This window comes from Pseudomonas sp. BF-R-01, from assembly GCF_019946615.1.
Classification (GTDB): domain Bacteria; phylum Pseudomonadota; class Gammaproteobacteria; order Pseudomonadales; family Pseudomonadaceae; genus Aquipseudomonas; species Aquipseudomonas migulae.
In genome coordinates this window covers 1-47,064 of sequence record NZ_JAGYFX010000051.1, presented here as the reverse complement: position 1 = coordinate 47,064, position 47,064 = coordinate 1, and the positions used below count along the sequence as shown (strand labels likewise).

The window sequence follows — 47,064 nt, the reverse complement described above, 5'->3', positions numbered from 1 at the left end:
CGATGTCGACTGATTGACCGCAATCGCCAGCAAGCCGGCTCCTACAGGTGTGTTATGCGGGCACAAAAAAAGGCGCGCCACCCGATGGGTGGCGCGCCTTTTGTGTAACGGTCGCGGGTTAGCTGCCTGCGACTGTCATCCGCTCGATCAGCACCGAACCTGTGCGAATGTTGCTGCGCAATTCCAGGTCGTTACCCACCGCAATGATCTGTTTGAACATGTCACGCATGTTGCCGGCGATGGTCACTTCCTGGACGGCGAACTGGATTTCGCCATTCTCGACCCAGTAACCCGCCGCGCCACGGGAGTAATCGCCCGTGACCATGTTCAGGCCCTGGCCCATCAGCTCGGTGACCAGCAAGCCACGGCCCATGCGACGCAGCAACGCCGCCTGATCTTCATCGCCATGGGTGACGAACAGGTTGTGCACGCCGCCGGCGTTGGCCGTGCTCGGCATGCCGAGTTTGCGACCGGAATAGGTGCCGAGGATGTAGGACACCAACTCACCTTTTTCGACGAACGGTTTGGCGTAGGTCGCCAGGCCATCGCCGTCAAACGCCGAGCTGCCCATTGCACGCATCAAATGCGGACGCTCATCGATGGTCAGCCATTCCGGGAACAGCTTCTGACCCAAGGTCCCTTCAAGGAACGACGATTTGCGATACAGACTGCCGCCGGAAATCGCCGAAAGGAAACTGCCGAACAAGCCACCGGCCAGCTCAGCGGAAAACAATACCGGTACTTCACAGGTCGGCACCGGACGCGCGCCCAGTCGGCTCGCCGCCCGCTGCGCGGCACGCTGGCCGATGCTCGCCGGGTCAGCCAGCAAGTTGCCCTGGCGATTGACGTCGTACCAGTAATCACGCTGCATCTGGCCGTCGGCTTCGGCGATCATGACGCAGCTCAAGCTATGACGAGTCGATGCATAGCCGCCGATAAAACCGTGGCTGTTGCCGTAAACGCGGCAGCCCTGATGCGTGCTGAGGGTGGTGCCGTCGGCGTTCTTGATCCGGCTGTCGGTAGCAAATGCCGCAGCTTCACAGCTCAGGGCCATCTCGATGGCTTGTTCCGGTGTGATGTCCCACTGATGGAACAGGTCGAAATCCTGCAGATCCTTGGCCATCAGCGCGGCATCCGCCAGGCCGGCGGCTTCGTCTTCGGAGGTGTGTTTAGCGATGGCCAGCGCCGCAGCGACGGTTTCACGAATCGCTTCAGGACCACTGGCCGACGTGCTGGCCGAGCCCTTGCGCTGCCCGACGTACAAGGTGATGCCAAAGCCCTGATCGCGGTTGAATTCGACGGTTTCGACCTCGCGCTGACGCACCGATGTGGACAGGCCCTGCTCCAGGGACACCGCCACTTCACAGGCACTGGCGCCCTGACGCTTGGCTTCAGCGATGATCTGCTCGACTTGTTCTTGCAGTGCCGGCAACGCTTGTGGGCCGACGCTTTCAACTGCACTCATGCTGTTCTCCACTCAAATTCTGCTTTCGGTAAAGGCCTTCGAGCGACCGGGCCGGACAAGCGGCCCCCGACTGGTTATCATGGCGGCGTTTCTTTGCGGACGGCCACCATGGTTGATTCTTACGACGACTCCCTCGATACGGGAGAAAAAAGCAAATCCCAGGTTAAACGCGAGCTGCATGCTCTGGTTGACCTCGGCGAACGCCTTACAACGCTCAAGCCTGACTTGCTGGCAAAACTCCCGTTGACCGACGCTCTGCGCCGGGCTCTGGGCGATGCGCCCAAGCACACCGCGAATATCGCGCGTAAACGGCACCTTATGTTCATCGGCAAACTGATGCGCGATCAGGACACTGACGCCATTCTGACTTTGCTCGATCAACTCGATGCCTCCACCCGGCAGTACAACGAACGTTTCCATGGCCTGGAACGCTGGCGCGATCGCTTGATCGCGGGCGACGATGCAGTCCTGGAGAAGTTCGTGCTCGACTACCCGGAGGCTGATCGTCAGCAGTTGCGCTCCCTGATCCGTCAGGCCCAGCACGAACTGGCGACCAACAAGCCACCGGCATCGAGCCGTAAAATATTCAAGTACATCCGTGAGCTGGACGAGACTCAACGCGGTCTGCGTTGAGTCTCTTCTCGGGTGAGTCGCCACGCGGCTCACCCGAAGCTCCATCCCTTACGATCCTGTACCACCCACAGTGATCGCATCGATTTTCAGCGTTGGCTGGCCGACACCCACCGGCACCGACTGCCCATCCTTGCCGCACGTGCCCACGCCGCTGTCCAGCGCCAGGTCATTACCGACCATCGACACCTTGCTCATCGCTTCAGGCCCGTTGCCGATCAACGTTGCGCCTTTGACCGGCGCTGTAATCTTGCCGTCTTCGATCAGGTACGCCTCGCTGGTGGAGAACACGAACTTGCCGCTGGTGATGTCCACCTGGCCGCCGCCAAGGTTGGCGCAGTAGATGCCGCGCTTCACCGAGGCGATGATTTCCGCCGGATCGCTTTCGCCCGCCAGCATGTAGGTATTGGTCATGCGCGGCATTGGCAGGTGCGCGTAGGACTCACGGCGACCGTTGCCGGTGCGGGCGACGCCCATCAGGCGCGCGTTGAGCTTGTCCTGCATGTAGCCTTTGAGTACGCCGTTTTCGATCAGCGTGGTGCACTCGGTCGGGGTGCCTTCGTCGTCGACGCTCAACGAACCGCGACGACCGGCCAGCGTGCCGTCATCGACGATGGTGCAGAGCTTGGACGCAACCATCTCGCCCATACGGCCACTGTAAGCGGAGCTGCCCTTGCGGTTGAAATCGCCTTCCAGACCGTGACCGACCGCTTCGTGCAGCAACACGCCGGACCAGCCCGAACCCAACACCACCGGCAACGTACCGGCCGGTGCCGGAATGGCTTCGAGGTTGACCAGCGCCTGACGCAACGCTTCACGGGCGTAGCCCATGGCGCGGTCGTCGCTGAGGAAATAACGGTAATCGGTACGCCCGCCGCCGCCATGGCCGCCGCGCTCGCGGCGACCGTTCTGCTCGACGATGACGCTGACATTGAAGCGCACCAGCGGCCGCACATCCGCCGCTAGGCTGCCGTCGGTCGAAGCGACAAGAATGCGCTCCCAGACGCCGGCCATGCTCACGGTCACTTGCTGGATACGCGGGTCGAGAGCGCGAGTCGCGACATCGATGCGTTTGAGCAGTTCGACTTTCTCGGCGCGGGTCAGCACTTCCAGCGGGTTGTCCGGCCCGTACAACTGGGCGACGTCCTGAGTGGTGAAGGCCTGCACCGTGCCATTCTGTCCGGCGCGGGAGATCGAGCGCGCAGCACGGGCCGCAGCGCCAAGGGCTTCGAGGGTAATGGCATTGCTGTAGGCAAAACCGGTTTTCTCACCCGATTGCGCGCGCACGCCAACGCCCTGGTCAAGGTTGAAACTGCCTTCCTTGACGATGCCGTCTTCCAGGGCCCAGGACTCGGAAATCTGCCCCTGGAAATACAGGTCGGCGGCATCGATGCCCGGGCCGGCCAGATCGCCGAGCACACCTTGCAGGCTTTCGATGGTAACGCCGCCGGGCGCCAGGAGGTGTTCACTGACTGAGGACAACAACTCGCTCATATGCTTTACGCCTTAAATTCATCGTTCTGAGGCAGGTCGCCGGGCGCCCTGCGAGAAAAAGCGCCGGTGACTGGACACCGGCATCCGCGCCCGGATGGACGCCTGTTCGCTGCTATCGCGTTCGGCCAGCAGCACGGCCTCGCCTTGATCCTGTTGCGCCAGCACTCGACCCCACGGGTCGACAATTGCGGCATGCCCCCAGGTTTCTCGCGGCCCCGGATGCGTTCCACCCTGGGCAGCCGCGAGCACATAACACTGGGTCTCAATGGCCCGCGCGCGAATCAGTACATCCCAATGCGCCGCACCGGTCACCGCAGTAAAGGCCGACGGCGCGGTAATCAACTCCGCCCCGGCAGCGCGTAATTCGCTGTACAGCTCCGGGAAGCGCAGGTCGTAACAGACCGTCAGGCCGACTCGACCGACGGGCGTGTCCACGACCACCACGTCACTGCCATAAGCATAGTCATCGGACTCACGATAACGCCCACGGTTGTCCGCCACGTCCACGTCGAACAAGTGCAGCTTGTCGTAGCGTGCCACCGTTTCGCCCTGATCATTGACCAGCAGCGAGCAGGCATGCACTTTCGCCGTCGGCTGATCCGCCGGCGGCAACGGCAATGTGCCGGCCACAATCCATAACTTGAGGTCGCGGGCGGTCTGTTTCAACCAGGGCAGGATCGGACCTTCGCCCAACGCTTCGGCGCGGCCGATGTCAGCGATGTCGCGTCGGCCCATGGCGGCGAAGTTTTCCGGCAGCACGGCAAGCTTTGCGCCCCCGACGGCCGCTTGTTCGAGCAGCCGACGGGCCTGGGCCAGATTGGCCAGCACGTCGCTCTGGCTGACCATTTGAATCACCGCTACAGACATGGCCTTCCCTTTACCTGGAAATCAATAGATACCCCGTAGGAGCGAGGCTTGCCCGCGAAAGCGTCGTTCCTGACACACCTCGGTGGGTCGGTTCGCGGGCAAGTCGGGTCGCCGCATCGCTCGCTCCTACAGAGATTAGCGTCGGAGCATTAGAGCCTAGGGCCATGCTACTCCATAGGCTTGGGGAGTGGCTTTTCAAAAAGGTTTGTCGAAGGTGATTTTCGGCTCTTTCCACGGGCCTTTGACGGTGTATTTCACGCTGGCGAAACGTGCCACGCGGTCACCGATCAGCTTGTCGATCAGGAACAGCGCCCCACCGATGGCCGGTGCACCGACAATCAACGCGGCAATCGGCAAGTTGTTGGTAACCGGCAAGGTCACCAGCAGTTTCGCATCGATCTGATCACCCACCAGGTCCAGCGTGCCATTGAGCTCGACATTGCTCGACGGACCGGTCAGCAGAATCGGCTCACGGGTCACGTAAACGCCGTTGGTCCCGACCAGCAAGCCTTTGACCCGGTCGTAACTCAAGCCTTTGCCAAACAGATCGGAGAAGTCCAGCCGCAAGCGCCGGCCGATGGAGTTGAAGTTGAGCAGGCCAAATACCCGCAACGCCTGAGCGCCACCCTCGACTTCAACGAACTGGCCTTTATTCAGCGACGCATCAAGCGTCCCGGAGAAGCGCTTGGTGGCCAGCCAGGCCGGTGAACCGGGCCAGCGACCGTCGACATCCATATGAAACTCTTCGCTGGTGACACTGGGCGCAAAGCCCCAGCCTTTCAGCACATCCGCCAGATTTTTGCCGCTGACCCGGCCCTTGTACCAACTGGTGGAAGCACCAGGCGCGCCTTCCCAGCCGCCGCTGCCCTGCAACAGAAGGCCCTTGAGGCCCAGATCCAGCGTATTGAGCGCGATGCCTTTGGCGGTCGGACGCACTTTCAGCGACCAGCCCCCGACCAGATCCTGCCCCTGGAACAGTTGATTGATGGTGATATCCAGCGCCGGGATCTTCGTCGGATCCACGGAGGCCAATGGATCCGGCGAATTTTCATCGGCCAAAACCGTTGGGTCCGGTGCCGGCAAACGCACGTATTGCAGATTGATCGCAATCGGTGCGCCTTTCGCATCTGGGATACCGGCGGTGCCCTTGACCTGTTGGCTGTCGAGTTGCAGGGCCCATGCACTCGGCTTCCGGTTCAACTGCACCGAGGCCTGATCAAGCGTGGTACCGATGCCGCTGAGCTTGCCAACCTTGAAATCCGCGCCGCTGAGCAACTGCTTGGCGCTGCCGCCCGGATCCTGGCCGGCATACTTGTCCACCAGATCCTTCCACGGGCCGACATCCAGCTCCGACAGCACGCCGCGCACCCGCAGGCCTTTGCCGCCTGGCAATACGGCATCGCCACCACCGAGGAACAGTTCACCGCGACCGTCGGCAAAACTGCCGGCCGGCGCTGCAAACGTGAAGCTGGCCAATTCGCCGTACTTGACCCAGTAACGCCGTTCCGGCCCTTGCAGGGTCATGCGGAACGTCGTGTCACGCCCCACATCGGCCGCCATGCCGAACGGGGCCGGCAAATCGACGGCCACACCTTTGAGGCTGGAATTGACCATCAACTGGCTGTCTGCGCCATCCAGGTTCAGTTGCAACTGATACGGGATCAAACCAGAGACCGGCAACGGCTGCGTGACACTCAGCCAGTCAGTCAGCTTTTTGACCTCGACCTGGCCGGAAGCGGTGACGCGCGTCTTGATGTCGCCTGGACTGCCATCGGCGAAAATCTGTGCGGTGACGGGTTTGTCAAAGGCACGAGCGGTGATGTTCTGCCCACTCAAACCTTTGGTGCTGTCGAAGCGGAAATCGCCCTTCAACTGAGTCAGTTCAAGGACTGGCTCGGCCAGTTTCAAGCGCGCCTTGGCGGTCTTGAAGTCGACGAGGATATTCGGCTGTTCGCCTTTGGCCAGCGGAATATCCAGTTTCAGCTTGCCCTTCAGCTCACCCTCGCCTTCCCATCCGGCGAAGGTGGCGGCGGTGCCGATCGGCGCTTCCTGGAGAATTTTCAGGCCATCGCCCAACCCGCCAGCGAAAGCGCCATCGAGCAACAGGTGAGGGTTTTGCCCGGCGGGCGCGTGGGGAATATTGACGTAAATATCGCTGACTTGTGTGTCGAGCAACTGGCCTTTGCTGGCCAGAATCCGCACGCCACTGTCTTCGATGAACACGTCGCCAGTGACCTTGCTGACATGCGGCCAACCCGGCTGGAACGCCAGCTCGGCATCGTGAACCTTGAAGAACAGGCTGATGCTGCGCGCGGTGTCGGCGGCACCATGGTTCAGCGAGCCTTGATACTGGAAGAAGCCCTGGTCCACAGCGCCCTTGAGAATCGCCGTACGCAACCATTCGTCCAGCGCCGGGCTGAGCACTTCGGGCAGGTACTTGGCGGTGTACTTGCCATCGCCCTCCACCAGGCCGACCCGCAGGTCCATGTAGTCTTCCTGGGTGTGATCGAAATGCAGGCGGATCAGGAAGTCGCCGGCAATCTTGCCCTCTTCGCCCAGCACCTTCAGGTACGGCGCGATCAGGGTGAAACCTTCTTTGTCGAGCTTCCAGGTCAAACGGGCGTTGGCCTGAATGTATTGCCATGGCTTGGCGAAAATCGGGTCCAGGTGCAGGGAAAAATCCTTGCTGTCCATGCGCAGTTCGCCGTGACCCAGATCACCGCTGATGCTGCCGCTGACATTCCGTGCTGCCGGGGCACCGTGATAGGCATCAAAGCCGACCCGGTCGAGGTTGGCGGCAAAACTGACCTTGCTGTCGTCGGTGGCGTTGGGCCGGATGTCGACCAGCACGTTACGCAAACCACCCGTCACCTTGAGCCGCTCGACGGCGGTGGCGAGGCCTTCGGGCAATGGCCCCAAGGCATTCAGCAGCGGAGTCAGCGGGGTGAGGTCGAGGCGGTCGGCTTGCAGATGCCAGAGCTCTTCGGTCGTGTCGGTGGCCAGGCTCTGTTTGAGTTGCAGGTGCGATTCCCAGCGGGTCTCACCGAAGTTCATGGACAGCGAGTCCACCGTCACCAGAAAGCCTTCGGCACTGCGCTGGAAATAACTGTTGAGCGCCAGGTTGTTGATCTGGATCGGCTTGCGCTCGGCGTAGGCGCCCTTGAGTTGCGGCGCGTTCAAGCGGATCGCGGCGCTTTGCAGAGCGCCCTTATCCCAGTTGACCCAGAGTTCGCCACCGGCCTTGATCTCGGAAAAGTTCCATTGCTGGGTCACACGCTCGGGCAGCCATTTCGACCAGTCGCTCTGCGGCAGGCTCAGGTACGCATCCGCTGCACCGTCCTGCCACTGACTGGCGCTAATGCGGGTGCGAACGCTCATGGCGACCGGCTGGCCGTCGGGCAGGGTCAGCCGTGCGTCGAGTCGCTGCCGGGAGACGCCGGTTTTCAGATTCAGGCCAACGTAGGTCAAGGTCAGCGGCGGGTGATCCAGTGGCTGCAAGGTCACTTGGCTGTCGAGCACCGACAACTGCTGGACCATCTGCATGCGATTGAGCAGTTGTTCCGGATCCAGCGGCTGATCCTGCTGCACCGGCAAGCCTTCCAGCGCCCAATGACCGTCCTCGCCTTCCTTGAGGCTGATCTTCAGACCGTTGAGTTCCAGATGAGCGATGCGCAGTTCACGGGCCGCCAGGCTGGCCCAGAGGTCCGGCACCGCGCGCACCTGATCCAGACGCAGGGCATTGGCGCCCTCGCCGACCATCACGTCGTGAGCCAGCAGAATCGGCGCGAAGCCACTCCAGTTGCCTTCCAGCTCACCTATATGCAGCGGCATGCCCAGGGCAGCGCCGGCTTTGGTTTCGACTTCGGCCCGGTACTCGGCCACCAGCGGCGCCAGCTCGCGACCGAGACTGACGTAAAGCGCCATCATCACCAAAGCCAACGCGCACAGGCCCAGACCCCAGCGGGTCAGTGCGGCCAAAATGCGTGTCAGACGGTCCATGTCAGTTGGCTCCCATGGCAAAATTACTGCAAAAAGCTGAGGCCAGCTGTTCTAGTCGGGTTGAAACACAGCGATTCAGAGCAGCACCACGTCGTATTGTTCCTGGGAATACATGGTTTCCACCTGGAACCGAATGGTGCGCCCGATAAATCCTTCCAGCTCGGCGACGTTGCCCGACTCTTCATCGAGCAAGCGGTCGACGACTTTTTGGTTCGCCAATACACGATAGCCTTCCGCTTGATAGGCGCGAGCCTCACGGAGGATTTCGCGGAAAATTTCGTAGCAGACCGTTTCCGGTGTCTTGAGCTTGCCGCGCCCCTGGCAACTGTTGCACGGCTCGCACAGTACTTGTTCGAGACTTTCGCGGGTGCGCTTGCGGGTCATCTGCACCAGGCCCAACTCGGTGATGCCGATAATGTTGGTCTTGGCGTGGTCGCGCTCCAGTTGTTTCTCCAGCGTGCGCAGCACCTGACGCTGATGCTCTTCGTCTTCCATGTCGATGAAGTCGATGATGATGATCCCGCCCAGGTTGCGCAGGCGCAGCTGGCGAGCAATGGCGGTCGCGGCTTCGAGGTTGGTCTTGAAGATGGTTTCTTCAAGGTTGCGATGACCGACGAACGCCCCGGTATTGACGTCAATGGTGCTCATGGCTTCCGCCGGGTCCACCACCAGGTAACCGCCAGACTTCAGCGGGACTTTGCGCTCGAGGGCCTTCTGGATTTCGTCTTCGACGCCGTACAGGTCGAAGATCGGCCGCTCGCCCGGATAATGCTCCAGGCGATCAGCGATTTCCGGCATCAGTTCGGCCACGAACTGCGTGGTTTTCTGGAAGGTTTCCCGGGAGTCGATGCGGATCTTCTCGATCTTCGGGCTGACCAGGTCGCGCAAAGTGCGCAATGCCAGGCCAAGGTCTTCGTAAATCACGCTCGGCGCGCTGATGGTTTTGATCTGCTCGTTGATCTGATCCCAGAGCCGGCGCAGGTAGCGGATGTCCATGAGGATCTCATCAGCCCCGGCGCCTTCGGCGGCGGTACGCAGGATGAAACCACCGGCTTCCTTGATGCCTTCCGTGGCCACGCAATCGGTGACCACTTGCTTGAGGCGCTCGCGCTCGGCTTCGTCTTCGATCTTCAGGGAAATGCCGACATGCGCGGTACGCGGCATGTACACCAGATAACGCGAAGGTATTGATAGTTGTGTGGTCAGGCGTGCGCCTTTGGAACCGATCGGGTCCTTGGTGACTTGCACGACCAGGCTTTGGCCTTCATGAACCAGGGAGCTGATGCTTTCGACCGCAGGGCCTTCGCGCAGGGAAATTTCCGAGGCATGAATGAACGCAGCGCGGTCCAGACCGATGTCGACGAACGCCGCCTGCATGCCCGGCAACACCCGCACGACTTTGCCTTTATAGATGTTGCCGACGATACCGCGTTTTTGCGTGCGTTCGACGTGGACCTCTTGCAGGACACCGTTTTCAACCACCGCCACGCGCGATTCCATCGGCGTGATGTTGATCAGGATCTCTTCACTCATGGCAGGGTCTCGTTCAGGCATGTTCACGATAATGGCCGCATCTTGTCAGTACGACGCTCAGCGCGCGTTAAGGGTTTGCCAACAGGGTATGCCGAAATGGCCAAGCAGCTCAGCGGTTTCGCACAGCGGCAGCCCGACCACCGCCGAGTAGCTGCCATTGAGCCCGGCGACAAACACCGCGCCCAGTCCTTGAATGCCATAGCCACCCGCCTTGTCCCGAGGTTCGCCGCTGGCCCAGTAGGCTGCCGCTTCATTGAGATCAATGGGGCGAAAACGCACCAGGCTGCGCACAACACGAGACTCGCAGCGCTCACCGTCAAGCACGGCAATGGCGGTCAGCACTTCATGTTCTTGTCCTGCCAACATCATAAGCATGGCGCACGCGTCGGCTTCGTCCACCGGTTTGCCGAGAATTTTGCCGTTGAGCACTACGGCGGTATCAGCGCCCAGCACGCAAAAATCGGCGTCGGACACGACCGCACCACGCCCGGCTTCAGCCTTGCCGCGCGCAAGGCGCTCGACATAGGCCGACGGCGATTCATGGTTCAAAGGGGTTTCATCGATGTCCGCGCTGATGGCGGAGAACGGCACGCCGATCTGCGTAAGCAGCTCACGCCGACGCGGCGAGCCTGAGGCGAGGAATAGCTGTTTCATCAAGACATCTCCCTTGTCATGGTGTGGGCAAATGCCTGACCGAATCAGTTAATTTTGTAACGTCGACGCAGACCGCGCAAACCGAAGCTGATCCACGGCCAGAGCAACGCGCTGACCAGTGCCGGCAAGACCAGCGCCAGCGTTGGCTGACGATTGCCGGTCAGGGCGCTGAGCCACAGCTGAACAAGCTGCGCGAGGCCGAAGATCACCAGGATCACCAGGCTCTGTTGCCACATCGGGAACATCCGCAGCCGCTGTTGCAGCGACAGCACCAGGAACGTGATGAGCGTCAGGATCAACGCATTCTGGCCCAGCAGCGTGCCGTAAAGCACATCTTCGGCCAGGCCCAGGCACCACGCGGTGACCATGCCGACTTTCTGCGGCAGGGCCAACGCCCAGAACGCCAGCAGCAAGGCGAGCCATAGCGGGCGAAGGATTTCCATGAATTGCGGCAGCGGCGAAACGCTGAGCAACATGCCGATGGCGAACGTCAGCCAGATCATCCAGCCATTTCGGGAGGCGGTAGCACCGACCATTATTCTCTTCCCCCAGTGGTAGCCGGTGCAGAGACAGGCGGTTTGGCAGCGGGCTTCACGACAGCGGGTTGTGTCGCCGGTGGTTTGGCGGCGGGTGCAGTCGCGGGCGGCTTGGCGGCGGCAGGGTGTGCGGCAGCGGGTTTGACCGGGGTTGTGGCAGCAGGCTTGGCCGGGGTCGCAGCAGGTGCAGTCGCTGGAACGGCGGCGGCAGCAGCAGGAGCAATCACCGCAGCAGGTTTCGGCACGGTGGCGGGAATGATTGGCCCGCCGCCTTGCGCATCGAGGTTTTCCTGGGCCTGAGCGGCGTCGTTTGCACGCTCTTCCGGTGTACGCGTATCGCTGAACACCAGCAACAGGTAACGGCTACGGTTCAAGGCAGCGGTCGGCACGGCGCGGACAATGGCAAATGGCTGGCCGGAATCGTGAATCACTTCCTTGACCGTCGCCACCGGGTAACCCGCCGGGAATCGCTGGCCGAGACCGGAGCTGACCAGCAAGTCGCCTTCCTTGATGTCCGCCGTGTCGGCCACGTGACGCAGTTCCAGACGCTCCGGGTTGCCGGTGCCGCTGGCAATCGCTCGCAGTCCGTTACGGTTCACTTGCACCGGGATGCTGTGGGTGGTGTCGGTGAGCAACAGCACACGGGAGGTGTACGGCATCAACTCGACCACCTGGCCCATCAGGCCACGGGCATCGAGCACCGGCTGACCGAGGACCACACCGTCGCGCTCACCTTTATTGATGATGATGCGATGGGTGAAGGGGTTGGGGTCCATGCCGATCAACTCGGCCACTTCGACCTTCTCGTTGACCAGCGCAGAGGAATTGAGCAACTCGCGCAGCCGAACGTTCTGCTCGGTGAGGGCGGCAAGCTTTTGCATGCGACCCTGCAGCAGCAGGTTTTCGGTCTTGAGTTTTTCGTTTTCGGCGACCAGCTCGGTACGGCTGCCAAACTGGCTGGCCACACCTTGCCATAGCCGCTGCGGCAGGTCGGTGATCCAGTAAGACTGCATCAGCACCAGCGACATCTGGCTACGCACTGGCTTGAGCAGTGTGAAGCGGGCATCGACCACCATCAGCGCGACCGATAGCACGACCAGCACCAACAAGCGCACGCCCAGTGAAGGCCCTTTGGTGAAAAGCGGTTTAATAAGCCGCTCCTCCCAGGCAAATGTTTTCTTTATTCATACGGCAGACCGGCCTGGATACAGACTGACAGAAGGTAAACGCAAACAGGCAGCACTGCAAAGTGCCGCCTGCGCGCTCAACAGCATAGTTGCATCGGGCGATCACTCGCTCGACAGCAGATCCATGGTGTGTTTATCCATCATTTCCAATGCGCGGCCACCGCCGCGAGCAACGCAGGTCAGCGGGTCTTCGGCAACGATCACCGGCAGACCGGTTTCCTGGGCCAGCAACTTGTCGAGGTCACGCAGCAAGGCGCCACCACCGGTCAGTACCAGGCCACGCTCGGCGATGTCGGAAGCCAGCTCCGGAGGCGATTGCTCCAGTGCGCTTTTAACAGCCTGAACGATAGTGGCCAGGGACTCTTGCAGAGCTTCCAGCACTTCATTGGAGTTCAGGGTGAATGCGCGTGGAACGCCTTCGGCCAGGTTACGGCCGCGAACGTCGACTTCGCGAACTTCGCCGCCCGGGTAGGCAGTACCGATTTCCTGTTTGATGCGCTCGGCGGTGGATTCGCCGATCAGGCTGCCGTAGTTGCGACGCACGTAGGTGATGATCGCTTCGTCGAAGCGGTCGCCGCCAACCCGTACGGATTCGGCGTAAACCACACCGTTCAGGGAGATCAGTGCGATTTCAGTGGTACCACCACCGATATCGACCACCATCGAACCGCGTGCTTCTTCAACCGGCAGGCCGGCACCGATCGCAGCCGCCATCGGCTCTTCGATCAGGAACACTTCACGTGCGCCGGCACCAAGGGCCGACTCACGGATGGCACGACGCTCAACCTGAGTGGATTTGCACGGAACGCAGATCAGCACACGAGGGCTAGGCTGCAGGAAGCTGTTTTCGTGAACCTTGTTGATAAAGTATTGCAGCATCTTTTCGCAGACGCTGAAGTCGGCAATGACGCCATCCTTCATCGGACGAATGGCGGCAATGTTGCCCGGCGTACGGCCGAGCATGCGCTTGGCCTCGGTGCCGACAGCAACGACACTTTTCTGGTTACCGTGTGTCCGAATAGCCACAACCGATGGCTCATTCAGGACGATTCCGCGCTCGCGCACGTAAATAAGGGTGTTGGCAGTGCCCAGGTCAATGGAAAGATCGCTGGAAAACATGCCACGCAGTTTCTTGAACATGGGAAAGGGACCCTAGGCAACGCGTGGGTAAAAAAGTGCGGCAAACTCTAACAACGACAGGGATTTTGGGCAAGGCGCCAATATGTTAAATTGGCCGCTTTTCTGTGCACCAACCCCCACAATCGCGGCCTTATGACCGTAGAAATGCGGTAGTGTTCCGACAATCTAACACACGGATAGCATCCGTTCTGTTTTCCTTCCACTGGAGAATCCCATGACGCTTGAACGCTCCGACGTGGAAAAAATCGCTCATTTGGCCTGTCTGGGCCTCAATGATGCCGATCTTCCACACATCACTTCGGCCCTGAACAGCATTCTGGGACTGGTCGACGAAATGCAGGCGGTCAATACCGACGGTATCGAGCCGCTCGCCCACCCACTGGAAGCCAGCCAGCGCCTGCGTGCAGACGTCGTGACCGAGACCAATCATCGCGAGGCCTATCAGTCCATCGCACCAGCGGTCGAAAACGGCCTGTACCTGGTTCCGAAAGTCATCGACTAAAGGGAAAGAGCCTGCAATGCATCAATTGACTCTGGCCGAGATCGCCCGCGGACTCGCCGATAAAAAGTTTTCTTCCGAAGAGCTGACCAAAGTCCTGCTGGCGCGCATCGCCCAGCTCGATCCACAGCTCAACAGTTTCATCAGCCTCACCGAAGACCTGGCGCTCCAGCAGGCGAAAGCCGCTGACGCACGCCGTGCCAATGGTGAGAGCGGCGCCCTGCTCGGAGCGCCGATCGCCCATAAAGACCTGTTCTGCACCCAGGGCGTGCGCACCAGCTGCGGCTCGAAGATGCTCGACAACTTCAAGGCACCGTACGACGCCACCGTCGTCGCCAAACTGGCAGCCGCCGGCGCGGTGACCCTGGGCAAGACCAACATGGACGAATTCGCCATGGGTTCGGCCAACGAGTCGAGCTACTACGGCGCGGTGAAAAACCCGTGGAACCTGGAACACGTGCCGGGCGGTTCGTCCGGTGGTTCGGCGGCGGCCGTTGCCGCTCGTCTGTTGCCAGCCGCGACCGCCACCGACACCGGCGGCTCGATCCGCCAGCCGGCCGCGTTCACCAACCTCACCGGCCTGAAACCGACCTACGGTCGCGTTTCGCGCTGGGGCATGATCGCTTACGCGTCCAGCCTCGATCAGGGCGGCCCGCTGGCGCGCACTGCCGAAGACTGCGCGATCCTGCTGCAAGGCATGGCCGGTTTCGACAGCAATGACTCCACCAGCATCGACGAGCCCGTGCCGGATTACAGCGCCAGCCTCAACGATTCGCTGAAAGGCCTGCGCATCGGTGTGCCGAAGGAATACTTCAGCGCCGGTCTCGACCCGCGTATCGCCGAGCTGATCCAGAACAGCATCAAGGAGCTGGAAAAGCTCGGTGCCGTGATCAAGGAAATCAGCCTGCCGAACATGCAGCACGCGATTCCTGCGTACTACGTGATCGCCCCGGCAGAAGCGTCTTCCAACCTGTCGCGTTTCGACGGCGTGCGTTTCGGCTATCGCTGCGAAGACCCGAAAAACCTGGAAGACCTGTACAAGCGTTCCCGTGGCGAAGGTTTCGGTGCAGAAGTGCAGCGCCGGATCATGGTCGGCGCCTACGCGCTGTCGGCCGGTTACTACGACGCCTACTACCTGAAGGCGCAGAAGATTCGTCGCCTGGTGAAGAACGACTTCATGGCGGCTTTCAATGAAGTCGACATCATCCTCGGCCCAACCACGCCGAACCCGGCCTGGAAGCTTGGCGCCAAGAGCAGCGACCCGGTCGCTGCCTATCTGGAAGACGTCTACACCATCACCGCCAACCTCGCCGGCCTGCCGGGCTTGTCCATGCCCGCCGGTTTCGTCGATGGCCTGCCGGTCGGCGTGCAACTGCTCGCCCCGTATTTCCAGGAAGGTCGCCTGTTGAACGTTGCCCATCAGTATCAGTTGAACACTGACTGGCACACCCGCACCCCAACCGGCTTCTGAGGAGAAACACATGCAATGGGAAGTCGTGATCGGGCTGGAGATTCATACCCAGCTCACCACCCGGTCGAAAATCTTTTCCGGTAGCTCCACCACTTTCGGTTCCGAGCCGAACACCCAGGCCAGCCTGGTTGACCTCGGCATGCCTGGCGTCTTGCCAGTGCTGAACCAGGAAGCGGTGCGCATGGCCGTGATGTTCGGCCTCGCTATCGATGCCGAGATCGGCCAGCACAACGTGTTCGCCCGTAAAAACTATTTCTACCCGGACCTGCCCAAGGGCTACCAGATCAGCCAGATGGAATTGCCGATTGTCGGCAAGGGCCACCTGGACATCGCCCTTGAAGACGGTACAGTCAAACGCGTTGGCATCACCCGCGCGCACCTGGAAGAAGACGCCGGTAAAAGCCTGCACGAAGAGTTCAACGGTGCCACCGGCATCGACCTGAACCGCGCCGGCACGCCGCTGCTGGAAATCGTTTCCGAGCCGGACATGCGCAGCGCCAAGGAAGCCGTGGCTTACGTCAAGGCTGTCCACGCGCTGGTACGCTACCTGGGCATCTGTGACGGCAACATGGCCGAAGGTTCGCTGCGTTGCGACTGCAACGTATCGATCCGTCCGAAAGGCCAGGCTGAGTTCGGCACGCGTTGCGAGATCAAGAACGTCAACTCGTTCCGCTTCATCGAGAAGGCGATCAACACCGAAGTGCAGCGTCAGATCGAACTGATCGAAGACGGCGGCAAGGTGATCCAGCAGACTCGCCTGTACGACCCGAACAAGGACGAAACCCGTCCGATGCGCAGCAAAGAGGAAGCCAACGACTACCGTTACTTCCCCGATCCGGACCTGCTGCCGGTGGTCATCGAGAACTCGTTCCTCGACGACGTGCGCGCCACCCTGCCGGAATTGCCACCGCAGAAACGCGAGCGCTTCCAGGAGCAGTTCGGTCTGTCGGTCTACGACGCCAGCGTCCTGGCCACCAGCCGTGAGCAAGCCGATTACTTCGAGAAAGTCGCGAGCATTGGCGGCGACGCCAAACTGGCGGCCAACTGGGTCATGGTTGAACTGGGCAGCCTGTTGAACAAACAAGGCCTGGACATCGATCAGTCGCCGGTTTCGGCCGAGCAACTGGGCGGCATGCTGCTGCGCATCAAGGACAACACCATCTCCGGCAAGATCGCCAAAGTGGTGTTTGAAGCGATGGCCAATGGCGAAGGCAGCGCAGACGAGATCATCGACAAGCGCGGCTTGAAGCAAGTGACCGACACCGGCGCGATCTCGGCGGTGCTGGACGAAATGCTCGCGGCCAACGCCGAGCAGGTCGAACAATACCGCGCGGCAGACGAAGCCAAACGCGGCAAGATGTTCGGCTTCTTCGTCGGCCAGGCCATGAAAGCCTCCAAAGGCAAGGCCAACCCGCAACAGGTCAACGAACTGCTGAAAAGCAAGCTCGAAGGCTGATGAGCATGGAGCCAGTATTCAAGCCTGGCTCTACCCCCTGTGGGAGCGAGCCTGCTCGCGATGGTGTGTCAGTCGGCATCAATGTAGCTGACACACCATCGCGAGCAGGTCGAATCGTCGCACCGTCGCCCCCACATTTGCTTGTGGAAACCATTGAATGAAGCGTCTACTTGCCGCCTGCGCCCTGCTCTCGCTGCTGGCCGGTTGCGCCAGCACCGATGCCGTCGATCCTCACGGTTACGACCAGACAGGCGTGGCGTCCTACTACGGCGCCAAACACCAGGGCAAACGCACCGCCAGTGGTGAACGTTTCGACAAAAATTCCATGACCGCTGCCCACCGCCAACTACCCTTTGGTACGCGGGTGAAGGTCACCAATCTGAAAAACGACAAATCCTGCGTGGTCCGTATCAATGATCGCGGGCCGCACACTCGCGGGCGCCTGATCGACTTGTCTCACGAAGCCGCCGAGCAACTGGGCATGATCAAAAGCGGCACCGCACGGGTTCGCGTGCAAGCCCTCGACTGACTCACGGAGCCCCGACCATTTTCGGACTTGCCGACTTACCCCTGCTCAGCGTGATTGAACTGCTCAGCGGCCTGGTTCTACTGATCGCCGGCGCCGAACTGATGGTGCGCGCCGCCGTGCGCGTGGCTGCGCGGCTGCACGTTCGACCGTTGATCATCGGCCTGACCATCGTCGCCCTCGGCAGCAGCGCACCGCAGATGGCCGTCAGCCTGCAAGCCACGCTGGCGCAGAACGCCGACATCGCCGTCGGCAGCGTGATCGGCAGCAGCATCTTCAACATCCTCGTCACCCTCGGGCTTTCGGCGCTGATCATCCCGCTGCGGGTCTCGCGGCAACTGGTGCGCCTGGATATTCCACTGATGATCGGCGCCAGCCTGCTGGTGTTCGTCCTGGCATGGAATGAAGAACTGACCCGGGTCGACGGCGTCCTGCTATTGGCGGCGCTGATGGTGTATCTGGGCCTGCTGCTGCGCCAGTCGCGGCATTCGGCGCGCCCACAAACGAGCCCGCATGAAGGCCCTGAAGTTCCGTGGTTCAGCAGCCTGCTGATGATCGTCGCGGGCCTGGCGATGCTGATCTACGCCGGGCATTTGCTGCTGGGCGCCGCGGTGTCGGTCGCCACGGATCTGGGGCTGTCGGAACGGATCATCGGCCTGACCATCGTCGCCGTCAGCACCTCCCTGCCGGAACTGGCGACCTCGTTGATCGCGGCATTGCGCGGCCAGCGCGACATCGCCGTAGGCAACGTGATCGGCAGCAACCTGTTCAACCTGTTGGGCGTGCTGGGCGTTACCGCACTGATCGCGCCGTCGCCGCTGTCAGTCTCGCCCAACGCGCTGGATTTCGACTTGCCGGTGATGCTCGGCGTCGCGGCGCTGTGCCTGCCGGTGTTCTATTCCGGCTACCGGGTGACCCGCGCCGAAGGCCTGCTGTTTTTGGGTTTGTACCTGGCTTACGGTCTGCACGTGGTGTCGTTCACCACCGGCATGCCGCTGGCCGGCAAGCTTGAACACCTGATGCTGTTTTTCGTCCTGCCGGCGCTGTTGGCGTTTTTGCTGTTCACGTCGCTGCGCGCCTGGCGTCGCCAACACCACAAGAAGGAATTGCCATGACCGACAATAAAAAAACCGGCGTTGAAGTCCGCCGCCAAGTGATGGGCGACGCGTTCGTCGATCGAGCATTGGGCAATGCCACCGAGTTCACCCAGCCGTTGCAGGATTTCGTCAATGAACACGCCTGGGGCAGTGTGTGGAGTCGCGAAGGGTTGCCGCTGAAAACCCGCAGCCTGATCACCCTCGCCGCGCTGACCGCGTTGAAGTGCCCGCAGGAATTGAAAGGCCACGTGCGCGGCGCGCTGAACAATGGCTGCACCGTGGAAGAGATTCGCGAGGCACTGCTGCATTGCGCGGTGTATGCCGGTGTGCCGGCGGCGATCGATGCGTTTCGGGCGGCGCAGGAAGTGATCGATAGCTATCAGAAGCCGGAGTAAGCAGGTCCGCAGCTTTCGCGGGCAAGCCTCGCTCCTACACGTTCGATGACCTTCTGTAGGAGCGAGGCTCGCCCGCGAATGGATCTAAAGCGCACAGAGAATCTGAAGCTAGATCCACCCACCCCACTGCAACAAAAAGATCCCGATATTGGTGGTCACCGCCGCCATCAGCGTGGTGATCACAATGATCGCCGCCGCCAGTTCATGATTGCCATCGGCCTGACGCGCCATGACAAAACTGGCCGCCGCGGTCGGGCTGCCGAAGTACAGGAACAGAATCCCCAACTCCGCCCCGCGAAAACCCCAGAGCCATGCGCCCAGAGTCGCCAGCACCGGCAGGCCGATCATCTTCACCAGGCTGGAGCTGAGCGCCATGTTGCCGCTTTTGCGCATCGCCGCCAGCGACAGCGTGCCGCCGATGCAGATCAACGCCAAGGGCAACGTGGTTTGCGCCAGGTACTGCCCGGACTTCTCCAGCCAGCCCGGCAAGGCAATATTGAAATACGCAAACGGCGCCGCCGCAAACACGCTGATGATCAACGGGTTGTTCATCACGCTTTTGCAGATACTCCACGGGTCGGACTTGATCACCGGGCTGTACACCGCCAGCACAATGGTCGACAGCGTGTTGTAAAACAGGATCACCAGTGCCGCGAGAATCGCGCCGAGGGAAATTCCGTAATCACCGTACATGCTCGCTGCCAGCGCGAGGCCGATAACGCCGTTGTTGCCGCGAAACGCACCCTGGGTGTAAATCCCGCGGTCTTCACGCGGGCACTTCCAGATCGCCCAGCCCCAGGCGATGGCGAAGCTGACCAGCGTGGCAATCGAAAAATAGATCAGCAGCGACGGTTGCAGCGCGGCGTGCAAGTCGGCATGCAGGATGCCCAGAAACAGCAACGCCGGCATGGTGACGTTGAACACCAGAGCCGACGCAGTGTGGATGAAATTGTCGTTGATCCAGTTGATGCGCTTGAGCAGCACGCCCAGAAACAGCATGGCAAACACCGGCGCGGTGATGTTCAGGGTTTCGAGGAAGATAGCCAGCATGCCGGGGGTCACCTTGGGTGGGCGTCGTTAGGGGGCTAATGATAAGCCACCCAGGGCGTTGGCGTCTGGTGGAAAGCCTTCGCGGGCAAGCCTCGCTCCTACAGGAAATCACCGGACCTGTAGGAGCGAGGCTTGCCCGCGAAGAACGATGACGCGGTCTTACGTGATCGGCGCCGGGTTGAACAGGGTAATGTCGTTATGCAGCTTGTGCCGCTCCGACCATGTCTGTTTCTTCCCGCTGGCCACGTCCAGGTAGTAGTGAAACAACTCCCACCCGAGATCCTCGATCGAGGCTCGTCCGGTCGCAATCCGCCCGGCATCGATGTCGATCAGGTCCGGCCAGCGCTGCGCCAGTTCGGTCCGGGTCGACACCTTCACCACTGGCGCCATCGCCAGGCCATACGGCGTGCCACGCCCGGTGGTGAACACGTGCAGGTTCATCCCGGCCGCCAGTTGCAACGTCCCGCAGACAAAATCGCTGGCCGGGGTCGCGCAGAAAATCAGGCCTTTTCGCTTGAAGCGCTCGCCAGGACCCAGCACGCCGTTGATCGCGCTGCTGCCGGATTTGACGATCGACCCAAGGGACTTCTCGACAATGTTCGACAACCCGCCCTTCTTGTTGCCCGGCGTGGTGTTGGCGCTGCGATCCGCTTCACCCTTGGCCAGGTAACGGTCGTACCAGTCCATTTCCCGCACCAGTTCCTGAGCGACTTCCTCGGTTTCGGCGCGGGACGTCAGCAGGTAAATCGCGTCGCGCACTTCGGTGACTTCGGAAAACATCACCGTCGCACCGGCGCGCAGCAACAGGTCAGAGGCGTAACCCAGCGCCGGGTTGGCGGTGATGCCGGAGAACGCATCGCTGCCACCACACTGCATGCCGAGAATCAGTTCGGACGCCGGCACGGTTTCCCGGCGACGTTGATCGAGCTTCTTCAAACGGGTCTCGGCCAGGGCCATGATCTGCTCGATCATTTCGGTGAAACCGTGACTCGAATCCTGCAAGCGATACAGCCACGGATCGCTCAAATCCACCGAGCTGTCGTTCTCGTGCATCACCTGCCCGGCCTGCAATTTCTCGCAGCCCAGACTGATCACCAGCGCTTCGCCACCCAGGTTCGGGTTGCGCGCCAGGTTACGCACGGTGCGGATCGGGATGTACGCATCCGTCGCGGTGATTGCCACGCCGCAGCCGTAGCTGTGAGTCAACGCGACCACGTCATCGACGTTCGGGTACTTGGGCAGCAACTCGTCCTTGATGCGCTTGACCGCATGATCCAGAACGCCGGTGACACACTGCACCGTGGTGGTAATCCCGAGAATGTTGCGCGTGCCGACGGTGCCGTCGGCGTTGCGATAACCCTCGAACGTAAAGCCTTCCAGCGGTGCCTGCGCCGCCGGCACTTCGGTGGATAGCGGCAAGCTGTCCAGCGGTGGCGCGGTGGGCATGCGCAGTTGATCTTCCTTGACCCAACTGCCGCGCGGAATTGGCTGCAACGCGTAGCCAATGGTCTGGCCGTAACGAATCACCTGGCCGCCCTCGGGAATGTCCTCGAGGGTGACCTTGTGGCTCTGCGGCACGAAGTCCACGGTGACCAGGCCATCGGGAAACACGGTGCCCGCCGGCACGCCCTGATCGTTGACCACGATCACGACGTTGTCTCGCTCGTGCAGGCGGATGTAGCGCGGCGAGTCGGAATGTTCAATCAACTGCATGACGCCGCTCCTCAGGAATGCGCTTGTGACAATTTGTTGTTTGTTTCAGGGCCGCTGACCGGTGGCTCTTTAAGCACCACACGTTTGATCGGACCAACGATCACCAAGTAGCTGAACACTGCAACCAGTGCGTTGCAACCGACAAACACCAGCGCCCACTTGAACGAACCGGTGGAGCTGATGATGTAGCCGATGACGATCGGCGTGGTAATCGACGCGATGTTGCCGAAGGTGTTGAACAGGCCACCGCTGAGACCGGCGATCTGTTTCGGCGAGGTATCGGACACCACGGCCCAACCCAGCGCACCCACGCCTTTGCCGAAGAAAGCCAAGGCCATGAAGCCGACGACCATCCATTCAACATCGACATAGTTGCAAGCCACGATGCTGCTGGAAACCAGCAAGCCCGCGATGATCGGCGCCTTGCGGGCGAAGGTCAGGGAATGGCCCTTACGCAGCAGGTAGTCGGAAATCACCCCGCCGAGCACACCACCGATGAAGCCGCAGATCGCCGGCAACGAGGCGATGAAACCGGCCTTGAGGATGGTCATGCCACGTTCTTGCACCAGGTACACCGGGAACCAGGTCAGGAAGAAGTAAGTGATGCCGTTGATGCAGTATTGGCCCAGGTACACGCCGAGCATCATGCGGTTGGTCAGCAACTGGCGGATGTAGTCCCACTTCGGACCGTCGCTTTTTTTGCCTTTGCCTTTGTCCTGGTCCATATCGACCATGCCGCCGTTGTCGGCGATGTGCTTGAACTCGGCGTCGTTGATCATCGGGTGCTGGCGTGGGCTGTAGATCACCTTCAGCCAGATGCCCGAGAAGATGATGCCGATCACGCCCATCACGATAAACACGTGCTGCCAGCCGAAGCTGTAGACGATCCAGCCCATCAGCGGCGCGAACAACACGGTGGCAAAGTATTGCGCCGAGTTGAAGATCGCCGAGGCGGTGCCGCGTTCAGCGGTCGGGAACCAGGCGGCCACGATGCGTGCGTTACCGGGGAAGGACGGCGCTTCGGCCAGGCCCACCAGGAAGCGCAGCATGAACAGCGCAACCACTGCCGTGGACATGCCGAACTCGCCGACATAGCCCTGCAGCACGGTGAACAATGACCAGGTGAAAATGCTCAGCGCATAGATTTTTTTCGAGCCGAAACGGTCCAGCAGCCAGCCACCGGGAATTTGCCCGGCCACGTAGGCCCAACCGAATGCGGAGAAGATGTAACCGAGGGTGACCGCGTCGATGCCGAGGTCTTTTTGCAGGCTGGAGCCGGCGATTGCGATGGTTGCCCGGTCGGCGTAGTTGATCGTGGTCACCAGAAAAAGCATGAGCAAAATCAAATAGCGGACGTGGGTCGGCTTGGTCGCTTGCATGTAGATGTACTCCCACTGATTATTTTTATGCGGGTAATAACGATGTTCTGTAGGAGCCGGCTTGCTGGCGATGCAGGCACCTCGGTGTGTCATTTACACCGTGGTGATGCGATCGCCAGCAAGCCGGCTCCTACAGGTATTGCGTGAATCAGGAACCGATGTAGGAGGTCTTCACAACCGTGTAGAACTCTTGCGCGTAGCGACCTTGCTCGCGGGAACCATAGGATGAACCTTTACGCCCACCGAATGGAACGTGGTAATCCACGCCCGCCGTTGGCAGGTTGACCATCACCATCCCGGCCTGGGAGTGGCGTTTGAAGTGGTTGGCGTACTTCAGCGACGTGGTGGCGATGCCCGCCGACAGACCGAATTCGGTGTCGTTGGCCATGGCCAGTGCAGCGTCGTAATCCGCCACGCGAACGATGTTGGCCACCGGGCCGAAGATCTCTTCGCGGCTGATACGCATCGCAGCTTCGCTGTCGGCAAACAGCGTAGGCGCGAGGTAGTAGCCTTCGGTGTCGCAGGTCACCAGACCGCCGCCGCTGACCAGACGTGCACCTTCGGACTGGCCGATGTCGATGTACTTCATGTCCTGTTCAAGCTGAGCTTGCGAGACCACCGGACCGATGTCGGTGCCGGTTTTCAGCGCGTGGCCAACCTTGATCGACTTCATGCGCTCGGCCATGGCTTCGACGAACTTGTCGTGGATGCCGGCAGTGACGATGAAGCGGCTGGAAGCGGTGCAACGCTGGCCGGTGGAGTAGAACGCGCTCTGTACCGACAGTTCGACCGCTTGCTTGAGGTCGGCGTCGTCGAGGATGATCTGCGGGTTCTTGCCACCCATTTCCAGCTGAACCTTGGCCTGGCGCGACACGCAGCTGACGGCGATCTGACGACCGACACCGACGGAACCGGTGAAGCTGATGCCATCGACTTTCGGGCTCTGAACCATTGCATCGCCAACCACGCGACCGCTGCCCATCACCAGGTTGAACACGCCGGCCGGGAAGCCTGCGCGGGAGATGATTTCAGCCAGCGCCCAGGCGCACCCCGGCACCAGATCCGCCGGTTTCAGCACGACGCAGTTGCCGTAGGCCAGGGCCGGGGCGATTTTCCACGCAGGGATGGCGATCGGGAAGTTCCACGGGGTGATCAGGCCAACCACGCCCAAGGCTTCGCGAGTGACTTCGACGTTGACGCCCGGACGTACCGACGGCAAGTAGTCGCCGGACAGACGCAGGGTTTCACCGGCGAAGAACTTGAAGATGTTACCGGCGCGGGTCACTTCGCCGATGGCTTCAGGCAGGGTCTTGCCCTCTTCCCGAGCCAGCAAGGTGCCGAGTTCTTCGCGGCGAGCGAGGATTTCAGTACCGACTTTATCCAGCGAGTCGTGGCGGGCCTGAATGCCCGAGGTCGACCAGGCCGGGAACGCAGCGCGAGCGGCGTCGATGGCGGCGTGGACCTGGGCCAGATCAGCCTTGGCGTATTCACCGATGGTGTCGGTCAGTTCAGACGGGTTGATGTTGGCGCAGTATTCACTGCCGGCAACCCATTCACCGTTGATGTAGTTATCGAAACGCTTTGTATCAGCCACAACAATTCTCCTCACGCAAAAGGCCGCTGATTGCTCAGCGGCCTTGTTTAATCGGGTGTGTTACTGCGCACCTTGCTTGTCGATCAGCGCGGCGAGCATTTCGTACTCTTCGCCGGTCAGATCGGTCAGCGGCGCACGCACAGGACCTGCGTCATAGCCGGCAATTTTTGCACCCGCCTTGACGATGCTCACCGCGTAACCGGATTTGCGGTTACGGATGTCCAGGTACGGCAGGAAGAAGTCGTCGATGATCTTGCCGACGGTGGCGTGATCTTCGCGAGCGATGGCGTGGTAGAAATCCATCGCGGTTTTCGGGATGAAGTTGAACACCGCCGAGGAGTAAACCGGTACGCCCAAGGCCTTGTAGGCAGCGGCGTAGACTTCGGCGGTCGGCAAACCACCCAGGTAGCTGAAGCGATCGCCGAGGCGACGACGGATCGACACCATCAACTCGATATCGCCCAGGCCATCCTTGTAGCCGATCAGGTTCGGGCAGCGTTCGGCCAGGCGTTCCAGCAGCGGCGCGGTCAGGCGGCAGACGTTACGGTTGTAAACCACCACGCCGATCTTCACCGATTTGCACACGGCTTCAACGTGGGCGGCAACGCCGTCCTGGCTGGCTTCGGTCAGGTAGTGCGGCAGCAGCAACAGGCCTTTGGCGCCCAGACGCTCGGCTTCCTGTGCATATTCGATGGCTTGACGGGTCGAACCGCCAACGCCGGCCAGAATCGGCACGCTGGTTTCGCAGGTGTCGACGGCAGTCTTGATGATTTCCGAATATTCGCTGGCCGCCAGGGAGAAGAACTCACCGGTGCCGCCTGCGGCGAACAAAGCCGAGGCGCCGTATGGGGCCAGCCATTCGAGACGCTTGATGTAGCCCGCGCGATTGAAGTCGCCCTGAGCATTGAAATCGGTAACCGGGAAAGACAACAGACCGGAAGAGAGGATGGACTTCAGTTCTTGTGGATTCATTATTCGAACACCCTGGGTAGCAACGTTTGTTTATGTGTGTGTGAGAAAACCGTTCAGCCTGCGCCGAAGTTGTAGGTCATCGTACAACTTAAAAAACAACCGTCAACTGCATTTCATCGCCGCACCCAAAATTTATGCGTCGGAAAAGTATTTTCTTGACGTAGGAAAGATCTCCTCTATGCTCTGAATAACTGTATATACATACAGTTATCTTGAAACATACCGACGACATATCAAGGAGATAGAAATGTCAGGTCTACACACAAAAACTCAGGAAAAACCAAAACAGGTCATTGCCGGTCTGGATGATCTGTTCACCGAGAACGGCATCGCCATTACGGGTAATGACCATCTGGTCCTGCGCCTCGACGAGCACCAAACCGACACCCACCAGCCATCCGCCCCTGCATCCGGCAACGCCTTGAAAGGCAAGCCACAGCTGAGGTTCGAGGGTGGTGAACACACCGCCATCGGCGACAACACGCTGCTGCGTTTCGCCAAAGATGCACCGGCGATAACGGCCTCGCAGGTCGAGTTGCATTTGCCTAACGGCCTGGCCCTGACGTATGGGCAGGTTGTTGCACTGGGCGGTGATTTCTATGGAATCCCGGACAAACCGGTCAGCGAAGGCGCAACCGCTGCCGACCGGATCCAGCGCTTTACCGAGGCCTTCAATTCCCTGGCGGTGCTGCCGGCGTCAAATGCCGAAGCGAAGCTGATCCTCGGCGTCATGCAGAAGGAAATCGCCGCGGTTAAACAGGCGATAAAGGACGGCAAACAGCCCCACGAGGCGTATGACGCATTGGGTGATACGTTGTCGGAAGAGTGGAACAAGATCACCGGCGGCGGCAGTTTCGTCTCGGCCCTGTATCCATTGGGCCGCTACCTGAAACTGGCCGCCAACAACGCTGACCACTTCGCCGAGTGGGCACTGCTGGCCTACATCGCCGGGCATACGGCGGCATTGCAACAAGCGGTGGTCGCCCACAACAGTGGCGATGACGCGTCGCTGGAACTGGCTTACGCGATGAACGCTTTCGCCGATCACTACCTGACCGACCTGTTTTCCGCCGGCCACCTGCGGGTGCCGCGCAAACAGTTGGCAGCGGTGGTCACGCCGAGTGACCTGGGCTCGTTGATTACCCGCTTCATGCACGACGAAGACAGCAAGTTCGGCCTCAATGTGCGCAACGGTGACGGCGTTCAATGGCATGCGTATGGCGACAAGCGCTACTTCGATGCAATCGACAGCGCCAATCGCGCCCAGGTCAATCTAGCGGTCCAGGTGTCGGCGGATGAAATTTTCGCGACGTACCTCAGCGGCATCGCTCCGTCGCCCGGCAGTTTCGCGGCATTGAAAAAACTGCCTGATCTGCAAGCGGTACTGAACCCGACGGGCAATTTCTCGCCGCTGTTCAAGGTCGAGGGCAACAAGGTGTTGCGGCGCAAGGACGTCAATAACCTGAATGACACCGCCACCGTCGATGACTGGTGGGGCTGGAGCACTTACCTGCTGCTCAAGGACTACAACCCGACTGGCAACGTGGCCTGATAAGGAGATCGATGATGACTATCAAACTGAAACTGGAATTGGCTTCGGGCGATTCGCTGAAGGGTGCGCCGCTGGAATTGCTGGCTGATGGCAAGGCCATTGCCAAAGCGGTGGTGGGTAAGCATGGGGAAGTGGTGTTCGATGCCAAGCCCGGTGCAGGTCGGTTGGCGGTGAGGGTGGATCGTTCGATTCTTCGTGCTGGCTGACGCTGTGGTGTAACGGCCGCAGGACTCATCGCCAGCAAGCCGGCTCCTACAGGATTGTCGTCGTACACAAAATTTGCGTACGACACAGTTCCTGTAGGAGCCGGCTTGCCGGCGATGGCGGTCTCTCGGACAACCCGTAACCCGGGTTGAAATATTAACCCCGCTGCGCCTCAGCCTCTTCATGCGCATGACGCAACCGCTCGCGGCTGTTCGTCAGATGCAAGCGCATCGCCGCCCGCGCCGCATCGGAATCCTGGCGTGCGATCGCATCGTAAATCTCTTCGTGCTCACGGCTCAGGCGACTCATGTAGTGCTGTTGGTCGTCATGGGCCAGGCGTGCCGAGTTCAGGCGCGTACGCGGAATGATGCTGGTGCCCAGGTGGGTCATGATGTCGGTGAAGTAGCGGTTGCCGGTCGACAGCGCGATTTGCAGGTGGAACTGGAAGTCCGAGGCCACGGCATCGCTGGCGTGGGCCGCGCTTTCGTTCAAGGCGTCCAGGGCGGCGCGCATCAACGCCAACTGCTCAGGGCTGCGACGTTGCGCAGCAAGCCCCGCGGATTCCACTTCGAGGCTGATACGCAGCTCCAGAATCGCCAGCACATCACGCAGCGTCACCACCGTCGCCGGGTCGATACGGAAACCACTCGGGCTCGGTGTATCGAGCACGAAGGTGCCGATGCCGTGGCGGGTTTCCACCTGCCCGGCCGCCTGCAAACGGGAAATCGCCTCGCGCACCACGGTGCGGCTGACGCCATGGGCATCCATGATCGCCGACTCGGTGGGCAATTTGTCGCCGCGCTTGAGGTGACCATCGCGGATCTGCTCGGACAGCACCGTCACCAATTCCTGTGCGAGGCTGCGGCGCTTGCGAGGGAGGCGTGGTGCGTCGATCGGGTTTTCCATGGTGAACGTCTGTCTCGAAAAATTCGGCTGAAACCGCATCATAGCTCAACGCGGTTGTACGATCACCATCACCCCTTTGTAGGAGCGAGCGGTGCGGCGATCCGACTTGCCCGCGAAGGCCGTTACGCGGATTGTAATTAAGACCGCGTCATCGTTCTTCGCGGGCAAGTCGGATCGCCGCACCGCTCGCTCCTACAGGGATTGTGGTGATTATGCGGTTACGGTCTGGTCCACCAGATGGCCGTTGTCGATGCGCACATGCCGTGGATGGAAGCGTTTCAGGCTGCTGCGGTGCCCGACGCTGACAATGCTGAGCCCCGGAATCTCATCGATCAACGCCTGATACAGCGAAGCTTCATCCTCTTCATCCATCGCTGAAGTCGCTTCGTCCATGTACAGCCATTGCGGTGCATAAAGCAGCGCACGGGCAAAGGCCAGACGTTGCTGTTCGCCCGGCGAAAGCATGCGTTGCCAGTGATTCGCTTCATCCAGGCGCGAAACCAGGTGTGGCAAACGACAGGTTTCCAGCACATGTACGTAGCGTTCCTGCGGATAGGTCTCGCCAGGCTGTGGATAACTCAGCACCTCACGCAGCGTGCCAATCGGCAGATAAGGCTTTTGCGGCAGGAACAAATAGCGCGCCGCCGGCAGACGAATGCTGCCATGGCCTGTTGGCCACAAATGCCCCATCGCTCGCAGCAACGTGGACTTGCCGCTGCCGGAACGGCCGCTGAGCATCACACGCTCGCCCTCCTCCACGGTCATGTCGGCATTGGTCAGCAGATGCCGACCGTCCGCCAGATCGAGGCCCAGGTTGTGAATCTTCAACCCATTACCCTGATTCTGTACGTCGATGGCCGGCGCGCGCTCTTCGTTGTCGGTCATGGCCTGACGGAAACTCAGCAGACGATCACAAGTGGCACGCCATGAGGCGAGGTTCTGGTACGCACTGATAAACCAGCTGAAACTCTCCTGCACATTGCCGAACGCCGAACTGATTTGCATCAGATCACCGAGTTCGATCTTGCCAGCGAAATAACGTGGGGCCGCGACCATGAACGGAAAGATGATGGCGGCCTGTTGGTAACCTGCGGTAAAGAACGTCAGACGCTTGGACACCTTCATGATGTCCCAGAAGTTGTGCCAGACCAGCCCGAAGCGGTGGCTCAAGCGACGATTTTCATTGGGTTCGCCGTTGTACAGCGCAATAGTCTCGGCATTTTCGCGAACCCGTACCATGGAGAAACGCAGGTCGGCTTCAAAGCGTTGTTGTTGGTTGTTCAGGCCGATCAGGCGACGACCGATCAGATGCGTCAGCCAGCTACCGATCACGGCATACACCAGCACACACCAGAACATGTAGCCGGGGATGGTGAAACCGAACACTTCGATACTGCCCGACACGCCCCACAGAATGATCGAGAACGACACCAGGCTGACAATGTTGCGCAGCAAACCGATGCCCAGTTCCAGGGTATTGGAGGTGAAGTTGTTGAGGTCTTCGGAAATCCGCTGGTCCGGGTTATCGGTGTAACCGCCCTGCTCCAGCTGGTAGTAATTCTTGTTGCCGAGCCAGCGGGCGAAATGCTTTTCCGTGAGCCAGGCACGCCAGCGGATGGTCAGCATCTGCGTCAGATAGAGCCGGTAAACGGCACCGATGATCGCCACCGCCGCAATCCCGCAGAAATACAGAATCAGCTGCCAGAACGCGGCTTCGTCCTTCTTCTGCAGAGCGTTGTAGAAGTCCTTGTACCAGGTGTTGAACCACACCGAGAGCCCCACGCTGATCAACGACAACGCGATCACCGCGATCAGTAGTGTCCAGGCCTTGACCTTCTCTTCGCTTTGCCAATAAGGCGTGATCATCGCCCAGACTTTGCGAAAAAACTGCCCGCGCACGGCATCGTTGACCGCGGAATATTCAGCGTTCTGATTCATGGAAAAGGCTCGATAAAGAAAAGAACACGCACGAACCGATCATAGATGATCGGCTCGGTTTGTCGCGAGGCGCGGCCGGCATTTGTTCAGCGCAGGTTCAGCGACGAACGGGACGCTTTTGCAGTTTGCGCTGCAGCGTACGGCGGTGCATGCCCAAGGCGCGGGCAGTGGCGGAGATGTTGCCTTCGTGTTCGGTCAACACGCGCTGGATGTGTTCCCATTGCAAGCGGTCCACCGACATCGGGTTTTCCGGCACCAGGGAGTCGAGGTCAGCGTGCTCGGAGAGCAGCGCAGCAAGGACATCATCGGCATCCGCCGGTTTGCACAGGTAGTTGCAGGCACCGCGCTTGATCGCTTCGACAGCGGTGGCAATGCTCGAGTAACCGGTGAGGATCACCACGCGCATCTCCGGGTCGAGTTCGAGCAGTTTTGGCAGCAACACCAGGCCGGAATCGCCGTCCATTTTCAGGTCCAGCGCGGCGTAATCCGGGATATCGGCCTGGGCGATGGTCAGGCCTTCTTCGGCGGAGCCGGCGGTGCTGACGCGAAAACCACGGCGAGCCATGGCGCGCGCCATCACGCGGGTGAACGTGGCGTCGTCATCTACCAGCAGCAAATGCGGCAGTTCTTCGCCTTCGACTTGGATCTCTTCACTCATGTTCGTCTCCTCGGGCGACACGGGGCAGGCGCAGCTCGGTGAGCGTACCGCCTTCCTCATGACTGTAGAGTTTCACTGAGCCGCCGGCGCGTGTCACGCTGGCCTTGCTCAAAAACAGGCCCAGGCCGAAACCTTTGCCCTTGGTGGTAAAAAACGGTTTGCCGATCTGTTCGGCAATGGCCAGCGGCACACCGGCGCCGTGGTCGCGAATGCTGATGGTCAAGTCCTCGGCATTCCAGTCCAGCGTCACTTGCAGCCCTTCGGGGCATGCATCAGCGGCGTTGTTCAACAAATTCAGCAGCGCCTGGGTCAGGTCCGGAGGCGGCGCCATGCGTGGCACGGTGCCTTGGCCCAGGCGCTGGAAGCGGTAACTGGCTTCCGGGCGCATCAAGTGCCAGCGGTTCAGCGCTTCGTCGAGCCAATCGGTGACGTCCTGCATCTCCACAGCCAAGCGGCGATTGGCCTCGGCGGCGCGCACCAGTTGCTGCAAGGTTTCTTTGCAGAGTTTGACCTGATCCTGCAGCACGCTGAGGTCGTCCTGCAACATCGGATCGTGATGGTCCCGGCGCATTTCCTTGAGCAGCACGCTCATGGTCGCCAGCGGCGTGCCCAGTTCATGGGCGGCACCGGCGGCCTCAGTCGCGACGGCCAGCAATTGCTGATCACGCAGGCCTTCTTCGCGACGGATGGCGCGCAGCTCTTCCTGCCGGCGCAGCTCCTCGGCCATGCGCGCGGCGAAGAAGGTAATCACCGCAGCAGCCAGGGCGAAGCTCAGCCACATCCCGTAGACCTGCAGGTTTTCCCGGGCAATCGGGAAGGTTTGCAGCGGATAGAAACCCGCCAGCAACAAGGTGTACATCGCCAGGGCGATGCCCGACAGAATCACCGAATAACGCCATGGCAACGTCACGGCGGCGATGGTCAGCGGCACCAGGTAATAAGAGACGAAGGGGTTGGTCGAGCCGCCGGAGAAATACAGCAAGGCGCTGTGGATAAACAGGTCGCAGGCCAGTTGCACGGCGTATTCAAGCTCAGTAACCGGCCAGGAGGTACGCAGCCGAATCGCCGTGAACGCGCACAGCAACATAGAGCAACCGAGGGTCGCGGCCAGTTGAAACCAAGGCAGCGGCAGCAAGTCGAGCCAGTAGGCCAGGCCCACGGAACCGGCCTGAGCGGCCAACACCAATGTGCGGATGAATGTCAGCCGCCAGAGATTCTGACGAGTTGCGGAAGTGATTTGAACGGGGGCGAGCATGAGCTCTCCTGATGAGCGCTCCAGGCAGATCGCACGGAGTATAACCAAGCACGGGGGCTGACAGGCAAAAGTGCGGCAAACGGCCACATGGCAGGAATGTCAGCCGCGTCTATAAGGCCGCCTTCGCGGGCAAGTCGGATCGCCGCCCGCTCGCTCCTACAGGAGAATGCATTCTGGCGTAGGAGCGAGGCTTGCCCGCGAAGGCCGCGACGCGGTCAACCATCTGTATAGAAGTTGTAACTGTGCGAACCGGATCATTAAAGCTAGAGTCTGATGGTTTCACGCAGGCTCGGACCTAACCCCTGCGCATCGTCCAAGGAGTTTTCATGCACACTTTCCGCCGCAGCGCCGCCCTTCTCGCCCTCAGCGTTGGCACCGTCGCCAGCCTCCCGGCCCTGGCCGCCGACGAGCTGCATTACAACCAGATTTCCCTGCGCGCCGAAGTCAGTCAGGAAGTTGCCCGCGACCTGATGATCGTGACTCTCTACACCGAAGAACAAAATACCGACCCGGCCAAACTCGCGGCCGATGTCAGCACCACCATGAACAAAGCGCTGGCCCAGGCCAAGCAAGTCAAAGACATCACCCTGCGCCAGGGCAGCCGCAACAGCTACCCGATCTACGACACCAAGGGCCAGAAAATCACTGGCTGGCGCGAACGCGCCGAACTGCGCCTGGAAAGCTCCGACTTCGCCGCCCTGTCGAAACTGACCGGCGAACTGCTCACCGACCTGAAAATGGGCGGCATGGACTTCGCCATCGCCACACCAACCCGCAAGGCCAGCGAAGACGCCCTGCTCAAAGACGCCGTGACCGCCTTCAAGGCCCGTGCACAACTGGCGACTGACGCGCTGGGTGGCAAGGGTTACAAAATCGTCAACCTGAACCTGAACAGCAACGGTTATCCACAACCGTACATGCGTGGGCCGATGATGATGAAAGCGGCCAGCATGGATGCCGCACCGGTTACGCCGGAAGTTGAAGCCGGCACCAGCCAGGTCAGCATGACGGCGGATGGGTCGATTGAAGTATTGATGCCTTGATTCGATAACCCGTACACAGAAACGGCGATCACCGGAGTGATCGCCGTTTTTTATGGCCCCGGAAAATCGACGCCACCCGATCCTGTAGGAGCCGGCTTGCTGGCGAAAAATTCCGGATTTTGCGGCGCTGTTTCGGACGCCATCGTCGGAACGCCGCCCGCAGCAAGCCGGCTCTTACAAAGGGCGTATTACATCCGCGAAATCAGGTCGTCTGACAGGCCGCCATCGCCGGCAAGCCGGCTCCTACAAAGGTTCGGGTACATCCGCGAAATCGGGTCGGCTGGAAGGCCGCCATCGCCGGCAAGCCGGCTCCTACAAAGGGCGTATTACATACGCGAAATCGGGTCGGCTGGAAGGCCGCCATCGCCGGCAAGCCGGCTCTTACAAAGGGCGTATTACATCCGCGAAATCAGGTCGTCTGACAGGCCGCCATCGCCGGCAAGCCGGCTCCTACAAAGGGCGTATTACATCCGCGAAATCAGGTCGGCTGACAGGCCGCCATCGCCGGCAAGCCGGCTCCTACAAAGGGCGTGGTACATCCGCGAAATCAGGTCGGCTGACAGGCCGCCATCGCCGGCAAGCCGGCTCCTACAAAAGCAGGTCGGCGTACACCCGCTTCTCACCACTCATCAGGCCGAGCGTTAGCTCGCCTGCAGCTTTTGATTTTGATCTGCCCGCCCCTTCGGGAGGCCGAGTGGAGGTTCTGCGCAGTGGGCAGCCCGGCATGGATGCCGGGCTAGCCGCCCCCGGCCATGGATGGCCGATGGCGGCGGGCCCACGGAGCAGGACCGGAGCGAGGGAACGCCGAGCCTTAGCGAGGGGCCGGACGCTGGGGCGAAGCGTTTTGCTTACTTTTGGGCGTCTGCAAAAGTGAGTCGCCGTAAGGGCGAAACCGTAAGTGGCCGTTACCGCAGGAATGGATATGTACACCTGAAGGAATATGGTCGGCCATAAGGCCGCCATCGCCAGCAAGCTGGCTCCTACATTTTGAACGGTGTACATCCAGCCGACCAAGTCCGGCAACCAGCCTGAATATACCGAGATAGAGGGGTCCCCCTCACAAACGGATATTTCCGCCCACCCCGTCTACGACGCTACCCTGAGGAAAACACAGCGACCCAAACCCCCGGGGACTCCATGGAAAGAACCACCGTCAAACCACTCCTGCTCGCCCTAGCCCTCGCAACAACCGCCCCCTTCGCACAAGCCGCCACCACCCTGGTCTACTGCTCCGAAGCCAGCCCCGCCGGCTTCGACCCCAGCCAATACACCAGCGGCACCGACTTCGACGCCTCGGCCGAAACCGTCTTCAACCGCCTCACCCAATTCAAACGCGGCGGCACCGAAGTCGAACCCGGGCTGGCGACAAACTGGGACGTGTCAAAAGACGGCCTCACCTACACCTTCCACCTGCGCGACGGCGTGAAATTCCACACCACCGACTATTTCACCCCGACCCGCGACTTCAACGCCGACGACGTGCTGTTCACCTTCCAGCGCCTGCTCGACCCGGAGAATGCGTTCCGCAAAGCCTATCCCGCCGAGTCCCCGTACTTCACCGATATGGACCTGAACAAAACGATCAAGAGCGTCGACAAAATCGACGAGCACACCGTGCGCTTCAGCCTGAACAACATCGACGCCGCCTTCATCCAGAACCTGGCGATGAGTTTCGCTTCGGTGCAATCCGCCGAGTACGGCGCGCAATTGTTAAAGGAAGGCAAAGCGGCCGACATCAACCAGAAACCCGTCGGCACCGGCCCGTTCGTGTTCAAGCGCTATCAAAAGGACTCGCAGATCCGCTACGTCGCCAACAAGGCGTACTGGAAACCCGAGGATGTGAAAATCGACAACCTGGTGTTCTCGATCACCCCGGACGCCGCCGTGCGCTTGCAGAAACTCAAGGCCGGCGAGTGCCAGGTCAGCGGTTACCCGCGCCCGGCCGACATCGAGGTGATGGAGAAAGACCCGAACCTGCGCGTGCTCAAGCAGGCCGGGTTCAACCTCGGCTTCCTGGCCTACAACGTGACACACCCGCCACTGGACCAGCTCAAGGTGCGTCAGGCCCTGGACATGGCGATCGACAAACCGGCGATCATCAAGGCTGTCTACCAGAGTGCCGGGCAACTGGCGCAAAACGCCTTGCCTCCCGCGCAATGGTCGTATGACCCGAGTATCAAGGACGCTTCCTACGACCCGACAAAAGCCCGGGCGCTACTGAAAGAAGCAGGGGTTGCACCCGGTACCACCATTAATTTGTGGGCCATGACCGTGCAGCGTGCCTCCAACCCCAATGCGCGGATGTCGGCACAGATGATCCAGCAGGATTGGGAGAAGGTCGGCATCAAGGCCAACATCGTCAGCTATGAATGGGGCGAGTACATCAAGCGCGCCAAGAACGGCGAACACGACGCGATGATCTACGGCTGGACCGGCGACAACGGCGACCCCGACAACTGGCTCGGCGTGCTCTACAGCTGCGCGGCCGTGAAGGGCAGCAACTACGCCAAGTGGTGCGACCCGGCCTACGACAAACTCGTCCAGCAAGCCAAGGTGTCCACGGACAAACAGCAGCGGGTGAAACTGTATCAACAGGCCCAACAAATCCTCAAGCAACAGGTCCCTATCACGCCGATCGCCAACTCGACGGTGTTCCAGCCGCTGCGCAAGGAAGTCACCGACTTCAAGATCAGCCCGTTCGGCCTCACACCCTTCTATGGTGTGGGTATAAATAAGTAACACCGCGCGCCAACCGGGTGCGCCCAGCGCCCCGGTTGCCCTTCGTCAGTGCGTGGTTTGCACCGAAAAAAATACACGCAAACGGTCAAATGCGCGTCAATTTATACATATGCGACATTAAGGTACGTTCGTGCCACTGTTTAAGGCTTGTGGCCATTCAACATCTTGCATTGGGTATGGCCCCTGCATAAGTATCCGCAGGCACGACTCACGAGGTCGTCCTCAAATTCAAAAATGACAACAAATCATGAGGCCACCATGCTTAAACACGCGGTCATTCCGTTTTTAGTCGGCGCCAGCTTGTTAGCTGCCGCACCTTTCGCCCAAGCGGCGACTAACCTGGTGTTCTGCTCCGAAGGGAGCCCGGCCGGTTTTGATCCTGGTCAGTACACCACCGGAACCGACTTCGACGCCTCTGCCGAAACCATGTTCAACCGTCTGACTCAGTTCGAGCGCGGCGGCACCGCCGTTATTCCTGGTCTGGCGACCAAGTGGGACATCTCCGATGATGGCCTGACTTACACCTTCCACCTGCGTGAAGGCGTCAAGTTCCACACTACCCCGTACTTCAAGCCGACTCGCGAGTTCAACGCCGACGACGTGCTGTTCACCTTTAATCGCATGATTAACAAGGATGATCCGTTCCGTAAGGCGTACCCGACCGAATTCCCGTACTTCACCGACATGGGGATGGACACCAACATCACCAAGATCGATAAAGTCGACGACCACACCGTCAAGTTCACCCTCAAAGAAGTAGATGCCGCGTTCATCCAGAACATGGCCATGAGCTTCGCCTCGGTGCAGTCCGCCGAGTACGCAGCCCAGCTGCTCAAGGAAGGCAAAGCCGCCGACATCAACCAGAAGCCGGTCGGCACTGGTCCGTTCGTGTTCAAGAGCTACCAGAAAGACTCCAACATCCGCTACACCGGGAACAAGGACTACTGGAAGCCTGACGACGTCAAGATCGACAACCTGATCTTCGCCATCACCACCGACCCGTCGGTGCGTATCCAGAAGCTGAAAAAGGGCGAGTGCCAGATCACTCTGTTCCCGCGTCCGGCCGACCTGAAGGCGCTGAAAGAAGACAAAACCCTGAAAGTGCCTGACCAGGCCGGTTTCAACCTGGGTTACATCGCCTACAACGTGATGGACAAGATCAAGGGTGACGACAAGCCGAACCCGATGGCCCAACTGAAAGTGCGTCAGGCACTGGACATGGCCGTCAACAAACAACAGATCATCGACTCGGTTTACCAGGGTGCAGGTCAAAAGGCCGTCAACGCCATGCCGCCGACCCAGTGGTCTTACGACACCACCATCGTGGATGCTCCGTACAACCCTGAGAAAGCCAAGGAGCTGCTCAAGGAAGCCGGTGTGAAGGAAGGCACCGAAATCGTTCTATGGGCAATGCCGGTGCAGCGTCCGTACAACCCGAACGCCAAGCTGATGGCAGAAATGCTGCAGTCCGACTGGGCGAAGATCGGTATCAAGGCCAAAATCCAGAGCTACGAATGGGGCGAGTACATCAAGCGCTCCAAAGGCGGCGAAAACGGCGCGATGCTGATTGGCTGGAGCGGCGACAACGGTGACCCGGACAACTGGCTGAACGTGCTGTTCGGCTGCGACTCGCTGCAAGGCAACAACTTCTCCAAGTGGTGCGACAAGAAGTTCGACGGCATCGTCAAAGAAGCCAAGCGCACGACCGACCAGGGCAAGCGCACCGAACTGTACAAGCAGGCGCAACACGTCCTCAAAGACGCTGTTCCAATGACACCTATCGCTCACTCGACGGTGTTCCAACCCATGCGCAACGAAGTGCAGGATTTCAAGATCAGCCCATTCGGCTTGAACTCCTTCTACGGCGTTAGCGTCAGCAAATAAGATTTGGCAACGGCGACGTTTTTGACGTCGCCGTTGCTTTTTCTACCGAGAAAGCAGGAAACAACCTACATCCTATTCCGCTGAGCATTACAGCTGCGGCGTCGGACGCGTTGCCCTTTCCTACGAGTCTTTAGGACTCTACGCATTTACTGCCAGACTCGCGGCTCTTACCGTCGGGTTCTGACCAGTGCACGCGTGGGCTCTCGGTTATTGCTGCACGTCATGGCTTGAGATCAGTGACGCCTCCACGTCCCCGGACGGGACAGCGGCGCATTGAAAACACTTAGCGAAAGAGAAAAGGGAGCGTCATGCGCCATACCTTGGTTTTATCCGCATTGCTGGGCACCGGCCTGCTGGCCGCCACTTCCATCAGCCAGGCCGCCAACAACAGCCTGGTGTTCTGCTCCGAAGGCAGCCCGGCTGGCTTCGACACCGCGCAGTACACGACCGCGACCGATAACGACGCCGCCGAGCCGTTGTACAACCGATTGGCAGAATTCGAAAAAGGCGCCACCAACGTCGTACCAGGCCTGGCAAAGAGCTGGGATATTTCCGAAGACGGCCTCAAGTACACCTTTCACCTGCGCGAAGGGGTGAAATTTCATACGACCAAGTACTTCACGCCGAGCCGTGATTTCAACGCCGATGACGTGCTGTTCACCTTCAATCGCATGCTCGATCCGCAGCAACCTTTCCGTAAGGCTTATCCAACCGAGTTCCCGTATTTCAACGGGATGAGCCTGAACAAGAACATCGCCAAGGTCGAAAAGACCGGGCCGCTGACCGTGGTCATGACGCTCAACAGCGTGGACGCCGCGTTCATCCAGAACATCGCCATGAGCTTCGCTGCCATCCTGTCCGCCGAATACGCCGACAAGCTGCTGGCCGAAGGCAAGCCGAGCGACATCAACCAGAAGCCGATCGGCACCGGGCCGTTCGTGTTCAAGAGCTACCAGAAAGACTCCAACATCCGTTACAGCGGCAACAAGCAGTACTGGGACCCGAGCCGGGTCAAGCTCGACAACCTGATTTTCGCCATCAACACCGACGCCTCGGTGCGGGTGCAGAAACTCAAGGCCAACGAGTGCCAGATCACCCTGCACCCACGTCCCGCCGATGTCGAAGCGCTGAAGAACGACGCGAATCTCAAGCTCATCGAAAAGCCTGGCTTCAACCTCGGCTACATCGCCTACAACGTGCGCCACAAACCATTCGACCAGCTCGAAGTGCGCCAGGCGCTGGACATGGCGGTGAACAAGCAAAGCATTCTCAACGCCGTTTACCAAGGTGCCGGTCAACTGGCGCAAAACGCCATGCCGCCGACCCAATGGTCCTACGACGAGACCATTAAAGACGCCGCCTACAACCCGGAAAAAGCCAAGGAACTGCTCAAGGCTGCCGGCGTGAAAGAAGGCACCGAAATTACCCTGTGGGCGATGCCGGTTCAGCGTCCCTACAACCCCAACGCCAAGTTGATGGCCGAGATGCTCCAGGCTGACTGGGCGAAGATCGGTCTCAAAGTGAAGATCGTCAGCTACGAATGGGGCGAGTACATCAAGCGCACCAAGAATGGCGAGCACGACATCAGCCTGATTGGCTGGACCGGTGACAATGGGGACCCGGACAACTGGCTCGGCACGCTTTACAGCTGCGACGCCATTGGCGGCAACAACTACTCCCAATGGTGTGATCCGGCTTACGACAAGCTGATCAAGCAGGCCAAGGTCGTCACCGACCGCGACCAGCGCACCGTGCTTTACAAACAGGCTCAGCAGTTGCTCAAGCAGCAAGTGCCGATCACGCCTGTCGCTCACTCGACGGTCAACCAGCCGTTAAGCGCCAAAGTCGAAGGATTCAAGGTGAGTCCTTTCGGCCGCAACGTGTTCTCGGGCGTCAGTATCGACAAATAACCGATTAGCCAAAAAACGCTGGGGGCGGATTCCGCCCTCACGCAAGCGTATTGCCGTTATTTGCCGATCAGGCCGACAGCAAACGTTTGCGAAGCCTTGTATGAGTTCCAAAACCAATAGCCGGATCACAAAAAAAGACCGGTATAAAAAAAGAAAGAAAGGAGCTTCACCCATGAAACTGAGCAGCATGGCGTTATTGGCCCTGGCCATCAGCAGCGTTACCGCCACGGCCTACGCTGAGTCCCAGAGTCAGGCTTTCACACCGGTCACCGTCAAGGAAAAGAGCGCCCAAAGCGAAGCCACCGGCTTTGTTGAAGGGCAATCGGTCACCGGCTCCACGCGTAACTGGTATGCGAATGAGTCGTTCAAGCGGGGTGCGACGCTCAACTATCGTAATAATGGTGAGACTCACACGACTGACCGCCGCATCAACTGGGTGCAAGGCACGATCATCAAGTACAACTCGGGCTTCACCGAAGGCACTGTAGGCTTCAGCACCGAAATCGCCGCCTACAACGCCATTGCCCTGGACCGTGACCGTAAAGACCTCGCGTCCGGCAACGGCGGTGCGCCTGAGCCAGGTCGCTCCGGCCGTGGTAACAACCGTACGCTGACTGAAAATGGCGGTGACGCTGTTGATCAGTGGAGCAAACTGGGCCTGGCCAACGTCAAGGCACGCGTCTCCAACACCACACTGACGGCTGGTCGCCAGAATTTCAGCAGCCCGCAAGTGGATGTCATCGGTAACCGTCCCCTGCCTTCGAGCTTCGAAGGTGTGACCCTGCACAGCGAAGAGCTGGAAAACCTCTCCTTCGACCTCGGCACCTTCGACCGTAACTCGCCGCGTACCGAACAGAGCCAGCGCAAGTTCCGTTCCGAATACGGCGACGGCACAGCCGAAGCGGATCACGTCAACACCGCCGGTATCACCTACCAGCCGTTCGCCAGCCTGACCACCAGCCTGTGGGGCACCCAGGCGGAAGACCTGTGGAACCAGTACTACTTCGGCGCCAGCCATGTGTTGGGCGACAGCTCGATCCTGAGCCTGACCACCGGCCTGAACTACTACAAAACCGTCGACGAAGGTAAAGCCAAGCTCGGCCAGATCGACAACGACACCTACTCCCTGTCGTTCGGCCTGACCCACCAGGCTCACAGCCTGACCTTCTCGTACCAGGAAGTGAACGGTAACGAGTACTTCGACTACCTGCACGAAACCAACGGCATCTACCTGGCCAACTCCCTGTTGTCGGACTTCAACGGCCCGAACGAGAAATCCTTCCAGGTCGCCTACGGCCTGAACATGGCTGAATACGGCGTTCCAGGCCTGAAGTTCAACATCTACCAGGCGCGCGGCTGGGGCATCGACGGTACTCACTACAACAGCACCGGCTACGGCGACGTGAAGGGAATGGACGGCGAGCACCATTACGAATACGGCATCGGTGCTTCGTACGCCGTGCAGAGTGGCCCGCTCAAGGCGACCGCGATCCGCGCGACCTACACCGCTCACCGCGCCAGCGAAAACCAGGCGGATGGCAGCCTCAACGAGTTCCGTCTCGTGACCACCATCCCGTTCAACGTTCTGTAATGCACCCGCCGAACGGCTGATTCAGTGACGAATCTACCGTTCGGCTTTTGTCCTTAACTGATTGCAGAGGGCTCTTGATGAAAATGCTTCCCCTACGTGCGGCCATCGCTGCCGCGTTGCTGAGTGTTGCCGTTGGCGTCTCGGCCAAACCCTTGGTGGTTTGCACCGAAGCCAGTCCGGAAGGCTTCGACATGGTTCAATACACGACTGCAGTCACAGCCGATGCGGTGGCCGAAACCATCTTCAACCGCCTGGCGGACTTCAAGCCCGGTACCACCGAAGTGATTCCGGCACTGGCCGAGTCCTGGGACATCAGCGAAGACGGCCTGACCTACACGTTCCACCTGCGCAAAGGCGTCAAGTTTCACACCACCGAATACTTCAAGCCGACCCGCGACATGAACGCCGACGACGTGGTCTGGAGCTTCCAGCGTCAACTGGACCCGAATCACCCGTGGCACAAACTGTCGAGCGTGGGCTTCCCGTACTTTGAAAGCATGGGCTTCAAGGAACTGCTGAAAAGCGTCGAGAAAGTTGACGACAACACGGTCAAATTCACCCTGACCCGTCGCGAAGCGCCGTTCCTGGCCGACATCGCCATGGCCTTCTCCTCGATTTACCCTGCCGAGTACGCCGACCAGCTGCTCAAGACGAACAAGACCGGCGACCTCAACAACAAACCGGTCGGCACCGGCCCGTTCGTTTTCCAGCGTTACGCCAAGGACGCTCAGGTTCGCTTCAAGGCCAACCCGGACTACTTCCGTGGCAAGCCGCCGGCTGACTCGTTGATCCTGGCCATCGCCACCGACAACAACGTGCGCCTGCAAAAGCTCAAGGCCAACGAGTGCCAGGTTGCGCTGTATCCGAAGCCGGATGACATCCCGAGCATCAAGAAAGACGCCAAACTGAGCGTCGATGAACTGAACGCGATGACCGTTTCGTACATCGCCATGAACACCACGCACAAGTACATGAGCGACGTGCGGGTGCGCAAAGCCATCGACATCGCCTTCGATAAAGAGGCTTATGTCAACGCGCTGTTTGGTAAAGGCAATGCGACAGTGGCGGTCAACCCGTTCCCGGACACGCTGCTGGGCTACAACCACAGCCTGAAAAACCCTGCCCGTGATCTGGACAGGGCCCGCGCCCTGCTCAAGGAAGCCGGCGTACCGGAAGGCACCACCTTCACCCTGTTCACCCGTAACGGTGGCGGCCCGACCAACCCGAACCCGATGCTCGGCGCGCAGATGATGCAGGCTGACCTGGCCAAGGTCGGGATCAAGATCGACATTCGCGTGATGGAATGGGGCGAAATGCTCAAACGCGCGAAAAACGGCGAGCACGACATGGTTTCCGCCGGATGGGCGGGTGATAACGGCGACCCGGATAACTTCCTGACGCCTATGCTCAGTTGCGAAGCCGCGAAGAACGGCGAAAACTATGCACGCTGGTGCAATGACAAGTTCCAGGCGCTGATCGACCAGGCTCGCGAAAAAACCGATCCGGCCGAGCGGGCAGCGCTGTACGAGCAGGCCCAGGTTATTTTTAACCAGGACCAGCCATGGATCAGCATGGCGCACACTAGAATGTTCACCGCTATGCGCAACAACGTAGAGGGCTATCACATTAGCCCCCTCACCACTAATAACTTCGCCACCACCCAGGTGAAGTAGATAAGAAAACTCCCGGTGTCCCTGACTCCAGGGACACCGGGCACGCCTAACCGGCTGATGAGGTACACCAGAAGATGTTTAGTTTTATTGCCCGCCGATTGGGGTTATTGATCCCCACGTTCTTCGGCATCACCTTGCTGACTTTCGCGTTGATTCGCATGATTCCAGGCGACCCCGTGGAAGTAATGATGGGCGAACGACGAGTCGACCCCGAAATGCATGCTCAGGCAATGGAACGCCTAGGTCTGAACAAACCGCTGTATGCCCAATACCTGGATTACATCGGCAAACTGGCTCACGGCGATCTCGGCGAATCCCTGCGTACCCGTGAAAGCGTGTGGAGCGAGTTCAGCTCTCTATTCCCCGCGACCCTGGAACTGTCCATGGCCGCCCTGTTGTTCGCCGGTATCCTGGGCCTTCTGGCCGGGGTGATCGCGGCACTCAAGCGAGGATCCCTGTTCGACCATGGGGTGATGGGCATCTCCCTGGCGGGATATTCGATGCCGATCTTCTGGTGGGGCCTGATCCTGATAATGTTCTTCTCGGTGTCCCTGGGCTGGACCCCGGTGTCCGGGCGGATCGACTTGCTCTATGACATCGAGCCGCGCACCGGCTTCATGCTCATCGACACGCTGCTGGCCGATGACGTCGGTGCGTTCCTCGATGCCCTGCATCACCTGATCCTGCCGGCCATCGTGCTCGGCACCATCCCGCTGGCGGTGATTGCGCGGATGACCCGTTCTTCGATGCTCGAAGTGCTGCGTGAAGACTACATCCGGACCGCCAAGGCCAAAGGCCTGTCGCCGTCGCGCGTAGTGTTCGTACACGGCCTGCGCAACGCACTGATTCCGGTACTGACAGTAGTCGGCCTGCAAGTCGGCACATTGCTGGCCGGTGCGGTCCTGACCGAAACCATCTTCTCGTGGCCCGGCATCGGCAAATGGCTGATCGAAGCCATTGGCGCACGGGATTATCCCGTGGTGCAAAACGGCATCCTGTTAATCGCCTGCCTGGTGATTCTGGTGAACTTCATCGTGGACATCCTCTACGGCTTCGCCAACCCACGCATCCGTCACCAGCGCTGAGATCATGACCATGACCACTCCAGCTTCAACTGCAAATCAAGCGGTAACAGTCGATCAAAGCCTGCTGTACCCGTCCCCGTACAAAGAATTCTGGCAAGCGTTCTCCAAGAACAAAGGCGCCGTCGCCGGCCTGATGTTCATGTTGCTGGTGATCTTCTGCGCGATCTTCGCGCCGTGGGTCGCGCCGCATAACCCGAGCGAGCAATACCGTGACTTCCTGCTGACCCCGCCGTCCTGGCTGGAAGGCGGGCAAATCCAGTTCCTGCTCGGCACCGATGAACTGGGCCGCGACCTGCTGTCGCGCCTGATCAACGGTTCGCGCCTGTCCCTGCTGATCGGCTTGTCGTCGGTGGTGATGTCGCTGATTCCGGGCATCCTGCTCGGTCTGTTCGCCGGCTTCTTCCCGCGCATCCTTGGCCCGACCATCATGCGTCTGATGGACATCATGCTGGCCCTGCCCTCGCTGCTGCTGGCCGTGGCGATTGTCGCCATCCTCGGCCCTGGCCTGATCAACACCATCATTGCCATCGCCGTGGTTTCGTTGCCGTCCTATGTTCGTCTGACCCGCGCCGCGGTGATGGGCGAGTTGAACCGCGACTACGTGACCGCCGCGCGTCTGGCCGGTGCCGGTCTGCCACGCCTGATGTTCGTCACCGTGCTGCCCAACTGCATGGCGCCGCTGATCGTTCAGGCCACCCTGAGTTTCTCCTCGGCGATTCTCGATGCCGCAGCCCTTGGCTTCCTGGGCCTTGGCGTACAACCGCCAACCCCTGAGTGGGGCACCATGCTGGCTTCGGCTCGCGACTACATCGAACGCGCCTGGTGGGTAGTAAGTCTGCCTGGTTTGACCATTTTGCTCAGCGTGCTGGCAATCAACTTGATGGGCGACGGCCTGCGCGATGCGCTGGACCCGAAACTCAAGAACGCCGCCTGAGGAGATTCAAATGTCACTGTTAGAAATCAAGAATCTCAACGTTCGCTTCGGCGACAAGAACGCCGTTCCGGTGGTCGACGGGCTCGACATTTCCGTGGACAAAGGCGAAGTGCTGGCCATCGTTGGCGAGTCGGGTTCGGGTAAATCCGTGACCATGATGGCGCTGATGGGCCTGATCGAGCATCCGGGGATCGTCACCGCCGACGCCCTGAATTTCGACGGCAAGAACATGCTCAAGCTCAGCAACCGTCAGCGTCGGCAAATCGTCGGCAAAGACCTGGCCATGGTCTTCCAGGACCCGATGACCGCGCTGAACCCGAGCTACACCGTGGGTTTCCAGATCGAAGAAGTGCTGCGCCTGCACCTGAAAATGTCCGGCAAGCAAGCGCGCAAACGCGCCATCGAACTGTTGGAAAAAGTGGAAATCCCGGGCGCCGCCAGCCGTATGGACGCCTACCCGCATCAACTGTCCGGCGGTATGAGCCAGCGTGTTGCGATCGCCATGGCGATTGCCGGCGAGCCCAAACTGCTGATCGCCGACGAACCGACCACAGCTTTGGACGTGACGATTCAGGCGCAGATCATGGACCTGCTGCTGGCGTTGCAGAAAGAGCAGAACATGGGCCTGGTGCTGATCACTCACGACCTCGCGGTCGTGGCCGAAACCGCCCAGCGTGTGTGCGTGATGTACGCCGGCCAGGCCGTAGAAGTCGGTCATGTGCCACAACTGTTCGACATTCCGGCGCACCCGTACAGCGAAGCGCTGCTCAAGGCGATTCCGGAACACAGCCTCGGCGCCTCACGCCTGTCGACATTGCCGGGCATCGTTCCCGGTCGTTACGACCGTCCGCAAGGCTGCCTGCTGTCGCCGCGCTGCCCGTATGTGCAGGACAGCTGCCGTGCGCAGCGTCCGACCCTTGACCCGAAAAGCAACAGCCTCGCCCGCTGCTTCTACCCGCTGAACCAGGAGGTGGCGTAATGGCCGTCGTACTTACCGCCCGCGACCTCACCCGTCACTACGAAGTGTCCCGCGGCCTGTTCAAGGGCCATGCGACCGTACGCGCCCTGAACGGTGTGTCGTTCGAACTGGAAGCCGGCAAGACCCTCGCTGTCGTGGGCGAATCCGGTTGCGGCAAATCCACCCTGGCCCGCGCCCTGACGCTGATCGAAGAGCCGTCTTCCGGCTCCTTGAAAATCGCCGGGCAGGAAGTCGCCGGTGCTGACAAGGCTCAACGCAAACAACTGCGCAAAGACGTGCAGATGGTGTTCCAGAGCCCGTACGCCTCGTTGAACCCTCGGCAGAAAGTCGGTGATCAACTCGCCGAGCCGCTGCTGATCAACACCAGCCTCAGCGCAGCCGAGCGTCGCGAAAAAGTGCAGGCGATGATGAAGCAGGTGGGTCTGCGCCCTGAGCATTACCAGCGCTATCCGCACATGTTCTCCGGCGGTCAGCGCCAGCGGATCGCCCTCGCCCGCGCCATGATGCTGCAGCCTAAAGTGCTGGTCGCGGACGAACCGACCTCGGCGCTGGACGTGTCGATCCAGGCGCAGGTGCTGAACCTGTTCATGGACCTGCAGCAAGAGTTCAACACCGCCTACGTGTTCATCTCGCACAACCTGGCCGTGGTGCAACACGTTGCCGATGACGTGATGGTGATGTACCTCGGTCGCCCGGTGGAAATGGGCCCGAAGAACGACATCTACGAGCGTCCGCTGCACCCGTACACCCAGGCGTTGCTGTCGGCCACACCGACCATTCACCCGGACCCGAACAAGCCGAAGATCAAGATCGTCGGCGAGTTGCCCAACCCGTTGAACCCGCCGTCGGGCTGCGCTTTCCACAAGCGTTGCCCGTACGCGACCGACCGTTGCAAAACCGAAGAGCCAGCCCTGCGCCCTCTGGATAATCGGCAGGTAGCTTGCCACTACGCCGAGCAATTCCTCGACGGCGCGGCGTAACAGCGGGCTGAAAAACCTGTAGGAGCGAGCCTGCTCGCGATGGAGTGTCAGCCAACACGGCTGTTACTGATACTCC

General features: G+C 60.2%; 37 protein-coding genes. 19 read left to right on the top strand and 18 right to left on the bottom strand.

The features are described 5' to 3' along the window. Positions 1-118 precede the first annotated feature (118 nt). Positions 119-1,465, bottom strand: coding sequence for a metalloprotease PmbA (gene pmbA / locus KGB27_RS19130; protein WP_207285276.1), 1,347 nt, complete (start codon positions 1,463-1,465; stop codon positions 119-121). Between the two features lie 108 nt (positions 1,466-1,573). Here pmbA and yjgA point away from each other — a divergent pair, with 108 nt between their 5' ends. Next, a complete protein-coding gene (gene yjgA / locus KGB27_RS19125; RefSeq protein ID WP_008026892.1) occupies positions 1,574-2,098 on the top strand; it encodes a ribosome biogenesis factor YjgA in 525 nt (174 codons plus the stop codon). Positions 2,099-2,146: 48 nt separating this feature from the next. On the opposite strand, the gene tldD is transcribed toward yjgA, so the two are convergent. From tldD to mreB, 8 genes are all read right to left on the bottom strand, one after another. Further along, positions 2,147-3,589: a metalloprotease TldD gene (gene tldD / locus KGB27_RS19120; protein WP_207285277.1), complete on the bottom strand. Its 1,443-nt coding sequence runs from the start codon at positions 3,587-3,589 to the stop codon at positions 2,147-2,149. Positions 3,590-3,607: 18 nt separating this feature from the next. After that, the gene (locus tag KGB27_RS19115) at positions 3,608-4,456 is read right to left on the bottom strand and encodes a carbon-nitrogen hydrolase family protein (RefSeq protein WP_192227728.1); all 849 of its coding nucleotides are present in this window, start codon (positions 4,454-4,456) and stop codon (positions 3,608-3,610) included. 195 nt (positions 4,457-4,651) lie between these two features. After that, entirely contained in the window at positions 4,652-8,455 is a 3,804-nt protein-coding gene (locus tag KGB27_RS19110; protein WP_008037404.1) for a YhdP family protein, read from the bottom strand. Between the two features lie 75 nt (positions 8,456-8,530). Then, positions 8,531-9,988, bottom strand: coding sequence for a ribonuclease G (gene rng, locus KGB27_RS19105; RefSeq protein WP_008026884.1), 1,458 nt, complete (start codon positions 9,986-9,988; stop codon positions 8,531-8,533). 57 nt (positions 9,989-10,045) lie between these two features. Beyond that, positions 10,046-10,642, bottom strand: a complete 597-nt coding sequence (locus KGB27_RS19100) for a Maf family protein (RefSeq protein ID WP_008037408.1) — start codon at positions 10,640-10,642, stop codon at positions 10,046-10,048. 44 nt (positions 10,643-10,686) lie between these two features. After that, complete coding sequence (gene mreD / locus KGB27_RS19095) at positions 10,687-11,178, bottom strand: rod shape-determining protein MreD (protein ID WP_008037410.1); 492 nt, start codon at positions 11,176-11,178, stop codon at positions 10,687-10,689. Then, entirely contained in the window at positions 11,178-12,329 is a 1,152-nt protein-coding gene (gene mreC / locus KGB27_RS19090) for a rod shape-determining protein MreC (protein WP_081500181.1), read from the bottom strand. The genes mreD and mreC overlap by 1 nt, the downstream gene beginning before the upstream one ends. Before the next feature lie 138 nt (positions 12,330-12,467). Continuing rightward, positions 12,468-13,505 (bottom strand): rod shape-determining protein MreB, encoded by a 1,038-nt coding sequence (gene mreB, locus KGB27_RS19085; RefSeq protein ID WP_002555108.1) that lies wholly within the window; start codon positions 13,503-13,505, stop codon positions 12,468-12,470. Between the two features lie 214 nt (positions 13,506-13,719). On the opposite strand from mreB, the gene gatC reads away from it, so the two are divergent. From gatC to KGB27_RS19055, 6 genes are all read left to right on the top strand, one after another. Then, the gene (gatC, locus tag KGB27_RS19080) at positions 13,720-14,007 is read left to right on the top strand and encodes an Asp-tRNA(Asn)/Glu-tRNA(Gln) amidotransferase subunit GatC (protein ID WP_008026876.1); all 288 of its coding nucleotides are present in this window, start codon (positions 13,720-13,722) and stop codon (positions 14,005-14,007) included. Between the two features lie 16 nt (positions 14,008-14,023). After that, positions 14,024-15,475: an Asp-tRNA(Asn)/Glu-tRNA(Gln) amidotransferase subunit GatA gene (gene gatA / locus KGB27_RS19075; protein WP_008026874.1), complete on the top strand. Its 1,452-nt coding sequence runs from the start codon at positions 14,024-14,026 to the stop codon at positions 15,473-15,475. A gap of 10 nt (positions 15,476-15,485) precedes the next feature. Continuing rightward, on the top strand, positions 15,486-16,931 hold the full coding sequence (gene gatB / locus KGB27_RS19070; RefSeq protein ID WP_008026871.1) for an Asp-tRNA(Asn)/Glu-tRNA(Gln) amidotransferase subunit GatB: 1,446 nt from the start codon (positions 15,486-15,488) through the stop codon (positions 16,929-16,931). Positions 16,932-17,088: 157 nt separating this feature from the next. Then, the gene (locus KGB27_RS19065) at positions 17,089-17,460 is read left to right on the top strand and encodes a septal ring lytic transglycosylase RlpA family protein (protein ID WP_223555771.1); all 372 of its coding nucleotides are present in this window, start codon (positions 17,089-17,091) and stop codon (positions 17,458-17,460) included. A 50-nt stretch (positions 17,461-17,510) separates the two neighbouring features. Continuing rightward, on the top strand, positions 17,511-18,572 hold the full coding sequence (locus KGB27_RS19060) for a calcium/sodium antiporter (RefSeq protein ID WP_008037426.1): 1,062 nt from the start codon (positions 17,511-17,513) through the stop codon (positions 18,570-18,572). Next, on the top strand, positions 18,569-18,949 hold the full coding sequence (locus KGB27_RS19055) for a carboxymuconolactone decarboxylase family protein (RefSeq protein WP_008026864.1): 381 nt from the start codon (positions 18,569-18,571) through the stop codon (positions 18,947-18,949). Before KGB27_RS19060 ends, KGB27_RS19055 begins: the two co-directional genes overlap by 4 nt. Positions 18,950-19,057: 108 nt before the next feature. Here the strand turns inward: KGB27_RS19055 and KGB27_RS19050 are convergent, their stop codons facing one another. From KGB27_RS19050 to kdgD, 5 genes are all read right to left on the bottom strand, one after another. After that, positions 19,058-19,999 (bottom strand): AEC family transporter, encoded by a 942-nt coding sequence (locus tag KGB27_RS19050; RefSeq protein WP_008026863.1) that lies wholly within the window; start codon positions 19,997-19,999, stop codon positions 19,058-19,060. Between the two features lie 159 nt (positions 20,000-20,158). Continuing rightward, a complete protein-coding gene (gene garD, locus KGB27_RS19045) occupies positions 20,159-21,712 on the bottom strand; it encodes a galactarate dehydratase (RefSeq protein ID WP_223555767.1) in 1,554 nt (517 codons plus the stop codon). Between the two features lie 11 nt (positions 21,713-21,723). Then, a complete protein-coding gene (locus tag KGB27_RS19040; RefSeq protein WP_008026859.1) occupies positions 21,724-23,091 on the bottom strand; it encodes an MFS transporter in 1,368 nt (455 codons plus the stop codon). Between the two features lie 148 nt (positions 23,092-23,239). Next, positions 23,240-24,685: an aldehyde dehydrogenase family protein gene (locus tag KGB27_RS19035; protein ID WP_008026857.1), complete on the bottom strand. Its 1,446-nt coding sequence runs from the start codon at positions 24,683-24,685 to the stop codon at positions 23,240-23,242. 60 nt (positions 24,686-24,745) lie between these two features. After that, positions 24,746-25,657 (bottom strand): 5-dehydro-4-deoxyglucarate dehydratase, encoded by a 912-nt coding sequence (gene kdgD, locus KGB27_RS19030; protein WP_008026855.1) that lies wholly within the window; start codon positions 25,655-25,657, stop codon positions 24,746-24,748. A gap of 247 nt (positions 25,658-25,904) precedes the next feature. Between kdgD and KGB27_RS19025 the strand changes: the two genes are divergently transcribed. After that, the gene (locus KGB27_RS19025; RefSeq protein WP_223555764.1) at positions 25,905-27,209 is read left to right on the top strand and encodes a phospholipase; all 1,305 of its coding nucleotides are present in this window, start codon (positions 25,905-25,907) and stop codon (positions 27,207-27,209) included. 14 nt (positions 27,210-27,223) lie between these two features. Beyond that, on the top strand, positions 27,224-27,415 hold the full coding sequence (locus KGB27_RS19020; RefSeq protein WP_223555761.1) for a hypothetical protein: 192 nt from the start codon (positions 27,224-27,226) through the stop codon (positions 27,413-27,415). 154 nt (positions 27,416-27,569) lie between these two features. Here the strand turns inward: KGB27_RS19020 and KGB27_RS19015 are convergent, their stop codons facing one another. The 4 genes from KGB27_RS19015 to KGB27_RS19000 all read right to left on the bottom strand — a co-directional run bounded on the left by KGB27_RS19015 (position 27,570) and on the right by KGB27_RS19000 (position 32,170). Further along, on the bottom strand, positions 27,570-28,319 hold the full coding sequence (locus KGB27_RS19015; RefSeq protein ID WP_031318393.1) for a FadR/GntR family transcriptional regulator: 750 nt from the start codon (positions 28,317-28,319) through the stop codon (positions 27,570-27,572). A gap of 210 nt (positions 28,320-28,529) precedes the next feature. Next, a complete protein-coding gene (locus KGB27_RS19010) occupies positions 28,530-30,257 on the bottom strand; it encodes an ABC transporter ATP-binding protein/permease (protein WP_008037437.1) in 1,728 nt (575 codons plus the stop codon). A gap of 97 nt (positions 30,258-30,354) precedes the next feature. Then, positions 30,355-30,915 carry a response regulator transcription factor gene (locus KGB27_RS19005; RefSeq protein ID WP_008026845.1) on the bottom strand — a complete coding sequence of 187 codons (561 nt, stop codon included), beginning with the start codon at positions 30,913-30,915 and terminating at the stop codon, positions 30,355-30,357. After that, positions 30,908-32,170: an ATP-binding protein gene (locus KGB27_RS19000; RefSeq protein WP_008037438.1), complete on the bottom strand. Its 1,263-nt coding sequence runs from the start codon at positions 32,168-32,170 to the stop codon at positions 30,908-30,910. The genes KGB27_RS19005 and KGB27_RS19000 overlap by 8 nt, the downstream gene beginning before the upstream one ends. A 326-nt stretch (positions 32,171-32,496) precedes the next feature. On the opposite strand from KGB27_RS19000, the gene KGB27_RS18995 reads away from it, so the two are divergent. The 10 genes from KGB27_RS18995 to KGB27_RS18950 all read left to right on the top strand — a co-directional run bounded on the left by KGB27_RS18995 (position 32,497) and on the right by KGB27_RS18950 (position 46,988). Then, positions 32,497-33,213, top strand: a complete 717-nt coding sequence (locus tag KGB27_RS18995; protein ID WP_192417392.1) for an SIMPL domain-containing protein — start codon at positions 32,497-32,499, stop codon at positions 33,211-33,213. 1,137 nt (positions 33,214-34,350) lie between these two features. Beyond that, entirely contained in the window at positions 34,351-35,952 is a 1,602-nt protein-coding gene (locus KGB27_RS18990) for an ABC transporter substrate-binding protein (protein WP_223434788.1), read from the top strand. 258 nt (positions 35,953-36,210) lie between these two features. Next, positions 36,211-37,836 carry an ABC transporter substrate-binding protein gene (locus tag KGB27_RS18985; RefSeq protein WP_008036270.1) on the top strand — a complete coding sequence of 542 codons (1,626 nt, stop codon included), beginning with the start codon at positions 36,211-36,213 and terminating at the stop codon, positions 37,834-37,836. A gap of 308 nt (positions 37,837-38,144) precedes the next feature. Then, positions 38,145-39,746, top strand: a complete 1,602-nt coding sequence (locus KGB27_RS18980) for an ABC transporter substrate-binding protein (protein WP_223555760.1) — start codon at positions 38,145-38,147, stop codon at positions 39,744-39,746. Between the two features lie 172 nt (positions 39,747-39,918). Continuing rightward, entirely contained in the window at positions 39,919-41,337 is a 1,419-nt protein-coding gene (locus KGB27_RS18975) for an OprD family porin (protein WP_223555759.1), read from the top strand. Positions 41,338-41,414: 77 nt separating this feature from the next. After that, a complete protein-coding gene (locus KGB27_RS18970; RefSeq protein ID WP_008036266.1) occupies positions 41,415-43,010 on the top strand; it encodes an ABC transporter substrate-binding protein in 1,596 nt (531 codons plus the stop codon). Between the two features lie 74 nt (positions 43,011-43,084). Further along, positions 43,085-44,095: an ABC transporter permease subunit gene (locus KGB27_RS18965; RefSeq protein ID WP_008024401.1), complete on the top strand. Its 1,011-nt coding sequence runs from the start codon at positions 43,085-43,087 to the stop codon at positions 44,093-44,095. A 10-nt stretch (positions 44,096-44,105) separates the two neighbouring features. Next, positions 44,106-45,029, top strand: coding sequence for an ABC transporter permease subunit (locus tag KGB27_RS18960; RefSeq protein WP_223450660.1), 924 nt, complete (start codon positions 44,106-44,108; stop codon positions 45,027-45,029). A gap of 10 nt (positions 45,030-45,039) precedes the next feature. Continuing rightward, the gene (locus KGB27_RS18955; RefSeq protein ID WP_008036265.1) at positions 45,040-46,008 is read left to right on the top strand and encodes an ABC transporter ATP-binding protein; all 969 of its coding nucleotides are present in this window, start codon (positions 45,040-45,042) and stop codon (positions 46,006-46,008) included. Continuing rightward, the gene (locus tag KGB27_RS18950) at positions 46,008-46,988 is read left to right on the top strand and encodes a peptide ABC transporter ATP-binding protein (protein WP_008024408.1); all 981 of its coding nucleotides are present in this window, start codon (positions 46,008-46,010) and stop codon (positions 46,986-46,988) included. The genes KGB27_RS18955 and KGB27_RS18950 overlap by 1 nt, the downstream gene beginning before the upstream one ends. Positions 46,989-47,064: the final 76 nt, after the last annotated feature.

Coding starts and splice junctions, on each gene's coding strand:
- KGB27_RS19100 (WP_008037408.1), bottom strand. CDS start 10,642: ATGAAACAGCTATTCCTCGCCTCAGGCTCGCCGCGTCGGCGTGAGCTG.
- KGB27_RS19055 (WP_008026864.1), top strand. CDS start 18,569: ATGACCGACAATAAAAAAACCGGCGTTGAAGTCCGCCGCCAAGTGATG.
- KGB27_RS18985 (WP_008036270.1), top strand. CDS start 36,211: ATGCTTAAACACGCGGTCATTCCGTTTTTAGTCGGCGCCAGCTTGTTA.
- yjgA (WP_008026892.1), top strand. CDS start 1,574: ATGGTTGATTCTTACGACGACTCCCTCGATACGGGAGAAAAAAGCAAA.
- gatB (WP_008026871.1), top strand. CDS start 15,486: ATGCAATGGGAAGTCGTGATCGGGCTGGAGATTCATACCCAGCTCACC.
- mreB (WP_002555108.1), bottom strand. CDS start 13,505: ATGTTCAAGAAACTGCGTGGCATGTTTTCCAGCGATCTTTCCATTGAC.
- gatC (WP_008026876.1), top strand. CDS start 13,720: ATGACGCTTGAACGCTCCGACGTGGAAAAAATCGCTCATTTGGCCTGT.
- KGB27_RS19015 (WP_031318393.1), bottom strand. CDS start 28,319: ATGGAAAACCCGATCGACGCACCACGCCTCCCTCGCAAGCGCCGCAGC.
- KGB27_RS18995 (WP_192417392.1), top strand. CDS start 32,497: ATGCACACTTTCCGCCGCAGCGCCGCCCTTCTCGCCCTCAGCGTTGGC.
- KGB27_RS18950 (WP_008024408.1), top strand. CDS start 46,008: ATGGCCGTCGTACTTACCGCCCGCGACCTCACCCGTCACTACGAAGTG.
- tldD (WP_207285277.1), bottom strand. CDS start 3,589: ATGAGCGAGTTGTTGTCCTCAGTCAGTGAACACCTCCTGGCGCCCGGC.
- KGB27_RS18970 (WP_008036266.1), top strand. CDS start 41,415: ATGAAAATGCTTCCCCTACGTGCGGCCATCGCTGCCGCGTTGCTGAGT.
- mreD (WP_008037410.1), bottom strand. CDS start 11,178: ATGGTCGGTGCTACCGCCTCCCGAAATGGCTGGATGATCTGGCTGACG.
- rng (WP_008026884.1), bottom strand. CDS start 9,988: ATGAGTGAAGAGATCCTGATCAACATCACGCCGATGGAATCGCGCGTG.
- KGB27_RS19000 (WP_008037438.1), bottom strand. CDS start 32,170: ATGCTCGCCCCCGTTCAAATCACTTCCGCAACTCGTCAGAATCTCTGG.
- pmbA (WP_207285276.1), bottom strand. CDS start 1,465: ATGAGTGCAGTTGAAAGCGTCGGCCCACAAGCGTTGCCGGCACTGCAA.
- KGB27_RS18965 (WP_008024401.1), top strand. CDS start 43,085: ATGTTTAGTTTTATTGCCCGCCGATTGGGGTTATTGATCCCCACGTTC.
- KGB27_RS18975 (WP_223555759.1), top strand. CDS start 39,919: ATGAAACTGAGCAGCATGGCGTTATTGGCCCTGGCCATCAGCAGCGTT.
- KGB27_RS18955 (WP_008036265.1), top strand. CDS start 45,040: ATGTCACTGTTAGAAATCAAGAATCTCAACGTTCGCTTCGGCGACAAG.
- KGB27_RS18990 (WP_223434788.1), top strand. CDS start 34,351: ATGGAAAGAACCACCGTCAAACCACTCCTGCTCGCCCTAGCCCTCGCA.
- KGB27_RS19010 (WP_008037437.1), bottom strand. CDS start 30,257: ATGAATCAGAACGCTGAATATTCCGCGGTCAACGATGCCGTGCGCGGG.
- KGB27_RS18980 (WP_223555760.1), top strand. CDS start 38,145: ATGCGCCATACCTTGGTTTTATCCGCATTGCTGGGCACCGGCCTGCTG.
- KGB27_RS19020 (WP_223555761.1), top strand. CDS start 27,224: ATGACTATCAAACTGAAACTGGAATTGGCTTCGGGCGATTCGCTGAAG.
- garD (WP_223555767.1), bottom strand. CDS start 21,712: ATGCAGTTGATTGAACATTCCGACTCGCCGCGCTACATCCGCCTGCAC.
- gatA (WP_008026874.1), top strand. CDS start 14,024: ATGCATCAATTGACTCTGGCCGAGATCGCCCGCGGACTCGCCGATAAA.
- KGB27_RS19115 (WP_192227728.1), bottom strand. CDS start 4,456: ATGTCTGTAGCGGTGATTCAAATGGTCAGCCAGAGCGACGTGCTGGCC.
- KGB27_RS19025 (WP_223555764.1), top strand. CDS start 25,905: ATGTCAGGTCTACACACAAAAACTCAGGAAAAACCAAAACAGGTCATT.
- KGB27_RS19110 (WP_008037404.1), bottom strand. CDS start 8,455: ATGGACCGTCTGACACGCATTTTGGCCGCACTGACCCGCTGGGGTCTG.
- KGB27_RS19040 (WP_008026859.1), bottom strand. CDS start 23,091: ATGCAAGCGACCAAGCCGACCCACGTCCGCTATTTGATTTTGCTCATG.
- KGB27_RS19065 (WP_223555771.1), top strand. CDS start 17,089: ATGAAGCGTCTACTTGCCGCCTGCGCCCTGCTCTCGCTGCTGGCCGGT.
- KGB27_RS19050 (WP_008026863.1), bottom strand. CDS start 19,999: ATGCTGGCTATCTTCCTCGAAACCCTGAACATCACCGCGCCGGTGTTT.
- kdgD (WP_008026855.1), bottom strand. CDS start 25,657: ATGAATCCACAAGAACTGAAGTCCATCCTCTCTTCCGGTCTGTTGTCT.
- KGB27_RS18960 (WP_223450660.1), top strand. CDS start 44,106: ATGACCACTCCAGCTTCAACTGCAAATCAAGCGGTAACAGTCGATCAA.
- KGB27_RS19005 (WP_008026845.1), bottom strand. CDS start 30,915: ATGAGTGAAGAGATCCAAGTCGAAGGCGAAGAACTGCCGCATTTGCTG.